Source organism: Aeromonas sp. ASNIH7, from assembly GCF_002903485.1.
Classification (GTDB): Bacteria; Pseudomonadota; Gammaproteobacteria; order Enterobacterales; family Aeromonadaceae; genus Aeromonas; species Aeromonas caviae.
Genome location: NZ_CP026226.1, coordinates 1 through 57,671, shown reverse-complemented (window position 1 = coordinate 57,671; position 57,671 = coordinate 1). Strand labels below are relative to the sequence as shown.

The window sequence follows — 57,671 nt, the reverse complement described above, 5'->3', positions numbered from 1 at the left end:
GGATCTGCTCCAGTTGGCTGGAGGGGTGGTAGAAGTCGCAACCGGCCAGGGCCAGCGTCAACATCATCCCGATGAACAGTCGAAAAATGCAGCGCAAGTAGGTGAGTACCCTTGTTGAAAAAATCGGCATTTGTCAAAAAAGAGGCACCTTTATACCAGAGAGTATGAAGGGAGTCACACCGCGCGAGATGAGAAAAACGTTTGTTCAGGATGGGCCTGATCCCTATAATACGCGCGTCTCAAATCCCCCCACACTCTAAAACTTGGTGAGAAAGGTATATGGAAATCTTGCGTGGTGCCCCAGCACTGTCTGAGTTTCGTGTCCACAAGCTGCTGCAGAGCTGCGCACAGAGAGGAGTAGAGATAGCAAGCGTCTATGCGGAATACGTGCATTTTGCCGAGCTGACGAGCCCGCTGTCGCCCCCCGAGCGAGCGACCTTGGGCCAGCTTCTGCGCTACGGCCCGACCATCCCGGAACACACCCCCAGCGGTCAGCTGTTCCTCGTTACCCCCCGCCCCGGCACTATCTCCCCCTGGTCTTCCAAAGCAACCGACATCGCCCACAACTGCGGCCTGAAACAGGTCAAGCGGCTGGAGCGCGGCATTGCCTATTACGTGCAGGCCAAGGGTGAGCTGAGCGTGGCCCAGCGCAGCGAGATCGCGGCCCTGCTGCACGATCGCATGATGGAAGTGGTCTTTGCCGAGATGAACGAGGCCGCCGCCCTGTTTGCTCACCACGAGCCGCGCCCCTTTACCCAGGTAGATGTGCTGGGTGGTGGTCGCGCCGCCCTGGCAGAGGCCAACGTGACCCTGGGTCTGGCCCTGGCCGATGACGAAATAGATTACCTGGTGACCAACTTCACCCGGCTGGGTCGCAATCCCAACGACATCGAGCTCTACATGTTTGCCCAGGCGAACTCCGAGCATTGCCGTCACAAGATCTTCAACGCTGACTGGACCATCGACGGCGAGCAGCAGCCCAAGTCGCTGTTCAAGATGATCAAGAACACCTTCGAGCAGACGCCGGATCATGTCCTGTCTGCCTACAAAGACAACGCCGCGGTGATGGAAGGCAGCCAGGGTGGCCGCTTCTTCCCGAGCCCCGCCAACGGTGAGTACCAGTATCACCAGGAGCGCGTCGACATCCTGATGAAGGTGGAGACCCACAACCACCCGACCGCCATCTCTCCCTTCCCGGGTGCCGCCACCGGCTCCGGCGGCGAAATCCGCGACGAGGGTGCGACAGGCCGTGGCGCCAAACCCAAGGCGGGCCTGGTGGGCTTCTCCGTCTCCAACCTGCGCATCCCCGGTTTCGAGCAGCCCTGGGAGCAGGACTTCGGCAAGCCGAGCCGCATCGTCAGCGCCTTTGACATCATGCAGGAAGGGCCCCTTGGCGGCGCCGCCTTCAACAACGAATTCGGTCGCCCTGCCATCCTGGGTTACTTCCGTACCTTCGAAGAGCAGGTGCCGAGCCACAACGGCGTCGAGGTGCGCGGCTACCACAAGCCCATCATGCTGGCGGGTGGCATCGGCAACATCCGCAGCGAGCACGTCCAGAAAGGGGAGATCCCGGTGGGGGCGGCCCTCATCGTGCTGGGTGGTCCGGCCATGAACATCGGCCTGGGTGGCGGCGCAGCCTCCTCCATGGCGTCCGGTCAGTCTGCCGAAGATCTCGACTTCGCCTCCGTGCAGCGTGACAACCCCGAGATGGAGCGTCGCTGCCAGGAAGTGATCGACCGCTGCTGGCAACTGGGGGACGACAACCCCATCGTCTTCATCCACGACGTGGGCGCCGGTGGTCTCTCCAACGCCATGCCGGAGCTGGTGAGCGACGGGGATCGCGGTGGTCGCTTCGACTTGCGTGCCATTCCGAACGACGAACCGGGCATGAGCCCGCTGGAAGTCTGGTGCAACGAATCCCAGGAGCGCTATGTGCTGGCCGTGGCCCAGGACAAGCTGCCTCTGTTCAAGGCTTTGTGCGAGCGCGAACGCGCCCCCTATGCCGTCATCGGCACCGCCACCGAAGAGAAGCATCTCACTCTCTCTGATGATCACTTTGACAACCAGCCCATCGATCTGCCGCTGGACGTGCTGCTTGGCAAGGCGCCCAAGATGCACCGCGACGTGCAGAGCCTGCCCGCCCAGGGCAAGGCGCTGCAACTGGACGGCATCACCCTCAGCGACGCCGCCGAGCGCGTGCTGCGCCTGCCGACCGTGGCGGAGAAGTCCTTCCTCATCACCATCGGCGATCGCACCGTAACGGGCCTCGTCAACCGCGACCAGATGGTCGGCCCCTGGCAGATCCCGGTGGCTGACTGCGCCGTTACCGCCGCGACCTACGACAGCTACCACGGTGAAGCCATGTCCATGGGCGAGCGCACCCCGGTGGCGCTGCTCTCTCATGCCGCCTCCGCCCGCATGGCGGTGGCCGAGGCCTTGACCAACCTGGCACCGGCCAATATCGGCTCCCTCAAGCGGGTCAAGCTCTCCGCCAACTGGATGTCCGCAGCCGGCCACCCGGGTGAAGATGCGGGTCTCTACGAAGCCGTGAAAGCGGTGGGCGAAGAGCTCTGCCCGGCCCTTGGCATCACCATCCCGGTGGGCAAGGACTCCATGTCCATGAAGACCCGCTGGCAGCAGGACGGGGAAGAGCGCAGCGTCACCTCGCCGCTCTCCCTGCTCATCTCCGCCTTTGCCCGGGTCGAGGACGTGCGCAATACCGTGACCCCGCAACTGCGCACCGATCTCGGTGAGACCGACCTTATCCTCATCGACCTTGGCAACGGCAAGCAGCGCCTCGGCGCCTCGGCCCTGGCCCAGGTTTACCGCCAGCTTGGGCAAAGTGCCCCGGATCTGGACAACCCGGTCCAGCTCAAGGGCTTCTTCAACGCCATCCAGGCGCTGGTGGCGGATCGCAAGCTGATTGCCTACCACGACCGCTCCGACGGCGGCCTTTTCGTCACCCTGACCGAGATGGCGTTTGCCGGTCACTGCGGCCTCGATATCCAGCTCGATCGCGTGGGTGGCGACCTGCTGCCGGCCCTGTTCAACGAGGAGCTGGGGGCCGTCATCCAGGTTCGTCGCGAAGACAAGGAAGCGGTGCTGACCCTGCTGGCCGGTCACGGTCTGGCAGCCTGCTCCCATGTGCTGGGCACGGTGCGCGAAGACGACCTCATCCTGTTCCAGCGTGCCGGCAGCGAGGTGTATCGCGCCAGCCGCACCGCCCTTCGCACCATCTGGGGCGAGACCAGCTGGCAGATGCAGCGCCTGCGTGACAACCCGGAGTGCGCGGATCAGGAGCATGCCGCCCGCCAGGACGCCACCGATCCGGGTTTGCAGGCCAGGCTCACCTACAACCCGTCCGACGACGTGGCCGCGCCCTATATCGCTCGCGGGGTTTCTCCCCGTCTGGCGGTGCTGCGCGAGCAGGGGGTCAACTCCCACGTGGAGATGGCGGCCGCCTTTGACCGCGCCGGCTTTACCGCTGTCGACGTGCACATGAGCGACATCCTCGAGGGGCGCATCAAGCTGGAAGATTTCCAGACCCTGGTGGCCTGTGGCGGCTTCTCCTACGGCGACGTGCTGGGGGCGGGGGAAGGCTGGGCCAAGTCCATCCTGTTCAACGACAACGCCCGTGAGCAGTTCCAGCGCTTCTTCGAGCGCGGCGATACCCTCTCTTTGGGGGTGTGCAACGGTTGCCAGATGATGTCCAACCTGCGCGACCTCATCCCGGGGGCCGATCTCTGGCCGCGCTTCGTGCGCAACCGCTCCGAGCGCTTCGAGGCGCGCTTCAGCCTGGTGGAAGTGCAGGACTCCCCGTCTGCCTTCTTCGCCGGGATGGCTGGCTCTGTGATGCCGATTGCCGTCTCCCACGGGGAAGGGCGCGTGGAAGTGCGCGATGCCGCTCACCTGGCTGCGCTGCAACAGAGCGGTCTGGTGGGGCTGCGTTTCGTGGACAACCGCGGCAACGTCACCGTGCAATACCCGGCCAACCCCAACGGCTCCCCTGACGGTATCACCGCGGTGACCAGTGCGGACGGCCGCGCCACCATCATGATGCCGCACCCGGAGCGGGTGTTCCGCACCGTGGCCAACTCCTGGCACCCGGACAACTGGGGAGAGGATGGCGCCTGGATGCGCATGTTCCGCAATGCTCGGGTTCGCCTGGGTTAAGCGCCAGCAAGAAACCAAAAACCGGCCCCAGTGGCCGGTTTTTTTATGGGCATGGGTCTGAGAATGGGGAGGGCAGGAGGAGGCGAGCACGATGGGGGCAAGGCCATCTTCAGCTCGCTGCTCGGCGAGCTGCTTGCTGGAGGATATGGCATGGATTGAGAGGACCGATCTGGTATCGCCTGCCAGACGGGCAAGCCGGACCGGGCCTTGGCGGACATAAAAAACCGGCCACGGAGGCCGGTTTCGCTGTGTGAACTGTGAACCTGAGGCTAGCGCAGCACCACGTGCTGGAAGCCCTGTACCAGACTGATGACGGGCTGGGGGTAGATGCCGAGCAATACCACCAGAATGGCTGAGAGCAGCACCACCAGGCCCCCGGAGGAGAAGGCCCAGTCGGCCCTGGCATCGCGCAGTTGCATGCCGGGTTCACGCAGGTAGAGGGTGACCATGACCCGCAGGTAGTAGTAGAGCCCCAGGGCACTGCCGAGCACGATGGCGCCACTGAGCCACCACAGCTTGGCATCGACGGTGACGCCGATGAGGTAGAACTTGCCGATGAAGCCCAGCGTCATGGGGATACCCGCGAGGGAGAGCATCATCACCGTCATCACCGCCGTCAGATAGGGGCGCTTCCAGAACAGACCGCGATAGCTGTGCAGGGAGTCCGCATCCTTGCCGCGATAGGGGCTGGACATCATGCTGATGACGCCGAAGGCCCCCAGGCTGGTGAACAGGTACATCAGCAGGTAGACACCCGCCGCTTCCACCGGCATCTCGCCGAGGCGGCTTGCCACCACCACCGCCAGCAGATAGCCGAAGTGGGAGATGGAGGAGTAACCCATCATCCGCTTGATGTTGGTCTGGATCAGCGCCAGGAGGTTGCCGACCACGATGGAGACGACCGCCATGGCCGCCAGCAGCCAGTGGATCATGGGATCCGAGGTGGCGGGTACTGCCAGGTAGAAGCGCAGCAGCACGCAGAACACGGCTATCTTGCTGACGGTGGCGAGGAAGGTGGCCACCGGTGCCGGCGCCCCTTCATAGACGTCCGGGGTCCAGAGGTGGAAGGGGGCGAGGGACAGCTTGAACGCAAAGCCGACCAGCATCAGGCCAAAGCCCCCCATCAGCAGCGGATGGTGAGCCGGGCTCTGGGCCAGGGTCACACCGAGATCGCTGAAGCTCAGGCTTCCGGCCTGGGCGTAGAGCAGTGCCATGCCGAACAGCAGGAAGGCGGTGGCACTGGCGGAGAGCACCATGTACTTGATGCTGGCTTCCAGCGAGCGCCGCTCGCGATAGGCATACCCCACCAGACCGAACATGGGCAGGGTCAGCATCTCGATCCCGATGAAGAGAGAGGCGAGGTGACGGGAGGCCGCCAGCACCAGACCACCGGCGGTGGCGATGAGCAGCAGCAGGTAGAACTCTTCCCGGTTGTCCGGATAGCCCTTGAGCCAGGTGCGACCGAAGGTGCAGGTGGCCAGGGCCCCGATGAGCACCAGCCCCATGTAGAAGACCGCGTAAGCGTCCACTTGCAGCAGGGGAGTGACCCCCTGATCCCCTTGGGCCATCACGATGGGCAGGGAGAAGAGCGCGAGGTTGAGGCCGATGATGGTGACCACGAAGGCGGTGTCGTCACAGCGCTTCCAGGCGATGGCCAGCATCAGGGCCACCATGGCCCCCGTGGTCAGCAACAGGGGCAGCAGGGCCAGCAGTTGAGAAACAGTAAACGTCATGACAGTGCTCCCGACATGGACAAGGAAGGCGAAAGAGAAAGCATCATTGCAGCGCCCCCGTGCCCGGCAGCGCGTACCAGTGCAGCACGCTCAGGAGGCTGCTGCTGGCGGTGTCGAGCACCGGCTGGGGATAAAGACCGAGCAGCACCAAGAGGCCGGCGATGGTCAGCATCATGGTCAGTTCCCGGGTATCCAGCCCCTTGAGCATGCTCTCCTCCCGGGGCGTCCCGAAGCAGGCCCGCTGCAGCATGATGAGGGAGTAGACCGAGGCCAGCACCAGCCCGAAGGTGGCGATGACGGTGATAACGGGGGCCACCTGGAAGCTGCCGATGAGGATCAGGAACTCGCCGACGAAGTTGCCGGTCCCCGGCATCCCGAGGGATGCGACGGAGAAGAACAGCATCACGCCGGGCAGGTAGCGCAACCGTCCCCAGAGACCGCCCATCTGGCGCAGATCCCGGGTGTGCAGGCGCTCGTAGAGCTGGCCGCACAGGATGAAGAGGCCGGCGGCCGAGAGCCCGTGGGCAATCATCTGTACCACTGCCCCTTGCAGGGCGAGCTCGCTGCCGGAGTAAATGGCGATCATCACGAAGCCCATGTGGGAGATGCTGGTGTAGGCAACCAGCCGCTTGATATCGGTCTGGGCAAAGGCCAGCAGGGCGCCATAGACGATGCCGATGAGGCCGAGCACCATGGCGTAGGGGGCAAACTCGGCGGACGCCTCGGGGAAAAGCGGCAGAGTGAAGCGCAGCAGGCCGTAGGCCGCGGTTTTCAGCAAGATGCCCGCCAAGTCCACGGAGCCTGCGGTGGGCGCCTGGCTGTGGGCATCAGGGAGCCAGCCATGGAGCGGCACCAGGGGCATCTTGACCGCGAAGGCGATGAAGAAGCCCAGCATCAGCAGCCACTGTACCGTGCTGCTCATGGGGGTGTTGAGCAGCTCCTGATAGTTGAAGGTGAAGACACCGGTGGCGGCGTGGTGGGTCAGTACCAGGCCCAGGATGGCCACCAGCATGATGAGGCCGCTCGCCTGGGTGTAGATGAAGAACTTGGTGGCGGCGTTGATGCGCGACTTGCCATCGGTGACCGAGTGGCCCCAGAGCGCAATCAGGAAGTACATCGGCACCAGCATCATCTCCCAGAAGAAGAAGAAGAGGAACAGATCCACCGCCATGAAGACGCCGAGCACGCCCCCCAGGATCCACAGCAGGTTGAGGTGGAAGAAGCCGATGCGCTGGACGATCTCCTTCCAGGAACAGAGGATGGCCAGCACGCCGATGAAGCTGGTGAGGATCACCATCAGGAGCGACAGCCCGTCCACGGCGAGGTGCAGGGAGATGCCGAAGCGGGGGATCCAGGGTTGTTGCCACTCGGCTGCCCAGACGGGGAGGCCGGGGTTGGCGAGGGTGAAGTCACCACCGAGCCAGATGGCGCTGGAGAGCACCAGACAGGCGCTCATGGAGGCGAGGGCCACCCAGCGGACAAACTGTCCGCCGAGCCGCTCCATCTGCCAGCAGAGCAAGCCGCCGATGAAGGGAATTAGCAAGATCCAGAGTAAGGTCACGATATCAGCTCTCATCTAGGTTCTAGTCGGGCAGGCGCTGAGCCTGCCACACAATATTGGGCTCATGGATCAGCCGAGCAGCAGCAGGGCCAGGATCAGGGCGGCGCCCATCCCCATGGAGGCTGCGTACCAGCGCAACTTGCCGGAGACGGTCCAGGCCAGCAGCTGATGCCCCCCCTGGGCCAGCACGGCGGGCAGGTTCATCATCCTGTCCAGCGGATCCTTGCCGAGCAGGCGAGTCGCCAGCAGGTAGGGCTTGACCCAAATCAGGTCATAAAGCCAGTCAAAGCCCCAGGCATTGAACCAGAGGGTGGACAGAGCCCGCCCCAGTGCACTCTCGGCGATCCCCTTCGCCAGGCGACGTTCGCCGAGGAAGAGGAAGGCGGCCAGCGCAATGCCTGCCACGGCGATGACGCCGGAGAGGATCTCGAGGCCATGGCGTCCCTCTTCGATGTGATCTCCCGGGCCGGCCGGCAGCACTCCTGCCAGCGGTGGCACGATGAGGGCGCCGACTCCGGTGGAGAGCACCAGCAGCACCAGCAGTGGCAAATGGTGGGCAAGGCCCTGTCCGGCGTGAGCCTGGGTCTGCTCCTTGCCGTGGAAGGCGATGAAGATGAGGCGGAAGGTGTAGAGGGTGGTGAGGAAGGCACCACCCAGACCGGCCCACAGCAGGGCGCTCTGGCCACTGGCCTGCACCTGCCAGAGGATGGCGTCTTTACTGTAGAAACCGGCGGTCACCAGTGGCAGCGCGGCCAGGGCCGAGCCCCCCACCAGGAAGCAGGCGTAGACCAGCGGCAGCGATTTGCGCAGGTCTCCCATCTTGAAGATGTTCTGCTCGTGGTGGGTCGCGATTATGACGGCCCCGGCGGAGAGGAACAACAGCGCCTTGAAGAAGGCGTGGGTCATCAGGTGGAAGATGGCCCCTTCCCAGGCACCGACCCCCAGGGCCAGGAACATGTAGCCTATCTGGCTCATGGTGGAGTAAGCCAGGATCCGCTTGATGTCGGTCTGCACCAGGGCGGCAAAACCGGCCAGCACCAGGGTGATGGCACCGACCAGCGCCACCAGATGGAGGATCTCCGGGGCCAGCAGGAAGAGGCCGTGGGTGCGGGCGATGAGGTAGACACCGGCGGTCACCATGGTGGCGGCGTGGATCAGTGCCGAGACCGGGGTCGGGCCCGCCATGGCGTCCGCCAGCCAGGTCTGCAGGGGCAGCTGGGCGGATTTGCCGACCGCGCCGCCGAGCAGCATCAGGCAGGCGAACGACAGGGCAGGGGAGCCGTCGGCAAACATCGCAGGGGATCGCACCAGCAGCTCGTGAATGTTGAGGGTGCCGAGCTCGCGGTAGAGCACGAAGAGCCCGATGGCGAGGAAGACGTCGCCGACCCGGGTCACCACGAACGCCTTGAGGGCGGCGGCGCCGTTGTTGCGATCCTTGTAGTAGAAGCCGATCAGCAGGTAGCTGCACAGCCCCACCCCTTCCCAGCCCAGGTAGACGAACAGCAGGTCATCGGCCAGCACCAGGAACAGCATGCTGGCGATGAAGAGGTTGGTGTAGGTGAAGAAGCGCGAATACCCCTCTTCCCCGCGCATGTACCAGGAGGCGAACAGGTGGATGAAGAAGCCCACCCCGGTCACGACCCCCAGCATGGTCAGCGACAGCCCGTCCAGGGAGAGACGGAAGGCGGGCTGGAACTCGCCCACCGTCATCCACTGCCACAGGGTCTGGGTATAGACGCCGCCTTCCGGCATGGTATTGAGAAAATCGATGCCGACCCACAGGGTAGTGAGGGCCGAGAGACCGATGCTGCCGACACCGATGAGCGCCGAGGTGCGCTCGCCGAGGCGGCCGAGGGAGAAGGCCAGCAGCAGCCATCCCAGCAGCGGGAACAGGAAAGTCAGATATAGGAGGCTCATCCGCGCATCTCGCTCACAGTGTCCACGTTCAGGGTGTGGTAACGACGATAGAGCAGCAGTAACAGGGCGAGGCCGATACTGGCCTCCGCTGCCGCCAGAGAAATCACCAGTATGTACATGATCTGGCCGTCGGCCTGGGCCCAGCGGCTACCCGCCACCACGAACGCCAGGGCGGACGCGTTCATCATGATTTCGATACTCATGAGGATAAACAACAGGTTGCGGCGTATCAGCAGGCCGCACAGGCCGATGGCAAACAAAATGGCCGCCAGCAGGAGGCCGTGCTCCATGGGAATTCCACTCATCGCCATGCTCCTTGTGCTTGCTGGATGGAAAGGGGGCGGGCTGCCGGCAGCGAGCCATGCCTCACCACGGGGATGTCGCTCATTGCTGACCTCCTTCCTGTGTGGTACGAGGTACGGAGAGCACTTCCCCGCTCTTGTCCTCGCGGCCCAGGTGATAGGCGGTGACCAGACCCGCCAGCAGCAGGATGGAGGCGAGCTCCACCGCCAGCACATAGGGGCCGAACAGGGCGATACCGACTTCCTTGGCGCTGACCTCGGTCAGACCCAGTTCACCGCCGGTCACGCCGAGAATGCCGTGGGCCAGAAAGCCCAGCAAAATGAGGGAGAGCAGGGCCGGGCCACCCCAGGTCATGGGGGTGAGCCACTTCTTCTCCTGATCCTGGGCGCTCCCCAGGTTCAGCATCATCACCACGAACACGAACAGCACCATGATGGCGCCGGCGTAGACGATCACCTGCAGGGCCCCCGCAAAGGCGGCGCCCAGGCAGAAGAAGATCATGGCCACGGCGATGAGGGAGATGATGAGATTGAGCAGCGCATGCATGGGGTTGCTGGTGCTGATCACCCGCAGCGTGCTGTAAACGGCGACCAGGGCCGCGGCATAGAATGCCAGTTCCATGATTGACTCCTAGGGCAGCAGGCTCTTGACATCGATGGGCTTGGCTTCGTTCTCGGCATCCCCTTTGGGTTTGCCGTCGATGGCCATCCCGCTCATGCGGTAGAAGTTGTAGTCCGGGTATTTGCCGGGGCCGCTTATCAGCAGATCTTCCTTCTCGTACACCAGATCCTGGCGACGATACTCCCCCATCTCGAAATCCGGCGTCAGCTGGATGGCGGTGGTGGGGCAGGCCTCCTCGCACAGGCCGCAGAAGATGCAGCGGGAGAAGTTGATGCGAAAGAACTCCGGGTACCAGCGGCCATCTTCCCGCTCCGACTTCTGCAAGGAGATGCAACCGACCGGGCAGGCGACCGCACACAGGTTGCACGCCACACAGCGCTCGTCGCCATCGGGATCCCGGGTCAGTACGATGCGACCGCGAAAACGGGGGGCGGCGTAGACCGGCTGCTCCGGGTAGCTCAGGGTTTCACGGGGGCGCCAGGCATGGGAGAAGACCATCCCAAGGCTGCGCAACTGGGTGCCAACACCCTTGATAATGCTCGTAATTTTCATAGGTGCCTCACTGCACATTTATCAGCACTGGCGCCTGGGCGTTTCCTTGCCGCAGACGGCCGAATCATCGTCATGTCCATCTCGTTTTGCTCACGCATTCATCAGCACCACGGCAGCGGTGACCAGCATGTTGAGCAGGGTCAGGGGCAGGCACACTTTCCAGCCAAAGGACATCACCTGGTCGAAGCGCGGGCGGGGCAGGGAGGCCCGCAGCAGGATGAAGAACACCATGAAACAGGCGGTCTTCAGGGCGAACCAGATGAAGGGCGGCAGCCAGGGGCCGTGCCAGCCACCGAAGAAGAGGGTCACGATGAGGGAAGAGATCAGCACGATGCCGATGTACTCCCCCACGAAGAAGAGACCCCACTTCATACCCGCGTACTCGATGTGATAGCCGTCGGCGAGCTCCTGCTCGGCCTCCGGCTGGTCAAACGGGTGGCGGTGGGTGACGGCGACCCCGGCAAACAGGAAGGTGACGAAGCCCAGGATCTGGGGGATCACGTTCCACATGCCGGCCTGGGCCTCGACGATGTCACGCAGGTTGAAGCTGCCAGTCTGGATGACGATGCCCATGAGCGAGAGGCCAAGGAACACCTCGTAGGAGAGGGTCTGGGCCGAGGCGCGCAGGCTGCCGAGCAGGGAGTACTTGTTGTTGCTCGACCAGCCTGCGAAGAGCACGGCATAGACCGCCAGCCCGGCGATGGCCAGGATATAGAGCAGCCCCACGTTGAGATCCGCCACGCCCCAGGTGGGGGTGATGGGCACCACCGCAAACGCCAGGATGAAGGCGGTGAAGGCGATGATGGGGGCCAGCACGAAGATCCGGCGATCCGCAAAGGGCGGGATCCAGTCCTCCTTGAAGAACATCTTGACCATGTCGGCCGCCAGTTGCAGCAGGCCGAAGGGGCCAACCCGGTTGGGGCCGTAACGGTCCTGCCACAGTGCCAGCAGGCGGCGCTCGATGAAGCTCATGAAGGCGCCAGCCCCCACGATCCCCACGAGTACGACCAGGGCCTTGCCGACCTCGATCAGCAGATCCATCAGAGAGTCGCTCATGCGATGACCTCCTGCAGGTTATCGATCAGGGCGTGGTGCAGGGCGGTTGGCAGGCCGTTCACCCCGAGTGGCAACCCTGCTAGGCCCGGAGCCAGCGCATCGCTCAGGCGCAGACGCAGGCGCCAGTGGTTGCCACCCCAGGAGAAGGCCACCAGTGCGTCAGGGGACAGTGCCAGGCGCGCGGCATCCGCCGGGTTCAGTACCAGGGTGGGTTCCCCCATGCGAGCCTGGATGACCGGGCTTCTGGCGGAGAGCTCCTCGCCACCGAACAGCTGGTCATAGCTCACCACCTGCAGGGATGCGGCGGGCAGGAAGGGGGCCGGGATGGCGCCAAACCAGCCCAGGTTGCCTTCGCCCGGCTCCAGCAGGCGGCGACCGGGATCCCCGGCACGCAGGTTGCCGCCCACCTCGTCCTGGAACTTGTTCCAGGCGGAGGGGGAGTTCCAGCCCGGTGCCCAGGCAAACGGTACCTGGGAGAGGGGCTGGCGGGCACCGGCGTAGCCTTCCATGGAGAAGGCGAACGGCGAATCGGGATCCTGGGCGACTCTGGGCTCGCTCACGTTCTGGTTCGCCAGCATGGAGGTGCGACCACTGTAGCGGTGCGGCTCCCGGGCGAGCTTCATGCCGCGAATGCGCAGGCCGGCGTTGGGTGCAGCTTCACCCATGGTGGTGAGCAGCGGGGCGCTGGCGGCGCAATCGCGACTCACATCGTCGAAGGTGTTCCAGCGAACCGAACGCGGTTGCTGGCTCCCTTGCAAGGCATCCAGCCAGCGCCAGCTCTCGCGCACCTGGATATCGGCGTTGTAGAAGGCGGGAGCATAGACCTGGAAGAAGCGCTGGGCACGGCCTTCCATGTTGACCAGGGTGCCATCGCCTTCTGCAAAACTGGCGGCAGGCAGCACCAGATCCGCCTTCTTCGCGGTGGCCGTCTCCTGATGGTCGATGACCAGCAGGTGTTGCAGGCGATCCAGGGCGGCGTCCACCCGGCTGCGGGGGGCTCGGCGGTAGAGGTCGTTCTCAAGAACGACCAGGGCAAGCCTCTCTTCCCCTTCCATGCGTTCGAGGGCTGCCTCCAGCGGGGCGGCATGCCGGGCCAGCATGGCCAGCCCCAGGCTGTTGGCTTCCTGAGCCACGAGGGCAAGCTCCGCGGCCTGGCCACGGCCCTTGAGGGCGCGGGCGATGTTGCTGGCCGCATCGATCAGAGCCTCGTTGCGGGCACCATTGCCTGCGATGATGAGGGGCTTTTTGGCGTTGCCAAGCAGGTCGGCCCATTGGGCGGCGAGGGCCTGCTGTTCGGGGGAGAGATCCGTTGGCGCCGGTGCACTGGCGTCCAGCAGGTGGGCGATGGCAAACCCGAGGCGCGCCTGATCCGCGTGGGGGGCATGCAGGGTATCGGCGGCCACGTCGTCGAGACGGGTCTGATCCAGGCTGGTGATGAGCAGCGGGTAGCGTTCATTCTGAGCGAGCGTCTGCACCGCGGCGACCTGCCACAAGTCCACCTTCAGCTTGCGGGCAATTTCGCGCCCCTTGCCTTTCACTGCCTGGCGCAGGGCCAGGGCGATGCGGGCGGCGGTCTGGGTGACATCTTCCCCGAGCACCAGCACGGCGTCGGCTTCTTCCATGTCGCGCAGGCTGGGAGTGCGCACGCCGCCGTGCTCCAGAATGTCCAGCATCTTCTGCAGGCATTTCCATTCGCTCTGCTCGACCCCGGAGTAGAAGTTGGCGGCCCCCACCAGTTCGCGCAGGGCGAAGTTGCTCTCCAAGGAGGCGCGGGGTGAGCCGATGCCGATGACGCCGCTGGCGGTGCGCAGCGCATCCGCGGCCCGGTTCAGGGCGCCATCCACCGTGATGGCCAGCTTGTCACTGCCATCCTGCAGCAGGGGCTGGCGCGGGCGGTCGGTCAGATTGACGTGGCCGTAGCCGAAGCGGCCGCGATCGCAGAGGAAATAGTGGTTCAGGGCACCGTGGAAACGGTTCTCGATGCGGCGCAGCTCGCCGTAGCGCTCACCCGGGCTGATGTTGCAGCCGACCGAGCACCCCTGGCAGATGCTGGGGGCGAACTGCATGTCCCACTTGCGGTTGTAACGCTCGGAGTGGGTCTTGTCGGTGAAGACGCCGGTGGGACAGACCTCCACCAGGTTGCCGGAGAATTCGCTCTCCAGAGTGCCATCTTCGACCCGGCCGAAGTAGACGTTGTCATGGGCGCCATAGACCCCGAGATCCTCGCCACCTGCGTAATCCTTGTAATAACGCACGCAGCGGTAGCAGGCGATGCAGCGGTTCATCTCGTGGTTGATGAAGGGGCCCAGATCCTGATTCTGGTGGGTGCGCTTGGTGAAACGGTAGCGGCGGCTGTTGTGGCCCGTCATCACCGTCATGTCCTGCAGGTGGCAGGCGCCACCCTCTTCGCACACCGGGCAGTCGTGGGGGTGGTTGGTCATCTGCCACTCCACCACTGTCTTGCGAAACTCCTTCGCCTCTTGATCCTCGATGGAGATATAGGTGCCATCGGTGGAAGGGGTCATGCAGGACATGACCAGGCGGCCGCGCTTGTCGTCGGCATTCTGATACTGTTTGACCGCGCACTGGCGGCAGGCACCGACGCTACCGAGCGCCGGGTGCCAGCAAAAATAGGGGACGTCCAGACCCAGCGACAGACAGGCTTGCAGCAGGTTGTCTGCCCCGTCTACCTCGTACTCTTTACCGTCTACATGAATGGTTGCCATACAACTTCCCTGAAACCTGTTTTATGAAATCGGCTATTGCCCGATGCGTCCTGGCGCTTACCAGCGCTCGCCCAGCAGGTTGGGCTGGATACCCTTGAACAGCTTGTGATTGTCATGGGGGGCCTTGACCCCGGCCTCGAACTCGGACCGGAAATACTTCATCGCACTGCCAAGGGGCTCGACGGCGCCGGGGGCATGGGCACAGAAGGTCTTGCCCGGGCCCAGGAAACTGACGAGCTGTTCCAGGGTCGCGAGATCCTCGGGTTGGCCCTCGCCCCGCTCCAGCGCCCGCAGGATCTTGACGCTCCAGGGCAGGCCGTCGCGGCAGGGGGTGCACCAGCCGCAGGATTCGCGGGCAAAGAACTCCTCCATGTTGCGCAGCAGGGAAACCATGTTGATGCTGTCATCCACCGCCATGGCAAGGCCCGTACCCATGCGGGTGCCCACCTTGCCGATGCCGCCAGCGTACATCTGGGCATCCAGGTGCTCGGGCAGCAGGAAGCCGGTGCCGGCACCGCCTGGTTGCCAGGTTTTCAGGCGATAGCCGGGCTTCATGCCGCCTGCGCACTCCTCGAACAGCTCGCGGGCGGTGATGCCAAAGGGCAGCTCCCACAGGCCGGGATTGTTGACCTTGCCGGAAAAGCCCATCAGCTTGGTGCCGTGATCTTCCGAACCCGGCAGTGCCAGCCCCTGATACCAGGCCACACCGTTGCCGATGATGGCGGGGACGTTGCACAGGGTTTCGACGTTGTTGACGCAGGTCGGCTTGCCCCAGACGCCGGAGACGGCGGGGAAGGGGGGTTTGGCCCGCGGGTTGGCGCGCCGTCCTTCCAGGGAGTTGATGAGGGCCGTCTCTTCGCCGCAGATGTAGCGACCTGCGCCGGTGTGGACGAACAGCTCGAAGTCAAAGCCCGAGCCCAGGATGTTCTTGCCAAGGAACCCCGCGGCCTTGGCCTCTTCCACGGCGCGGCGCAGGTGGATGGCGGCATCCACGTACTCGCCGCGCAGGAAGATGTAGCCGCGATAGGCCTTGAGAGCCCGGGCACTGATGATCATCCCCTCGATCAGCAGGTGGGGCAGCTGCTCCATCAGCATGCGGTCTTTGTAGGTATTGGGTTCCATCTCGTCGGCGTTGCAGAGCAGGTAACGGATGTTCATGCTCTCGTCTTTGGGCATCAGGCCCCACTTCACGCCGGTGGAGAAACCGGCGCCGCCGCGTCCCTTGAGGCCGGCATCCTTGACGGTGCTGACGATGTCATCCGGGCTCATCTGGCCAAGGGCCTTGCGGGCGGCCTCATAGCCCTGTTTTGCCTGATACTCCTCGAGCCAGACCGGCTGGCCGTCGTCCCGCAGGCGCCAGGTGAGAGGGTGGGTCTCGGCGGTGCGGGGGATGCGGTTGGCGGTGCCGAGGGAGGCAAGCGTCTTGCCTGGCTGAATGCTCATGGGTAAGCCTCCAGGGTTTTCAGCAGGCTGACGGCATCGAGTCCGCCATAGGTATCGTCATCGATCATGATGGCCGGCCCCTTGTCGCAGTTGCCGAGGCAGCAGACGGGCAACAGGGTGAAGCGGCCATCCGGGGAGGTCTGACCGGGGGCCAGATTGACGACCTCTTTCAGACCGGCAAGCAACTGCTCGTGGCCGTTGATGTAGCAGACCATGCTGTCGCAGACGCGGATGATGTGACGACCCACCGGCTGGCGGAAGATCTGGCTGTAGAAGGTGGCGACCCCTTCCACGTCGCTGGCGGGGATGCCGAGCTCGGCGCCGATGGCGTGAATGGCGCCGTCAGGTACCCAGCCACGGGCCTGTTGCACTATCTTGAGCGCTTCGATGCTGGCGGCACGGGGATCTTCGTAGTGGTGTTTCTCGTGTTCGATGGCATCGCGCTCAGCCTGGCTCAGGACGAAATCTCCCTGCTGGCTGCTGCATGCCCCTTGCCCTTGTGGGGTCTGGTTATTGTGACACTGACATTGGCTCATGACTTGACCTTTTGTGGCTTGTCCCTTTACTGCGCGTCTTGCCCTTCGCCCCGGCTGCCGGGGCGAGAGGACTCAACGATCCACATCTGACATAACGAAATCGATACTGCCCAGGTAGACGATAAGATCCGACACCATCTGGCCGCGGATCACCGAGGGGATCTGCTGCAGGTGAGCAAAGCTCGGGGTGCGGATCCGGGTCCGGTAGCTCATGGTGGATCCGTCGCTGGTCAGGTAATAGCTATTGACCCCTTGGTCGCCTCTATCATCTGGAAGGACTCGGCGGCCGGCATGACAGGCCCCCAGGAGACTTGCAGGAAGTGGGTGATCAGGGTTTCGATGTCCTGCAGGGTGCGCTCTTTGGGCGGTGGCGTGGTGAGCGGGTGATCCGCCTTGAAGGGGCCCTCAGGCATGTTTTTCATGCACTGCTCGATAATGGACAGGCTCTGGCGGATCTCCTCGATGCGCACGGTGGCGCGGTCGTAGGCGTCCCCGTTGCTGCCCACCGGCACCTCGAACTCGAACTGATCGTAACCGGAATAGGGGCGCCATTTGCGCACGTCAAAGTTGAGCCCCGTGGCCCGCAGACCGCCCCCCGTGGTGCCCCAGGCCAGGGCCTGGGCCGTGTTGTAGGCGGCGACACCGATGGTGCGGCCCCGCAGTATGCTGTTGCGCATGGCCGCCTTTTCATACTCCATCAACCGCTTGGGCAGCCAGCTCAACAGGTTGTCCTGGATGAGGCGGGCCCAGCCGGCAGGCAGATCGTGGGCCACGCCGCCGATACGGAACCAGGCCGGGTGCATGCGGGCTCCGGTGATGGCCTCGATGATGGTGTAGATCTTCTGGCGGTCCGTGAAGGTGAAGAAGACCGGGGTCATGGCCCCCACGTCCTGAATGTAGGTGCCAAGGAACAGCAGGTGGCTCTGGATGCGGAACAGCTCCGCCATCATCACCCGGATCATGTCGACCCGCGCCGGCACTTTGATGCCGGCCAGCTTCTCGACCGCCAGCACATAGGGCAGGTTGTTCATCACGCCGCCCAGGTATTCGACCCGGTCGGTGTAGGGGATGTAGCTGTGCCAGGACTGGCGCTCGCCCATCTTCTCGGCGCCGCGGTGGTGATAGCCGATGTCGGGCACGCAGTCGCGGATCTCTTCCCCGTCGAGTTGCAGCACCAGGCGGAAGGCGCCGTGGGCGGAGGGGTGGTTCGGCCCGAGGTTCAGGAACATGTAGTCCTCGTTCTCGTTGCCGCGGGCCATGCCCCACTCTTCCGGCTTGAACAGCAGGTTGTCCTGCTCCTGATCCTGCTTGACCGCATCGAGCATGAAGGGATCAAACTCGGTGGCGCGCGCCGGGTAGTCCTTGCGCAGGGGGTGCCCTTGCCAGCTCTTGGGCATCATGATGCGGGTCAGATGGGGGTGGCCATCGAAGGTGATCCCCATCAGATCCCACACTTCCCGCTCGTACCAGTTGGCGTTGGGGAAGTGGCGGCTGACGGTGGGCAGATGGAGATCGCTCTCCTTGAGCGCCACTTTCAGCATCACGTCGGCGTTACGGTCGATGGAGATGAGGTGATAGAAGACGGTAAAGTCGCTCTCCGGCAGGCCGTGGCGATGGCTGCGCATCCGTTCGTCGGTGGCGCTGAGATCGAACAGCATCACGAAGGGGGAGGGCAGCTTTTGCAAGAAGCCCATCACGTCCAGCAGCAGATCCCGGGAGAGCCAGATGACCGGCACGCCGGTACGGGTGCTCTGCACGGTGAAGCGCTCGGCACCGAAGTGGGCGAACAGCTCGCCGACCACCTGGGCATCGGAGTGATCGGCGGTTTGCCACTGGGCCATGGTGTAATTGCTTGGGAATTCTCGAGTCAGTTTCATGATCAGATCTCATCCGGCGTGCGCAGGTTGGTCACGTTGATCCGCTCGCCGCGCTTGCGTTCCTTCTCGGATTGCATCTGGGGACGGTAGATCCCCTGATCCCCCACCACCCAGGAGAGGGGGCGGCGTTCCTTGCCGATGGACTCCTGCAGCAGCATCAGGGCTTGCAGGAAGGCCTCGGGGCGGGGCGGGCAGCCCGGAATGTAGACATCGACCGGCAGGAACTTGTCCACCCCCTGTACCACGGAGTAGATGTCATACATGCCGCCGGAGTTGGCACAGGCCCCCATGGAGATGACCCACTTGGGCTCGAGCAACTGCTCATAGAGCCGCTGGATGACAGGGGCCATCTTGATGAAGGGGGTGCCAGCAATCACCATGAAGTCGGCCTGACGGGGGGAGGCTCGTATGACCTCAGCGCCGAAGCGAGCCACGTCGTGGGGAGAGGTGAAGGCGGTACACATCTCCACGTAGCAGCAGGAGATGCCGAAGTTGTAGGGCCAGAGGGAGTTCTTGCGGCCCCAGTTGACGGTGTCTTGCAGCACCTCTTCGAGGCGCCCGATCATGATGCCGCGGGTCGCTTGCTGCGCCAGTGGATCATCGACGGTCTGGCGCTGTTCCTGGGGGTAGCGCTCAACGGGCGCATCCGGGTCAATCCGGGTCAGGGTGTACTTCATGGTGCAACCTCAAAGAGATAATCGGTAGTTCAGTCTGGTTTCTTGTCAGTCAGGACACGCTTTTTCGGGGCCCAGTCGAGGGCACCAATGCGCCACAGGTAGAGGAGGCCTACCAGCAGCAGGGTGATGAAGATGGTGGCTTCGATGAAGCCGACCCAGCCGCTCTCCCGAACGGAGACGGACCAGGCAAAGAGATAGAGGGCTTCGACATCGAAGATGACGAAGAACATGGCGACCAGGTAGAACTTGGCGGAGAAGCGCAGGCGGGCGTTGCCGACGGAATCCACCCCGGATTCGAAGGGTTTGTTCTTGGCACGGCCATAGGCGCGTCCCCCCAGCAAGGCCGCCAGGCCTATCATGGTCAAGCAGATACAGATGGCGCCAATGACATAGGCAGCAAAAGCCCAGTGCTGGACGGCAATATCAGCAAACATATAGGTTTTTCCCTAACCAAATTAATCATGTGACTTAACAATGATGTTACGTAGTATGCCACTTTCGTACTGATTTACATGTCATTTCAAAGGATTAATTATTAATCAACGGGATGAAAATTGTGTTTTGCTAGCGGGGTCAACTTTCTCGTTTGAGAATTGTTTTCAATCGTTTTTATGTAGCAGAAAAAAACCGGATAGTTTGAAAATCCGGGGGATGGCAGGAAACAAAAGACCCCGCATGGCGGGGTCTGTTTCAGGGTTGGAGAACGGGGAGGCTCTGCTCTGCCGCCTTGCCCTGGGAGAGCACGATCTCCACCCGGCGGTTGGCCTGGCGGTGAGCCGGGGTATCGTTTGGATAACGGGGTTGGGTATCCGCCACCCCCTGGGCGATCAGCCGTCGTGAATCCAGCTTGGGGTTGGTCAGCAGGGTGTGGGTGATGGTGGCCGCCCGCAGCACCGACAGCTCCCAGTTGTTGCGATAGAGCTCCACCGGCGCCTGGGAGTTGTCGGTGTGACCGGTGACCACCACCATGCCGGGGATGTCCGCCAGCACGTCCGAGACCTTGTTGACCAGCGGAATGAACTGGGGCTGCAAGAAGGCGGAGTCGGCCGGAAACAAGGTCTTTTCGCCGATGCGGATGACCAGTTGGCTGCCAAGCTGCTCCACCTCGATCTCTTTGGACTCGATTTGGCTCTTGAGCTGCTGATCCAGCTTCTGCTTGGTGACTGTGACCCAATCCTGCTCCTTGGTCTTGTGGGGCCAGGACTCCGTGGCCGTAGGTTTCTCCGAGGAGCCGATGGTCTCGTTGAAAGGGTCGGCCGCCGCTGCGGGCGTCTGGGTATCCAGCACCTGCTCTTTCTGGGAGGTATTGGGGGTGGTCTTGGACTCGGGTTCCAGTATGCCTGTGCCCCCCTGCATCACGGGGGAGCCGGCGGGAAGGGAGACCAGCCCTATCTTGCCAAGAGATTCGATAAAGCCCTGAATGAGCACGCGAGTCTCCGACTGCTTGGCCATGGCGAAGGAGTAGAGCACCACGAACAGGGCGAACAGCAGTGTCATGAAGTCGGCGTAGGAGACCAGCCAGCGTTCGTGGTTCTCCGGCGCCTCAGCCTTTTTCTTTTTCGCCACCGTGGCCTCCGAGGTAAGGCTCAAGGGTCACTTGCAGCCGTTGCTGTGACTCGCCGTCCACGATACAGAGGATGCCGGTGAGGGTCATCTCTTTGTAGTGGCGGATCTGGTGGGCAAACGACTTGTAGCGGTTGCCGAAGGGAAGGAAGATGAGGTTGGCGGCCGACACCCCGTAGATGGTGGCGATAAATGCCACCGCGATGGCGCCCCCCAGCTTGTCGGGGGCATCCAGCAGGCCCATGGCGTGAATGAGGCCAAATACGGCCCCGACGATCCCCATGGTCGGGCAGTAGCCCCCCATGGCCTCGTAGAATTTGACGGTCTGTTCGATATCTTCCTGCTCGAACTCGATCTCGTTTTCCAGTACCTCGTGGATTTTGGTCTTCTCGTAGCCATCGACCATCATCTGTACCCCTTTTTGCAGGAAGGGATCCTTGATGTCGTCGATCATGCCCTCCAGTGCCAGCATGCCGCTGCGCCGTGCATTGCCCGCCAGGGTTTCAAGCAGTTGGGCCTGCTCCAGCATGTCGAGGCGCAGGGGAGTAATGAGCCACTTGAAGCGTTTGAGGGTTTTACCAACCACGGAGAAGGGAAACTGGGTCAGTGCGGCACCGACGGTACCGCCGATCACGATGAGAAAGGCGGGCAGATCGAGCAGGGCGCTGGGGTGCCCCCCTTCTATCATGTTGCCACCCAGAATGGCTGCCAGGGCCAGCAGCAAGCCAATAAGACTCATTTGTCCATATCCCTATGCGATGTGTGAGGCTAGTGTAGCCATTTAACTATCAGTTTTTCAAAACGATATCCAATCGGTGAGCAATATCCGAGAGGTTGCGCAGACCCGGTAGTGTCCGGTGGCATCGGCCTGTGCCGCTTGGTCAGCAGAGCAGGTTGACGGTGCCGACCTGGCAGGACGAGGCGGTTATCCAGGTGATATCACAATATACTGTGCTATCTGTGAGAGTATGTTGGTTATTTATATCGCCACTTTCTCTTATATTGGCGTAATGCGCTGCCAACGAGAGAGGGCTGGCTGCCCTCGGGGCATATCCCCTGTCGGCAGAGAGCAGAGAGGCGGAAGGGATGGGATTGGCTGGGCGGCACTCGGCCAGGTATCGCGGCAAGCCGTTTTTTCTGGCCCCGCCAATGACGGGTTTCTCCTGCCAGGGGGTTGGCAGACACCTTGAAGAAAAAACCGACCCTGAGGTCGGTTCTTCAATCTGTACGCTGGGTCGGGATTGACTCGCGCCATCCCTGGCGCTCGACCTGCGGGCGGCCTCTGGCCGTCCAGTCGGGCTATCCTGCCCGCCTGTCGACAGGGTTCGAACCGAGCCGCCCATCATCGGATAAAGTAAAAGGCCCCGTCTTGCGACGGGGCCTTTTACTTTATTTGGCGGTGAGGGAGGAATGATTCACCACTGCGTGGCACACCCCTTCGGGGCGGCCTGCGGTCGTTCATCGCAGCAAGCTGCTCTGCTCGAACCCGACGAGGCTTCTCACCTTCTCTCCATCGGCATCGGATGTTGCCATGTCACCAGATGCAAAAAACCGACCCTTAGGTCGGTTTTTACAATTTGGCGGTGAGGGAGGGATTCGAACCCTCGTGCTCGTACTTCACAGCACAAATATAACCTTCAATTTCAATAGCTTACGCATTTTTTGCCGCAATAAAAGCCGCGTAATTGTCTCAGGTAATTGCTATGATACTTATCGTACTTTTATATAGAAAATTAATTAAATGTCAACCACATAGGTTGTGGCAATTGACTGCGTTGTTGATCACGGACAATTAAGTTGAAAACCGTGACATTGAAGTTGGAAACCGACCATTTAAGTTGGAAACTTAAAGGCCCTGCAACAGCAGGGCCTTTTTATTTTTTGCGGTGATTATATGTAATTAAATTACAAAAATTATCTCGGTTGGATCTTTCAGGCAGATCCGGGTGAATCACGTTACGTTGTTGCTGGCTATCACCAGAGTAGCCAGTCGTCGTAGACAGCTTCGGGTTGATTGGGCAAAATTTCGACGACATCGACCCGCTTAACCCGTAGCGCGGTCCACAGCTGGTCATATTCCTCACGGGTGGTGATGCCCAGCTTATCGAGCAATTCCTCCATGTCGTACATGCCTACGCTTTTTTTGATAGCAATTAGATCCGAGGTGGCGTACTGCTCAATCAGATCGAGACTGTATTTGAGACCGGTTGAGGTGGTAATGCATACATTGGCAGTGAGCTCGTCCCACGAGCAGCCGAAAAACTGGGTTGGCTGTTCAGGGAGTGTCAATGTTGAGAGGCTTTTGATGTCGTTGTTCAGCAAATTCAGATAGCCGTTTTTGGTGTAAACGCGGTTGTTTCTCAAAAAGACTTTGAAGTCATCAAGTGCATTGAGAGCGAAATGTGGTGTTGAAGTGTCTGCGTGTGTTTGGTAGTCAACAGGCGGGTGGCTGTTATTGTCTTGTGTATCTTCCTCCGGTGTGAGGTTCGATTCACTGAGCAAGCCACAGTCAGGCTGTGCGGCCAGGTGGTCGATGATGCGTGTACCGGAAAGTGTCTCGGTATTGAGGATGGCAAGGTGTTTGCTGGAGAGTTGATCGACCTTGATAAGCCCGAAACCAATACGATGCAGCAGTTTGTTGAATTTGTCGTCGGCCAGCCTCAGGCTTTCGGTGGTGGTAACCATGTTGTCGCGGCACTCACTGATCAGATCGTGTTTGTGTCGTTCTAGTAGCCTTTCCTTCACGGTGTAGAATCGCGATGGAAAATCGGGCAATAACTGGTCGGACAGGATCAGGTTGCACTCTTTGCACAGCAACACCTTGATGAAGCGGATCTTGTCGTTTCGCACGAACAGCTGAGCGGTTGTGATGGCGGGACAGTGATCCCATTCTAGGCTTGCTTGCTCGCCGCAACACTGACACCGATCATCATTCATGACGGGGTAGGATCGTTTATAGAGATGACCGTAGGTGCTGAGCGATTGTTTTCTTTTCATTGACGATCCTTCACAAAGAACTGACTGAGCAACAAGCTGATTACTACCGCGCTCTGGAGCAGACTCAGAGAGGAGGGCTTGATGTCACAGCGTGGCTGGTTTGGTTTTTGGACACACTCAACGCCACGCTGGAACAGGCCTAACAATCATGCACCAAGTTCCTAGTAGAAACCGATGCTGGCAGAAACACGCTCGCGACCAATTGTGCCCTGAACAGGTAATGATCCTACACCATATGCTAGACACTGATGACGTGCACTGTTTGCAGAGCATTAGTGCTGGCCACTATCAAGCCATAGCTCAGGTTAGCAAAGCGACGAAAACACGCCATCTTGCTGATTTTCTTGAAAAAAACTACCTTGAGAAAATATCTGCTGGAGGTAGGAGCACACGTTACAGGCTCTTATTGACAAATATCCTATGAGACGATTCAAAATGTGACTAGTTTCACAGGTATAGCGAAAAAACCATCGATTATGGGCATGTGTGATTGGCCACCGTCAGATTGGTTTCTTTATATAGGATGCCTGACGCCAGGTAGAATTGGGGAGCAAAACAATGGACCAAACGATAGCTGTTTTGAGCATTGAGCCACTGGGACTGTGGTTGTACGCGGACGGAAAAAAGCATTTTTTGGAATTTAGACATTTTCCGTGGTTTAGCGGAGCTCCAGTAGCATCGGTGTTTAGCGTTGAGCCGTTAGGGGATGACGGAGTACGGTGGCCTGATCTGGACATTGATCTACATCTGGCCAGTATTCAGGGTCCGGCTCGACATCCACTCATTAGTCAAGATCCACCAGTAGCCCCCGCAGTAATGGCTGCGGCCATAGCATTACATGATGGTAATGCATCACGTGCACTACGATGGTTGCAGAAACCTGCGATAGCACTTGGGGGCAGGCGTCCGGTTGACTACCAGGATAGTCCAGAACACATCCAGGCCGTGCTCGATCTTATCGGGCGCATCGAGCACGGCGTCCTAAACTAACGCGGAATTACGGACTAATTTGAGGCTAGTTTCAGATGATAACTAGATCTGTACACCGAACTGTTTAGAAAATGTCATTGGACCTGATAACATTTTCGTATACAATATTCAACTGGTGCTGGTGAGCGCCTGTCGCCCGTCGTTGCATAGTTCCCAACGAACATCACTATTTAAAAATTACTCATTCCAACTATACTCTGTTTTCAGCGGGCGGAGGACGTTTTTATTTTTGGAGATTTTCATGAGTAATTCCCGCTATAAATCCCGTTACACTTCATGCGGACGGTCGTTTAATAAATTGCGCAATGATGCGAAGGCGTTGAAAAAAAGCAGTGGATTAACATTGCGTCAATCCTTAGATAAAATTGCACGCGATATTAATTACTCGAATTGGGATGAGTTGGCCAATCAAAAACCTAATATGGAACGGGACAGTTTTTTTCAGTTCATGTATGATAATGAAAATAGTCGATTGATGAATTCTGAGTACATGAAGTTCCTAAAAATAAAATCATTATCAGATAATTGCGACAATTACCGTAGATTTATTTGCGTACACTGGGGTCTAAAAATAAAAGCATTTGGTGCTTCATCTGGAATATTACAAGAGCCTATGGATCCATTTTTATTTATAAATGAGCTGAGGCATTGTTATAATAAATTCGGGGCGGTGTGCTTTATGCCTCAAAATATGACTAATGAAATGTTGCAAACAGTGACGTTGGGTGCGCAAATCTTCCTTGGCGACATAAAAAACATTCCCAATGATATTGAAAATGCTTTTGTGGACACAACTCTGATTTGTGTGCATGGAATAAAATCCCATCAAACTAGCACCAATTATGCATTTTCAAATAAAGAACTTATTGAAAACATAACCACATATTATCGTTTGTGTGGTCTGGAGCATTTATCTCGCACATCAAATATAAAAATTTCCCTCCCTAGCATTGATACTATTTTTACTGAAAATGCTATATTACAACTTAAACTACCACCTGAGATGCCAAATCCATGCGATTGGTATAATTAAATAATAGTGATAAGTCAGTATCGAATGATAGTATAGACCGATTTACTACCTGACACAGGAGGCCGGTCTCAAACCGGAATTGGTGTTTGACCGGCCGATGAGCTTGCAGGTTTTGCTGACGTTATTGAGCTCTCTGGTGAGATCTAGCAAGCTGAGTTTGCGATGTGCTACTTTCTCGTTGATGGTCATACGGTGACTCCAGATAACACGGTAGGGGTACCGTTTTGTTATCCGTTTTGAAGCCGTATGACCACTCCCTTTTGTGGGCAACTGTCAGGTTAATACCATCTCCATACAATTCATCTTTGATTAAAATTCACATTCCAGGCCAAACCCCAACCAATTACACATTTCACTTTATTTTTTTCTACTTTTCTAATATTTCCTGCATTACTGCATCATATCGGTAGTTAACAATGTCACCAGTAATAAGCATCTGAATAGCTTGTTTGATACAAGAAAGTGGAGCAATAAACCATTCTCGCGGTGTATGTGCGATTCCTTTGTGATCAGCGACCTTTACATCCAAACAAGAATGACCAAAGAAAGTATGCAGCAATCCCTCAAACTTGTGTGCTTTCATGTTGTAGCATTCAAACTCGGATACTAGTTGAACAGGAGCCATTAGGTATGTCGGTTCATTCTCAGCATTGGCAATGCGCGTCTTTACAGGAGTGGTTGAATAACCAATCTTATATAAGTTATTCACACTGCTGATCTCTGGAGCACTGCTTAAAGATTTTAAGATGTAAATATAACCAGACTTTTGATCGTCACGAGTTATGTTTAGCAATTCATCTAACGCTTTATCACTCTTATCGAGGATTCGACGACCCGTTTCATCCTTGTATAGTTCAGTAGCTAATGAACGCAGCAACATATCTGATTCCATGCCATTCTCAAAAATCAGATGCAGCCTCGCGTTCACTTTACCATTCCTCTTTTGCCTCTCTTCCATGTCGGAAATATAGCAAATGATGCCGTGAAGAATGAAGAACATTCCCTTTTGAATTTGTTGCTCACCAGTGAATTGAACCGTCTCTTTTATGCCTGATTTTAGATCAGCATGACACTGTTGAAACAGAGGATCATATTCATCAAAGTTGGTGCATTTCTTACGCTTAGCAACATGATGGGACGTTTCTAAAGTCTTTTTAACGTGCTTTAGATTAAAGATGCTGTCATCAGGACGATCCAATATCCCTAGCGAGCCATCAGCAAGTATCACTTCAATTGAGCCTGGTTTAGGTTCTTCGAATCGAGGTAAAAGCCCATGAATATCGAATTGCTCTAGCGCTCGACAATGCTGCTGCGTATTCCGGCGAAGTTGAACAGCCATTCCGGCCAACGTGAACACCCTGATCCTTAACGCGCTCACGTCATCTCGTTTCTAACTCGACTGTTCAGATTGGGTCAACTCACTTCTCCTCTTCCTCATCGATTCTCCCTTCAGTGACAGCCGGTGAGCGTTGTGCATCAGCCGGTCCAGGATCGCATCTGCCAGGGTGTTGTCACCCAAGCTCGCGTACCACTCTTCAGTTGGCAGCTGACTGACCACTATCGTCGAGTATTTCCCATACCGATCATCCATGATCTCCAGCAGTGCGTTGCGCTGTTCGGCACTCACCGCTTCCAGTCCCCAGTCATCCAGGATCAGCAGCTCTATCCTTGCCAGTTGACCCAACAGTCTGGCGTAACTGCCATCTACCTTGGCCTGGCTCAGCTCAAGCAGCAGACGTGGCAGCCGGTAGTAACGAGTGCTATGCCCTTGCTGACAGGCTTGGTAGCCCAGCGCACAAGCCAGGTAGGTTTTTCCACAGCCACAGGGGCCGGTAATGAGCAGGTTCTGGCCCCGGCGCAGCCACTCTCCTTGGGCCAGGTTTGCTACCTGTGACCGCTCCAGGTTGCGTGCTGACTGGTAGTCCAGCTCCTGCACCGTGGCCTGGAGTTTGAGCCTTGCCTGCTTGACCAGCCGAGTTTGCTTACGCTGCTCCCGGCTCAGTTGTTCGTGTTCGACCAGCAGGCTTAGCCGCTCGATGAAGGGCAGCCCTTCGTAGGTACTCGCATGTTCCAGTTGTTGTTGCACGGCATCCGCCATGCCGGTCAGTTTCAGGTTTCTCAGGCGGGTCAGGGTTTGTTGGGTCATGGGGCGTATCCTCTTTAGTGGAAGCTCTGGGGGCCACGGATGTTCTCGTGCTCTTGCGGTAACTCTGGGTAGCTCAGCGGGCTTGCGGGCAGTTGGTCGCGGCCACTGGTCAGCACCGACTTGAGCTGTTTGAGTCGCACCAGACCTTCCCGGTTGGCCAACTGGCAACAGGCTTCAACCCGTGATGGCGGATACTCCCGGCTAAGACTCAGCAGCCCCAGGCAGAGTCGGTATGCCTGCTCGGCATGGGCTTTCTCTTCCAACCGTTCGCTAACCCAGCACAAGGTGCTCGGTCCGATGTCAGCAGCCCACTGTTTAAGACGCCCTGGGGTCCAGCGTTGCTGCTTGCTGTGACGTTCCGGCATGTGCTCAGGGAGCGTGCTCATCCCCGGGATGGTTTTACGTGGATGGCTCGCGACCAGCTGTTGCTGGTGATAGACCTGAAGCAGTGTGTCGCCTGCATGGAGCTCCAGTTGCTGACCCACATACTGGTGTGGCACCGAGTAATGGTGCTGCTCATAGCTGACGTGATAGTCGATGTTGACCTTGACCGTTTTGATGGCGACATAGCGATAGGGATGCACCGGCAGTGGTCCCAGTGCCGGGCGGTCCAACTGCTCAAATGCGTCACGTCGGTTACCGGGCAGTTGCTTGAACGGACGCTCGTTGAGTTCGTTCAGCAAGGCACGGATGCACTGGTTGAGTTCGGCAAGCGAGAAGAAGGTCTGATGGCGTAGACGGGCCAGGATCCAGCGCTCGACGATCTGCACACCCACCTCCGCCTTGGCCTTGTCCTTGGGCTTGTAAGGACGAGCTGGCATCACCGCCACCTGATAGTGCTCGGCCAACTGCTGGTAGCTGGGGTTGAGCTCGGGATCGTATCGGCAAGCCTTGCTGACACCGCTCTTGAGGTTGTCGGGGATCAGCAGTGCCGGTGTCCCGCCGAAAAACTCAAAGGCACGGACATGGCTTTGCAGCCAGTCCGGCAGTGACTGTGACCAGGTGGCCTCGGCAAAGGTGTAGTTGGACGCACCGAGCACGGCGACAAAGACTTGTGCCTGACGGACCTCACCCGTAGTCGGCGACACGATGGGCACCGTGGGCCCGCAGTAGTCGATAAAGAGCTTTTCCCCCGCCTTGTGGATCTGGCGCATGGAGCGCTTTTGCAACTGACACCAGGACTTGTAACGGTCACAGAACTGGGAGTAGCTGTAACAGCTATTGGGATAGCGCTGGGTGTACTCCTCCCAGAGCAGCTGTTTGGAGACCCCCTTGCGCTTGAGCTCCTGATGGACAGAGGGCCAATCCGGCACAACATGGCGGGCCGAGATGGTGGTATCGGCCTGCGGATAGAACAGGGCAGCCAGTCGGCCATCATCAAGCTCGGTAGGTAAGGGCCAGGTAAGGCCCAGCGCCTGGGCACTTTTGAGGAGTTTCTGGATGGAGCCGACACTGACCTTGGTACAGATACTGATTTGGCGAACAGAGAGGTCAGCTTCCAGCCGCAGTCGCAGCACTTCACGAATTTTACGCATTGCAATCCTCTTGGCAGACATAGGCTCTTCCCTGGCAAAAGGGAGAGCGTATCAAAGGTTTTTAAATCAATGCGTTAAGGATGATTCTGGTGAATGTGAACAGTGATTCCGGGATGTTGAACACTGTTTCCGGAAAGGAGGGGCAAAGTGTTCAGGTTGAGCCGGAATGAGCGTTCACATTGGTCCGGAAATGGTGTTCACGTTGAACCGGAATCGGTGTTCATGATCGGCCGGAATATGCAGCTGCTCATTACTACGGATAGCCTCAAGGCTTTTGCTACGCATCAACTCTATTGGATTACCACGATTAGGTTGCGGCTCTCTGCCATTCTTATCAAAAAACTCATTAATCTGCTTAAACTTAGAAATTAAGTGTTCGTCGGCGGTTGGTGCAGATGACTTCGGTTTAGTTTTTAATAAGCCATGCGTATCCGACGCGAGAATCTCTTTTAACCAATCTTCCATCTACATCACCTCTTTTTAAGCTTGTGCTGCCTGCTCTTGAGCAAGACGGCGCAGATAGATAACACACTGAGCCAACTCACGCTCGCGACCATGTCGAGAGTTAAGGTCTGGGTGTCGATTGTACTCTTTCATGAATTCTTGAACCTTCGGCCACAATGCAATTGCCTCTTCTTTAGACATCTGCATACGGGTGGATTCTATGGAGTCTTGGATCAACTTGAGCGTGTCGGTATTAACTGCTTTTGACAGGATCTCAAATGCTTTCTGAAATGGGTTTACTTGATCGATAAGGTCAATATGTAACTCATCGATATTGATGAACCTATCCGCCATCCGAACAAACTTCTTGCCCCCCTCCTCTTTAATCTCAGAAGTTGAGATCGCTGAGTCCACAACCACTCGTTGACGAATCTCCTCAATCTCATCTTTAGAGAGATCTGGATACTTCTTCTCGATAAGTTTAGGGATCAACACCTTATTGATAACTTCAGGATCATGACCTGCTGCTGAGGCTTTTATGATGTTGTCATCTTGCAGAATAGAAGCTTTTAGATCATCAAGGTCTGTTTCTAATATCTGCTTAGTACGCTTGGTACTTGGCTCTTTTAAACCACCAATTCTGATCACTCCAGGCGGTGTTGGGTCCTTATCGGCTGGATCTTTTGCTTTAAACTTAAAGTTTGGTGCCAACACTTGCTCCATCAAAAGAGAGCAAGTGATTGCCTTGAGCATGTTGTTCACAGCATAGTTTACCTGATCACTTGAAGCATCGGGTTCCGCAATCAAGTTAGTGAATTGAGCGTGCGTCTTATTGTGGCTATCACGAGTACAACGACCAATAATCTGTACGATTTCAGTCAAAGAGTTGCGGTACCCAATCGTCAAAGCATGCTCACAAAAACTCCAGTCAAAGCCCTCTTTCGCCATGCCTAGCGCAATAATGATATCGATGTCATCTTCATGCTTGATATCACGTAAAAATGCTTGGGTTTTCTCTCTGTCTTTTTCATCCCATACGAGGTCAGCAACTTTGATGATTTTGCCATCTTCTTTACGCTTGATATGAATGACGCCAGTCTCAGGATCAGTGAATTCGTGCTCACCAATAATATCTAAGATCGCTGCAACTTGTTCATACTTGTCGTCTTTGCCTGATTCAGCAGAGTTTACATTGGGGATATGAACAATCGTTTTCTTATCGGTATCCAACACCTCTTCTATTGCGGTAAGGTAATGCCCCTTATAGAAGTGGTAGCCGATACCCAAAGATTTGAGGTACTGATAGCCGTTTAGCTGCTCGTAATAGTTAAAAGAAACCTTATCAAACTTCATCTCATCTTCTGGGGTAAGGATAGATACACTGTCCCCACGGAAGTATGAACCTGTCATCGCAACGATGTGTGCAGTGCTGTTCTCGATAAGCGCACGCAGCACATCACCCAACACGTTTTCACCATCAGCAGAAACATGATGGAACTCATCGATTGCCAGTAGGATGTTGTCAAAAGCCGAGTCTTCCAGCTCTTGGTAAGCAAAGCGCAAGGTAGCGTGAGTACAAATTAAAATGCGCTCATCACTACCTAAAAACTCTTTAAAGATTTTAACTTTGCTTTGATTGCTGGCAGATGTACAAAGGTTGTAATGCGGATTGATGTTCCAGTCCGCAAAGAAACCGAATTTAGTTAGCTCAGTGTACCCAAACGAGCCACCGATAGAACGTTCAGGTACGGCAACAATAACCTTATCGATAGCTTGGTTGTGAAGCTTATCTAAGCCAATAAACATCAAAGCACGAGATTTACCAGAAGCAGGTGGCGCTTTAATTAATAGATACTGGCTTGCTCGTTGCTCAAAAGCGCGAGCCTGCATGGCTCGCATCCCCATCTCATTGGTGTTGGTGCTTTCACCTGTTTGAGCATAAGTTACATGGACTAAATCAGGCATTCTCAACCTCAATCATTCTTTCATATAGTTTGAACAATACGCTCAAACGTTCATCATCATTTTGATAAACATTATTCTCGTAGCATCGTTCTACATACTGGTCTAATTCATTATGGAGATTCCTCAGATCCTCTGGCATTAATTCGGGATCATATAATTCAGCAATAGATTTTTCAGGATAACTCTCTCTACACTCAAGAATTCTATATGTTATATTTTCTATTTCGCATTTTTTTTCAAGCGAAATATCAGGGAATGGAAACGTGTTGTAAACCAATGCTACAGAATACCGATAATCTGTTTTTAATTTACCACCAACAGCTTTCAACCAAGCCATATGCATCTTTGAATGAATAACACCAAAGACAAATGGTTCTGGTTCATATAATACGTTATTAGGTGCATTCACTATTGCCAACTCATCAAAGTATCCAATTGGGACATATTCACGACGAGATGAGGATACAGTGGGAACTAAGATTTTATAAGTATCTTTATTCCTAATTTCAACAAAGCGATAAGGTTTGGTTGCATATTCTTGAGTTGCTTTTTTTTCACTCGCTAACCTTGCTTCTTTTACGCCCTGAAATCTGTCATTTATAAATGGAATAGCTTGCGCTTGATGATATGACGCCTCATCGACCCAAAGACACCAACGTTTCTTGCCTCGGATAAACTCTTCAGCCCCAGCCACGCTTTTGATATACTTAGATGACTCAGGATAGTTTTTTATCAAAAACTCTCGTTCATCGGCAGAAATAAACAGATGCCCACCATCTTTGGCCATTTCACCCAACGTCATTGTAGGAAGACTAGATAATGGTTTCTTTCTTTTTAATATTGTGGATATTTCACCCTCACTCAAGTACCCGTTAATATATTTAACAGATTTAACTGAAGAGCCAGAATAAATATACTTCATTTTCTTTGACTTATTACTTAGAGCAATAACTATGCAATAAACTCCAGCTTTGTCTCTTGCATTATTCTTCCATTGAAATGATGTAACACAAAAAGGTATTTCAACATTCATTTCAAAAATACCAGGCCATATTAAAGCAACCTGTTCACCTTGGCATATCGAATTAGTGGAAACAAATGCTATTGAAGCATTATTAGATTCAACAAACCTTGCTGCTTTAAATAACCAACAAGTTAGATAATCTACTTTATTTGGCTTACCCCAAACGTGCTTAATATCACTTTTTTGTTCTTGTGTTTGTTGAGAAAAACCTAGATATGGAGGATTACCGAAGATATAAACTTCTTCCAAGTCACAAGTTGAACAAACCAACTCCCAGTCTAAACGAGTCGCATTACCAGCAACAATCCGCCCACTTTGCTTCAATGGAAGAGCGGGGGCCGTATAACCAAACTCTGTTTCAAACACCATGTTCATTTGGTGTTCCACCAACCAAAGAGAAAGAATTGCCATCTCATGAGCAAAATCATCAAGCTCGATACCGTAGAACTGATCTAGGCGGATTGCTGAATGAGACTCGTCAAATAACCCCATCAGTCCTGAGTCCGACTCCCCCTCAAGTTCACGAATACGCTTTAGGATCTCAATCTCTAGCTCTCGAATTTCTTTATATGTGATGATCAAAAAGTTGCCAGAACCACACGCTGGGTCAAAGAACTTAATACGACTTAGACGCACCTGAAGTTTCTTTAGTTTGTTGATGTTGTCATTACACTTATCAAACTCTTCATAGAGATCATTCAAGAACAACGGCTCAATCACTTTCATGATGTTTGATACCGATGTGTAGTGCATCCCCATTTTGCTTCGGGTTTCTGGGTCGGCAACTCCTTGAATCATCGAACCGAAGATATCAGGGTTGATATCAGACCAATCTAAAGAGCCTGAATCCAGTAGCATTCGACGAGCTTTAGCATCAAACGTAGGCACTTTGATCTGTTTCTTAAACAAACCACCATTTACGTATTGGAAGTCATTAAGGTATTTAGGTAAATCGTTACGTTGATGAGCTGGTGTATTTAACACATCGAAAAGGCGCTCAAACACACCAACCAAATCGGAACCATCTTCCTGAGTGTGTTGATTCAATAGATCCGTGAATTGGTTCTCAGAAAAAATTTTTGTATCTTCAGCAAAGAAGCAGAAAAGCAAGCGGTTGAGGAATACCACCATTTCATGCAGTTGCTCTTTGGTAGCATTTCCTGGGTAGTTAGTGGCTTTGATATGGTCAAAGAAATCTGCCATTTTCTCAGCTGCTTTAACATCCGCTGGATTTTCACCACGATAGACCATTTTCTCCATACCCGCCCAAGGTAGGAAAAAGTCGAAGTGCTTCGCTAGTTGACCAAGCTCGATATCAAGCGTGTCTTGAGTCTTGGTATCAATAGCAATGAGCTGAGAGAAATCAGTAACAACAACAAAACGAATCTTATTGGTAGCAACCGTTTTGCCGTTTTTGAGCGCATCAATTTCAGCAAACAAGTTTGAAGTGCATGGTTTGAAGTATAGATGACGCTTTAAAATCACCTCACCAGCGGTCTTAGCTAGGTTACGCTCACCCGACTTAACACGGCTGACTACTGACTTACGATGCCCGTAAGCCAACAATAGCTCGTAGACAAAATCATCTTTCGAGATTTCTTGGCTTGATACTTTTTTTACCAAATTCTTAACATTTTCTTCTATTTGTACGCTGTTCATCTTTTATGCCGCCTAAATATCGCTCAAATATGTAAAGCACCTGCTGTCTTGAATTCAGGTATTAATAAAAAATCACTCTTCCAAAAAATAATCTGAGTCTATTGCCTTTACGGTATATAGCTCGCGAGTCGAGACGCCAACATTGTGCTCTATCATAAGTGCTGCCAGTTCGTGGCTATCGATGAGCACGATACGCTTTTCAATCATGGAAACGAATTCACGGGCATCTTTACTGAAACTGGAGGTAGTAATAACCCCCCCTTGCGGGCACGGTGCATGTCGAGTGCTCCGGCAAAAGCTTAGATATCTAGCCTGCCGACTGTGTTATCTCGAGAGCGTTTGGCTTGCAGGTAGATGGAATCAAGCCCGAGCTTGTCTTCCTTGATGATGCCATCGATACCATCATCGTTACTGTACTGAGTCACCTGAGTAAAATGCCGCTAATAATAGCAGCATTTTCCTCGACTCAGTGGATCAACCCGAGCGCCCGAAGTGTGTGGAGAGCCTCATCCTGCGCATCGTTCGAGTAATCAGGATTACCGAGTAATGAGAGCAAGACGATCAACCAGCTTCTTGCCTTAATCATCCAGGCTCACAGACACATCTAACAGTGATACTGCGTAGCTTGCGTTGCAAGCGCGGCAGCCAGCCCCCTAGTGGATTCCGTCAGCTGATGTTCTTTTATAATTGCCAAAACTTCGTTCAGAACTCTCTTTTTTCCTTTTGATCAGGAGGCCTTGGAAAAATTTACATTCAGCGTATTACGTATGTACGGCTCTGGGCGCGGCAATGACTCCGGCCGGATTTCCTCTTGCACTCGTGCTATACCTGCGTCTAACTACGTTAGATCTGCCCCGATGAGTTCCAGGGGTAGCTCATTTGAATCGTATCCATCCCGTCCGGCTTGTTGTAGTTCTGCTCCGCATAGGGATGGCTACCGCACCCGACTGACAGCACTATCCGGGGTTCAGAACCGCAGTGGTCATTTGGGCACCATTTCATGGTTTTTTCAATCATACCATGGTGTTACCACCATGAACATGAGCTATATCACGACTAAAACCAATATTGTCAATGAAACGGCTTGGTTGCTTGGCATGACTCGTGCGGACAGATAATCACCAACAAGGGCGCAGAGGGGTTGATGTGGCTAATCTGCCGTTGAGTACTCAACGGCAATAAGAAAATCTGAATGCCCCTGCGTTTTACAGCCTCATGCCCTAATCCACCAGCCGAGTTGTGAATGAATTAGTGAGCGACTGCCGTGTTAAACTGGCAGTTTGGTTAGCAGAGGATACAGATATTTCCCTCACCTAGCCCCTTTGCTACAGGGTGAATCACCCCGACTTCTTTAGACACGTCTAAGCCATTCAGGACTGATCCCGCGTCAGTAACTTGGCCGACGGGTCTCTCCTAACGGGTTCAAAGTGGATAGCTCACACTCTGAGATGAATTCTGATTGTGCCGTGCCCACCGGCCCGGCCTCCCTTGCTACGCCACGTCTTGACCTGCGTAGCTAAACTCTGGATCGTATATTCACATAGAACGCAGTGCTATGTGGAATTTATGAAAGTAAAGACCGCTTTCCGATGAGACGCCTTTTTACAAATGGCGATAAGGAGGATCGCGCACTGAAAAAGAGGCAGCATGAAGTTCAATTCCAGCTAGTAACATAAAAAAAACCATTTTTTGTTTTCATGAAAAAATTCCTTTTTTATTTGAAAACAAACGGGGGGGTTAGATTTTTTTAAAATTAATACTTGATGCTTTCATACCTACTTATTTTCGAGATGTCAACCGATGAGGATAAGAGTAGATTTATCCTCATCGAGCCGGGGGATTGTTAAGGGGGTGCAATATATCACATGCAATACTTATATATATGTAGTTCATTGCACCATTGCATCCAATTAATTGGCGGATGTGGATGAATCTGCTAAATGTGTGATAGCAATGCCATCTGTTAATACATATTCAGTCCGTTCAGATGTCGCCACCCTTGTCACCCAACCATTATCGACACATTTTTTTATGTAATTTTTTGCCTGCCGTTCTTTTACAGAGAAATACTGGCAAAACCTCTCGGTCAATGTGGTGGCAGAAATCGCCTCCAGGCCTTCCAGTGCCTCCAGCAGCCCATCCATCAGCTTGTCGCGCTCCTCCCCGATGGCACTGACTAATGTCAGCCCAATACGATTAAGGAGTATTTCGTCAGGTGTTTCAACCGCCCTCGCACTGAACGTCAGGTTGTAGCGAGCGCCCTGACCCTCTCGCGTCCCCAGTGAGATGACACCATCGGCCTCACCATGAATCGAAGAAGCTCCCCGCATGCTCATTACGCCAGCGTTAACCCCACCTGCATTAGGCGAAGCCTTTCTGGCGTGATGAACGATGATGTGTGCAGCGGCGCCGCTGATTTTTCGAATGGCTCGCATCACCTGACCCATTTCGCCATTGTTGTTTTCCTCTGCATTATGCATCCGAGCGAGGACATCCCAGATGATCAAATCCGGTTGAATGTCGTTGACAATATCTATTATTGCCTGTGATGCCATAGGATCTAATACATCAGTCGATTTATAATCGCCGCACCGCAAGAATGTTTTAATGTTTTTTGCATCTCCCAAGTTGGTCTGTTCCGACATGGTGTAGTACCGCTGCCAAAACAATCTGTCATTGACCTCAAAATCCATATACAATACGAGCGCTGGCCTTTTAATTTCCCAATTTAAAAATACACTACCGCTGGCTACAGCCAAGCCCAACTGCGTTGCAAGCATCGATTTACCCGTTTTGGGCGAGCCATTAATAATCTGCGTATTCCGGTGAAGTTGAACAGTGATTCCGGAATCTGTGAACACCATTTCCGGAAAGTATGCGGACAGGGATTCTTCGAGCAGAAGCTGAGCTTTGAGGGGAGGCATCTTTTCGACTCACTGAACAAGCCAGCAGCCAAGCGCAGCGCGGCAGTTGTGGATCCAAGACGTTGGAACAGGACGGTTCATCTGACATCAGAGTACGTGCACTGAGGTGTCCGGAATCGGTGTACACGCAAGCCGGAATCAGCGTTCATTTTAAACCGGAATAGGTGTTCATTTTCGACCGGAATATGCATAATCCACTGTTCGCCTTTTTCAATCAGATTATCCACCACCCAATTAGGGCGTTGCTGGCTGGAAATTAATCCAGCAGCAGGACTGAAATTATAATGTTTTTCATTATTCATAAACATACCTATATTATTGTGGTGACTTAGTACTATGTTGATATGTCTCATCGTTTACATATATGCATAAGCTAATCATGCGTATATGTATAATTAACTACCCCGTGTTGTTGCAGATACAGTGTTTTTATGTCTGGTATTGCGCTATCAATATGAAGGGCATGGATAATCAGGTATAAAAATGCCACCAATAATGGCGGCATTGGTCGTCTGTCCTCGATTAGCAAATGAGCCCGAGCGCCCGCAGGCGTTGGAGCGCCTTATCCTGTGCAGCGTTCGAATAGTCAGGTTCCTGAGTGATCCGAGCCAGACGCTCAACCAGCCGCCTGCCACTTTCATCGAGCCTCACAGACACATCGAGCAATGACACTGTGTATTGAGTGTTACATGCCGATGCCAACGCAGCAGCCAGCACCCTGCTAGATCCGGTGCGCGGGTGTTCTGAAATGATTGCCAAAATTTCGTTTAGAATTTTCATCTATTTCCTCTATGTTGTTAAACAATATGGTGCCTTTTCGGCTGTCATAAATTCTGCTGGTTAGATACTGGTTGTGATGTAAACACCCTCGATTGATCAGCACCAAGCGATGTTATGGCTGCGTTTTGTGTAATAACAAATAATCATCTAAACAGTTTTTATGGCGGGTATTGCGCCATCAATATGGATGACCGTCACCGATATATAGGCGTCAAGGTAGTTCTTCCTCGTGCCTCGTCAGACTCCACCTGGACACCTATATCCGGCTCATGTCATGCCATATTGACCGCTTCATACCCTCCATAAAAATGGGTTCTCCACCCCACTCCGGTCGCTGCGCAACCTACGGGGGTTCCGGGTTCGCTACTCTCACCACACCCACATTCTTACGTTCGTAAGAATGTTTTACCCCGCGTTCTTACGCTGTGTTGGCTCTGCGTTCTTACGGTTGCGACGAAGGCGTTCTTACGGTTGCGCCCCAGGGGGATTTGCCATGCTGTGATAGCAGCAAGGCAGTCCCCCTGTAGCCGCTCCCTTATCGGGATAAATCGTCATCGGCATCGCGATGCCGATTGATGAATGCCGCCATGCCTCTCGGCGTTGTTGGGGCAGTTGAATCTGCGCTCGGCGAAGGCTCAGCCACTGTTGTGGGTGTAGCTACCTGGCGATGAGTTTTGTTATCCACAGAAAGCTCGGCGTGCGTTGTCCTGATATGGCTCAGGTCAGCATCCGCTGGGCAAGTGGGTAACACGTTACCATTAGCGGATTTACGATTGCCGTATTTGTCCACAGAAGACGTTGCCTGATGACCCATGATGTAGGCAATGCGCTGCCGGTCGAGCCCAGACGCTTTGAGCTCAGAGCCCATCTGATGGCGCCAGCTGTAAAAGGTCGGCAGCGATTTTCGCGCCGGCCAGAGGTTTTTGCCCGCCGCACGCAGCTTGTCCTGCAATGAGCCAATTTTTGCTTTCTTTGCCTCGGTCACCATGAGTTGCAATTTCTCTGGCGAAATCGTGTCAAACTGTAAGACCCTATCTGCACCACGTTTGCCATCATGACTTTTTTTGGCTCCGATAACGGTGAGCCGATTACCCTGCGCAGTTATGGTGGCTAGTTCAGCAGGTCTTATCCCCGCGCGCATAAACAACAATATGGCCGCCAACATAGCGCTGTCATTACGCGCCTTAAAATACTGAATCAGTGCAACGAGATCATCATTATCGACCTTTTTAACTCTTTTTTGTTTTGCCTTAACCGGTATATCTGGCCTACTCAGGGCCTGAATTCGCTCGGCCGCGTCGGGAAAATTCAACAATTGTTGATGATATACCAGTGCACAGCGCAGTTTTCGCCAATAGCCAGAACTGCATTTTGAAGCGCGAGCCAACAATTCATCCGCAATGTTTTTTGCTGTGATATTAAGGCCCTTTTCCTTTAGGATTTCATAATGATTTTTTGCCAGTCTTTCATATTCCTTTTCCGTTGCCTGTGTAGCCATTCGGTCATCTCCCAGAGCGCTTGAATAACGCCTTCTTTAGATAGTGGGCAGGATTTCCCCACCCACGACGTGGATCCCTTTATTAAAGGTGCGATTTAGTTTTAAATTAATGCTGAATGCGTGATGTAGACAGTGATTTACTGCGCCACAGAAATTCGCTGCATTAAAACACTCATCAATCTCTGCATGACAGCAGGAGTTGCCAGTAATGCGTCGACATCGAATTCGCTTTCTGTGTTTTTATCTTCAGTTTTTTGATTACAGCTCGGCACAGTAACTTGAGCCTGCTGACCAGCCATACAGGCATTAAATACCGTGTCAGCCCTACCCCTATAATCAGGGGCGTCCTCCATCAACCACTTGCCATAATGGCGTACCACCATTTCTGTACCGGTGTGCCCCATCTGACGGGCTATCCACTCGATGCTGATCCCCGCCGAGAGCAGTTGGCTTGCATAGGTGTGCCGAAATTGAGATGGCCCCCGATAACGCACCCCAGCAGCCTGACAGAACGGCCTGAAAAACCGCTCACGGAACTCATCAACCGAGGCATAACTGCGCCTTTTGGCGCTGTAGTAAGCCAGCAGGGTGCGTTGTTCACTCATCTGAGTGCGATTGTCCGACCTCGTGACCGTAATCTTCTTAGCCTTACGATGCTCCGCTAAATAACTGATCCCAATAGTGCTACACCTTCGCTGTGCCATAGCCATTCCCCGGGAAAGGAGACACGGTATCCATGAAGTGTTTCACTCGGGCCAGCAGGTTTGCCATCCCTCTGCATTGATGATTGCGCGTGATGGTTTCATGTAACTTGTGCCATAGCCGTTCTATGTGATTAACCCAAGGGCTGTAAACTGGCTGGAACACCAGGCAGAACTTGGGATTCTTCTTCAACCATCGCTCGGTCTGTTTGCTTTTGTGAATGATGTAGTTATCGAGGATCAACGTGATGGTTTTGGCTCGTCGGTAGTGGTGGCGCAGCTTTTCCAGCATGGCAATAAACAGCGATGAGTTTTTCTTGATCCCGCTGACGTAAAGTACCCTTCCGTTGCCTGCGTGGAGAACGCCTGCCAGATAATGCTTGGCATTCTGCCCCGGTGTGACAACCCGCTTTTGCTGCGCTCTGAACATCCAGTCGGCTCCTAATTTGGGATTGAGGTCTATATCGACTTCATCCTCATAAAACACCGGATTATCGGCATCACAGCGGGCCAGCGCGGCGTCGATATTCGCCATTTTTTCCTGATAGGCTGGGTCTTTTATCCGCAAGGTCGGCACGGGCCTGCGCCAGACAATGCCCATACGAGGTAACCATCGGCGGAGCGTGGAGGCTGCCACATTGAGCCCTGTTAACCGATTGATTTTTATAGCCAATAGTTCAGTACACCAACGGCTGCGCTGATAACCAAAATCTTGCGGAGAAAACTGCATGAGCAGCACCAGTAAGGTGACAATCTTGGCGATAGGTAAGACTGGGGCACGGCCAGCCGGTAAGGCTTCTAGCGCATCTATGCCTTCATCTCGATACCACCGAAGCCAACGACCGATGGTCGAGCGCGCAGCGCCGGTAAGGTGATGAACATCGGTGATCGTGCGTCCTTCATGTAACAGCAAGATGGCCATCAAGCGACGAGCATGTCCTTTATCACGGGTGGCATGGATGATTTTGTGAATGCGGCGCCGTTGTGGTCGTGGCAGAGGTGGTAGGATAGGCATCAACTCAGTCCTTTGGGTGTGGCTTGTTTTGTTTAGCGACTAATCAGATCGCACAAACTGGACTGAGTTCCCTTCCTCCGGTGATCTACTATTCGGAACAGCTATTTAGCCTCATCAAGGTTTTGAGAGATCCAACAGCCTGTTCTGACAGCTCTATCGTGCGAATAGATCCCCTGGTTTTGGGCGTTTTGTACTGCCCATCAACCAACGCAAGGTCAACCAATAAGATCTTCTTGTCGAGATTGACCGCCTCCGAACTGACCGCCATTAACTCACTGATGCGCAGACCCGTAGAGATACCGAGTTGGATGAGTGACACCTCCAGCAAATGGGTGCTTTTCAGGGCAAGAAATGCCTTAATTTCGTATTGATAAAATGGATCAGGTTCGCCCACCTCAAATTTGCATTTTTTAATGCCATCCATTGGACTGGTATGAATAACACCATCGCTGACAGCTCGTGCAAAGACTTGTCTCAATATATCCAAATATTGGTTAATGGTATTTCCTTTATATTTTTTGTTGCAAAATTTCACTACGAGCAGTTCAATGTCACTCGCACGATATGACGTCAGCGGTTTATCACCAATCCATTTTATCAACTGTTCTGCTTTACGCTTCGAAATGTCATAGGTTGTCTGCGCATACTGGTATTTTTTGATTTCCAGGTGCTGACGAATGGCTGACGCCAGTGAATGCTCATCAACAATGACTGAACGCACAGTGTTGTGTTTAGTTTTTTGTTTTTGAACGGTCCTTTTATTGGTTTGTTTGTTCATAATTACCCTCATTACAGTTATAAATACTCCTTCAATTACAAAAACAGCAATAGCAAAACGTGATGCTCACGCATCGATACCGAGAGGGTAATAGTGCACCTAAAAACAGCGATATAAATTACTCTGTGACGCTATAAACAGATAAGTTTCACCTCAAAATCCTGTTAATTTGTCAAATGCCAAGTATACATTAGCGATAGCTGATGTCATTTAATCGATATAATCAAATGTTCCCGTCAGATTTTTACTCAACATTGCATCAAGCAAATACCATGTGTTATTCACTTCACCCGAATTTGGGTAATAACAACCCGTTCAGCGTATCGAAGATAGCTGTGATATTGGCGGTATTTTTTAAATCTGAAGGGGTGATAACCCTTGTTTGAACGAGATAAACGTGTCGGTGTGTTCTACGCCATATTCATTTCGTTTCGATCCTTCGTGTTTACTGTCGTTGTTATGTCCTTGTTAGCAGCTTTATCAGCATACTACAACGATTGAGGACCACTCGTCAATGAAAATAACCCACAAAGAAAAAGAAATGTCAACATATTTTTATTAGGTTTTTTAAATATTTTCCAATGTGCTTAAAATCATTATAAATCATGAAGATAGGGCCATACCGCCCCATTAAACCGCCGAGAAATGCTCTCATATTGGTTTTTTCATGGGGGGGAGACAGCCCTGTTACCCAAAAAATATGCGTCATCTTTACGGTGATTTTCCCCCTGACAGCAGGTGGTGGGGTATCAGGTCGGTAGGAAGGGATTGGATTTTCTCATTCAGCAGCCTAATGTTCACACGTTTGCCATAGCGGCCAAACGTCAGGCCGTTTTTACTGTGTCCCGCAAGTTCGGCTACAACATGCTCAGCGACATCCGCCTGCTGTAACTCATCGATGAAGGTATGCCGCAGCCCGTAAAGCGTGGGACGGCCCTGACCTACGATGCCAGCCTCATTGAGGTGGCGTTGGAAGCGACAGGTGATGTTATGCGCCCAGTCGTCGTCTTTGCCTGATGGTTGGTCATCGAACAAAAATACCTTCCCTTGACTGCGACGACTCTCCACATAGTCCAGGAATTGATGTCCGATCAACGCACTGTGCAGTGGCACGGTACGGTACGCATTGACGGTTTTGAGCTGCTGATCCGCCTCTCCCGCATCGACCATCAAACACCAAATCCCCTCAACCTGTTTGATGTTCTGAGTTTTGAGCTGGCAGGCCTCGGAAGGCCGCAACCCTGCGTATAGGCACAGCAGGGGCACCCACCAGTCCTGAATTTTCAACTTTCTGCCTTTCTGGGATTGTTTGCTGCGCAGGCTGGCAAACAGTTGGGCCAGTTGAGGGCGATGCCAGCGCACTCGCTCTTCATCCGCCCGTTTGCTCGGTCTTTTACCTGCCGTCAGCCCATCGAAAGGGTTACGACTGCAATAGTCCAGTGCCACGCACCAACGGAAGAACTGTTTCAGGGCTGCCAGATAATCGGTCTTAGTTTTGAAACTGATGTCGCTCTTGCGCAGCAAGATGTTGCGGTACTCCTGCGCCAAGGTTGGGGTCACCTGATCGGCTTTGACCCCTTTGGCCCAGGTGACGAAGGCGTTGATCCGAAGTTGGAGCTGGCCCACGGATTTATGTTGGATCCCCTCACTCGATTTGGCGTCGAGAAACTGTGTCAACGCCTGGGTAAGGGCAATCCCCTTGGCGGGGCAAGTCGAGGACTCGATGGGGGAAGCAATGGATTGGGAGGGCGTAAGAGATGCAGCAAATCCCGCAGCTTTGAAAGCGTCTAGATCGGCGCGGATCCAGCGATAGAAACTGCGGGGTGTAGTATCGGCAGGGGTAGCCGCGATTAGTGCACGAGTACGAGCTGCCACTGCTAGGTTGCGGTCTACGGCGAGCTGCCTATCTTTGGTGCAAAGGGAAGTACGGATAGCGAAGGGCAAGCCACGGTCACGTAATGACTTAGGCAGCGGGAGACGAGTGTAGTAGGTGCCGGAGGCATTTTTACTCAGATACATGATTGTTCCACCCAGTTGATCCAGGAAAAAAATCACGTAAGTCTAGAAATGAAAAAACCCGTTGAAATTCAACGGGTTATATTTGGCGGTGAGGGAGGGATTCGAACCCTCGATACGTTGCCGTATACACACTTTCCAGGCGTGCTCCTTCAGCCACTCGGACACCTCACCAAATTTTTACTGCTTGAAGTGGCTTTCGGAGCACGCTGCGCGTGCATCTTGCCGACTTCGTCGGTGGGCAGCCTCTCGGATACCGCACCAAATTTTTGTCTGTGGTTTAACGTGTTCAGCCAACACGGTGTCCGCTGCGCCGTTGCGCTGGAACGGGGCGTAATTTAGGGGAAAGGGCTGCCTGGGTCAACCACTTTTCCCCTTATTTTTCATAATCTTTATCGAGTGCCTATCCCTTGAACAGAATGCCGATTTTTTAATCCCGTTCAAGGCTTGTCGAGAATGATCAGGCTGTCAGGCAGCTCGTTCTGATCCCGGGTTGCGGGGAAGGCGTCGGTCAGAATGGCGCTGGTGCGCTCCACGCACTCCAGAAACCCCTGCTCGACCTCCTTGTTGCGTACCCGAACCACGAAGTCGTCGATGATCTGCTGCCACTGGGTGTTGTCGATGTGCTGGGCGATCCCGTCGTCTACCAGGATCTCCACATAGTGCTCCGCCACCGAGACGAAGATGAGCACACCGAGCCGGTCCCGGGTGCGGTGAAGTCCCTGCTCGACAAACTGCAGGCGGGCCATCAGGGCGGCCCGGTGACGGCGTACCTTGTTGGGAATGAGCCGCATCTTGATGGGCGTCCAGTGGAACAGCAGGCTCAGTAGCAACCAGACCGACCACTGCACCAGCAGGATCTCGTACCAGCCAAGCCAGAAGCCGAGCTGGAAGACCAGCAGGGGGGTGAGCATGGCCAGCAGGGCGGCCCACAGGGTCGGGATATAGCGATAGCCATCGCTGGCCGGGGCCAGCACGGTGACCAGTTCGGCATCCGTGGCCTGCTCGGCCTGTCGAACCCTGGCCTGCAAGGTGTGGAAAAACTGTTTAGAAATCATCTTGTTGTCTCTTTTTCCCTGATTACCAACCGCCAGATGCACCGCCGCCGCCAAAGCTGCCGCCGCCACCACTGAAACCGCCACCACCACCGCCAGTGCGGCCGCCAAAGGAGCCGGCACCGAATCCACCGGCCATGTAGGCGGCCCGGCGACGTCCTCCCGGCCCACCGCCGCCGCTGCGCAGGTTGTGCAGCACGATCATCGCAATCACCACCAGGATGAAGAGCCAGGGACCTCCCTGCTTGTCGGCCTTGCTGGCGTGGTCCACGGGCTGATACTCCCCGGCCAGGGCCTGCATGATGCCCTGGCTGCCGGCGAGGATGCCGGCCACCATGTCACCGCGCTTGAAGGCGGGCAGGATCCGGGTCTGGATGATATTGGCGGCGATGGCGTCGGGCAGGGCACCTTCCAGGCCATAACCCACCTCGATGCGCACCTTGCGCTCGTCCTGGGCGATGATCAGCAGAACGCCGTTGTTCTTGCCTTTTTGGCCGATGCCCCAGTGGCGACCGAGCTGGTAGCCGTACTCTTCGATGGTATCCCCCGCCAGTGTGTCGATGGAGACCACCACCAGCTGGACGCCGCTGCGCTTCTCGAAGACGGCCAGTTGCTGTGCGAGTTGGTGGGCCTGCTTGCGGGACATCAGATTGGCCTCGTCCACCACCCGCCCGGTCAGGGCCGGGAAATCGGGGGCGGCATGCAGTGCCGTGGCACAGAGCAGCAGACAGAGCGCCAGCCAGCGTCTCATCACGTTCATTGGAAGCTGACCTTGGGCGCCTCATCGGCACCGGGCTTGGCGCTGAAGGTGGGTTTGGCTTCCAGATCGGAGTAAAGCAGCTTGGACCAGATGACCCCGGGGAAGGTACGGATCTCGGTATTGAACTGGCGTACTGCTTCGATGTAATCCCGTCTGGCCACCGCGATGCGATTCTCGGTGCCTTCCAGCTGGGCCTGCAGGGTCAGGAACTGCTGGTCGGCCTTCAGATCCGGGTAGCGCTCGACCACTACCATCAGCCGGGAGAGGGCGCTGGAGAGCTGCTCCTGAGCCGCCTCGAACGCCTTGAGCTGGGAGGGGTCACTCACCTGCACGCTGCCGACTCGGGCACGGGCATCGGTGACAGCCTTGAGGGTCTCCTGCTCGTGGCTGGCGTACCCCTTGACGGTGGCCACCAGGTTGGGAATGAGATCGGCCCTGCGCTGGTATTGGTTCTCGACCTGTCCCCAGCTCGCCTTGACCTGCTCATCCAGGGTCGGAATGGTGTTCATGCCGCAGCCGGTCAAACCCAGCAGCAGGGTCAGGGTCAGCAGGGCACGGGTACCACGCTGCCAGAGTGAAGTGGCCATCTTGTTGTTCTCCATTGATATTTCTCTCGGAAATAGGTTCACCATAACAGCTTGTGGTCAGCCCTCACAACGCCTGGGTAAGAGGGGGGCGCGGTAGCTCATCGACACCTTGGGCAACTGGGGTTTGTCCTTGAGCCAGGAGGCCAGCTCCTCCCCACAGCCATTGCCGGGGGGAATGGGAGCCTGGGACTGGCAGTCCGGACTGTTTGCCGGGCAGCGCAGGCGCACGTGAAAGTGGCTGAAGTGGCCGACCCAGGGGCGCAGCTTGCCGACCCAGGCTTCACCGGGTGCCTGTTTGCACACCTCGGCCTTGATGACGGGGTTGACGAAGATACGCGCCACCTCGGGGCGATCAGCCGCAAGGCGCAGCAGATTGAGCTGCCTGGGACCGAATCGGCCGGGTAGCATCCGGTAGCTGGGTTCGTCGATCAGCGCCCACTCCCTGGGGGCATCCTGCTCCCAGCGGCTGATGGGTCTGTCAGCCATCCTGAACCAGATGTCGGCATCCAGGCCGGTCTGGTGGCTGCGATGACCTGAGGTAAAGGGCCCCCCGTGCATCATGGCGAGGTCGGCGATATAGAGATCCGGCATGCCGGCCAGTCTGGTCTGGTTGGCCAGATGCTGCAGGTAATGGATGAGGTCGGGGTGACCGTAATAGCGAAGCCGTTTGGTGCGGATCACCTGATAACCTGGGCCTTCGAGGGGCAGGGCCACGGCATTTTTCAGGCAGCCGGCGGAGTAGCCGCCGATGGCCTCGGCATAGAGTGTGCTCGCGGACAAGAGCAGGGCGATGGCGAACATGGGACTCCCGGGATGGCGCCCAGTGCGGGCTCAGACAGCCCCAAGCATACCAAGAGTGGCGGCTGGCCGTCATCCGTGTCGCGGTGGCGGTTGCATCGCGGCGCGTCGCTCGCGCACAATGCGCGGCAACGCAGCGACGGCAAGGCCGTTCGCATCACAGAAGGAGAAGAGAAGATGAGAGTCAGTGAGCTGGCAGCGCAAGAGAACGTGAGCTGGCTGATGCCCCCGGCCCGGCGGTTTTACGGGGTGATGATCTGCCTGTTGCTGGCGAGTCTCGCCACTGTGGTGGCCGCCCTCTGGCTGGGATATCCCGACATGGGCCTGCTGCCCTGGGTCGGGGTGGTCTTTGGCGGTATCGTGCTGGTGATGATGGTGTTGCCGCGCAACTGGCAGCGCTGGCGTCTGGCGGAGCTTGCCTGGGATGAACGCCATCTCTATCTGCTCAATGGCGGCGAAGACCGGGCCTTGGCGCTGCCCAGGGCCGTGCTGGTGGGCATGGAGCGGGATCGCAAGGTGGGACACGATGGCCAGTGGCTCGATTTCAGCCTGGATCTCGGGCTGGATGAGGTGACCCTGGCGACGGCCACCAGCCTGCTCGGGTTGTCCCGGGAAGGGACTCACGAAGTGGCCCCCGGGGTCTATCGATTCGGGTTCAAACGTGCCTGGCATGGGCGTCGTGCCCTCGGCACATTGCTGGCCGAGCTGCACCCGATCTGACTATTTTCTCGACAATTCATCCCAATGCTCAGATACTGCCTCTGATTCGATTTGATCTTTCCTGCTCTGATAACCCAAGAGATCAAGGACTTGGGATACGAAGCTGGAAGTGCCATGGCATGATGCCGTGGCTGGTCCGGCAGGGGGGTTGTGCCCTTACTCCCAGGTCGGTGGATGCATAGATAAGGCACCTTGAATCGAGAGTGGATGGCATGAAGATTTACGTAGGTAATCTGTCGTACCGGATGACGGCCGACGAACTGACAACCGTGTTCAGCCAATTTGGGCAGGTAGACAAGGTCGATATCATCATCGACCGCGATACCGGTCAGTCCAAGGGGTTTGGTTTCATTGAAATGCCGGTCAATGGTGAGGCCGAGAAGGCCATCGCCGAGTTGCACGGCACCGAGGTCGGCGGCCGCACCATCACGGTCAATCAGGCCAAACCGAAGACGGATGCACCCCGTGGTCGCCCCCAGCGCCATCGTTGAATCGTCTCGATAACGGAAAACGGCATGGAATCCTCCATGCCGTTTTTGTTTTCAGGGTCTGGTGCAGACTCAGGGAACGTCATAACCCAGAGCGGCCTTGCGGATGCGGAACCACTGCTGGCGAGTGAGCTCAATGGACTCGGCTGCCACGGCGGCGGCGATCCGCTCCCGTTTGCCGGAGCCGATGAGGGGCAGCGGCTGACTCGGTAGCATCATCACCCAGGCGTAGACCACCTGCTCCAGACAGTCGGCGCCCACCTCCTGGCGGATCTGCTCGAGTTCCGCCCGCAGCGGGGCATATTCGGGGGCATGGAACAGCCGCCCGCCGCCAAGGCAGGACCAGGCCATGGGCTTGATGCGCTGTTGCTGGCATTGATCCAGGGCACCATCCAGCGTCCCCTCCTGATGGAGCGGGGAGATCTCCAGCTGGTTGGTGACCAGGGGGAAGGGCAGGCGGGATTGCAGCAGGGCGAACTGGTGGGGCGTGAAGTTGGAGACCCCGGCGTGCTTGATCTTGCCTGCCTGCTTGAGGGTGATGAAGGCGTCGGCCACCTCGTCGGCGTTCATCAGGGGGTCGGGGCGATGGATCAGCAACAGATCCAGATGATCGGTGCCGAGCTTTTGCAAGGAGGCTTCGGCACTGGCGACGATGTGTCCCTTGCCGGTGTTGTAGTGATTCAGGGCGTGGGCCGGATTGGCGGTGAGGGCGATGCCGCACTTGCTGACGATCTCCATGCGATCGCGCAGGGAGGGCTCCAGGCGCAGGGCATGGCCGAAGGCCTCCTCGCATTGGTAGCCACCGTAGATGTCGGCGTGATCGATGGTGGTGACCCCGAGATCAAGGTGATATTTCATCAGGTCCAGCAGGGCGGCGGGGGAGAGCTGCCACTCCATCAGGCGCCAGTAGCCCATGATGAGGCGGGAGAAGGTGGGGCCTTGCTCATGCAGGGCCAGACGGGATACGGACATGGTGACTCCTCTGGAGATAAAAATGCGAAAAGAAAGGGGCAAAATCATGTGCCAGCATCTTGGTCTCTTCCGGCGGACAAGGCAATAATGCCCCCTTCGCGAATTCGAACTATGGTTCTGACTCCGACGGGTCAAGATCCCGGTGTCAGTGAGAGGAGAAGGGGTGATGGAAGGATTTGCCGCCAGGCTGCAAAGCCTTATTGGGGAGGGGAGCGTGAGCGCCTTTGCCCGCAAGGTGGGGTTGAGTGAAGCCCTGATCCGCAAGTATCTGAAAGGGGCCGAGCCCGGCCTTGGCAAGGCGAACCAGATTGCCATGGCGGCCAACTGCTCGCTGGAGTGGCTCGCCACCGGTTGCGGGTATCTCTATCGTCAGGCCGAGGTGGTGGACAGGGACGCGCTGGCGGCGGCGGGGTCGCTGGTGCAGGAGACCCGTCCGGGAAAACCCATGCCGGATGAGGAGCAACTGGTGACCCTGCTCGCCTATTACCAGTTCCTGCGCAGCCACAAGCAGGCGGACGGTTTTCTGGACCTGGCCCGGGCGCGGGAGTTTGGGCGCCATCTGGCCGAGGCCTGAGCCTGACGGGGGCTCCCGGCAGTCCGCCATTCTTCTGATACCCTCTAAGCAGTGATCAAATCCAAGGACACGCAGATGAGCTATCTGATCCTGGGCAGTGGCGGGTTGGGCAGTGCGCTGGCACGGGCGCTGGCCAGACGGGGAGAAGAGTGGTTGCTGGCGGGCAGGCAACTGCCCAGGGGACTGGATCCCGCCTGCTACTTTCCGCTGCAGGAGGTGGACTCGCTCTCCTTTGAAGCCCTCTTCACCCTCTATGACAGCACCACCCTGCCGACAGTGGTGATCAACACCATAGGCCTGCTCCATGATCTTGCCCACATGCCGGAGCGGCGGGTGGAGGAGGTGACCCCCCAATGGCTCGAAGAGAGTCTGCTGGCCAATGCCTGGCCCCACCTGGCCCTTGGTGCCAACCTCAGCCGGCGCATGATGCCCCAGAGCACGCTCTGGCTCTGCACCCTCTCGGATCGGGCGGGAAGCCTGGAGGAGGGGGCCAGGAGGCCATGTGCCATTACAGCTACCGCATGAGCAAGGCCGCCCTCAACATGGGCTCCCGGATCCTGGCGGGTGAGTGGGCTGGACGTTTTCCCGGCGCCGGTGTCATCACCGTGCATCCCGGCCTCATGAATACCCCCATGCAGCAACCTTTTCTTCAGGAGATGGATCCCACCTTGCTGCAGGACCCCGCCGAGGTCGCCGTCCGCCTGCTGGATCTGATGGCCACACTGACGCCGGCGCACTCGGGCCGTTTCGTGGATCTGCAGGGTCAGTGGCTGCCCTGGTGAGCCGCCGGGCTCACATTCCCGCTTGCCGTTTCTTGCCAGCCGGGTGTCGGCTGGTTAATGTCATCGTCCTGCATCAGGAGGATGACATGCGCTATATCGATTTACGAAGTGATACCGTGACCCAACCCACGGAAGCCATGCGCCAGAGCATGCTGCATGCCGAGGTGGGAGACGATGTCTATGGGGAAGATCCCAGCATCAATGCGCTGGAGCGCCGCGGCGCCAAACTGCTTGGCAAGGAGGCGGCCCTGTTCGTGCCCTCCGGCACCATGTCCAACCTGCTGGCCATGATGAGTCACTGCCAGCGTGGGGAAGGAGCCGTGCTGGGGGCGGCTTCCCACATCTATCGCTACGAGGCCCAGGGCTCTGCCGTGCTGGGCTCGGTGGCCCTGCAATCCGTCCCCATGCAGGCGGACGGCACCCTGGCCATCGAGGATGTGCGGGGGGCCATCGCTCCCGATGATCCCCATTTCGTCCAGACGCGCCTCGTCTGCCTGGAAAATACCCATAACGGCAAGGTGCTGCCATTGACCTACCTGCGCGCCATGCGCGAATTCGTCGACGAGAAGGGGTTGAAGCTGCACCTGGACGGGGCTCGCCTCTTCAATGCGGTGGTGGCGAGCGGGGAACCGGTGGCCGCCATCGCGGCGCCTTTTGACAGCATCTCTGTCTGCCTCTCCAAGGGACTGGGAGCACCGGTGGGTTCCCTGCTGGTGGGATCGGCTGCGTTCATCGCCCGCGCCAGACGGCTGCGCAAGATGCTGGGGGGCGGCATGCGCCAGGGAGGGATCCTGGCCCAGGCCGCCCTGTTCGCGCTGGATCAGCACGTTGCCCGGCTGGCGGATGATCATCGCCGCGCCAGGCGTCTGGCAGAGGGGCTGGCCGTGTTGCCAGGCATCACACTCAACATGGGTGAGGTGCAGACCAACATGGTATTCCTGCGCCTGACTCAGGAGGATCCCGCCACCTTGCTGGGTTTCATGAAGGAGCGCGGTATTCTCTTCTCCGGCTACGGGGAGCTCAGGTTGGTGACCCACCTGCAAATCACCGACGATGACATCGACGAGGTGATCGACGCCTTCACCGAGTACCTGAGTGGCTGACGCCATTTCCTATCGCAACAACAAGGGCGCCATCGGGCGCCCTTGTTGTCATGGCCGGGTCGGTCATCCCTGGCGCTGGCCGGTGATCAGCATGGCCTCGTCGGTGGCGTCATAGATCATGATGGCCAGGTGGGTGACCTCTCCGGCGAAGTCGGCCAGCGGCACCAGGGTCAGGTTCTGGTACATGTAGGGGGCCGATCCCGTGATGGGGCGGTAGTTGGAGAAGCGCAACAGGTAGGGGCGCTGCTCCCAGGTGCTGAAGGCACGGTTGTTGAGCTTGAACACCATGTTGGCCTTGCGCTCGAACCAGGTCTTGTCCACATCGGGGAAGAGCGAGAACAGCCCCTGATCGCGCACTTCGCCTGCCAGCCGGCCGCTGTGACTCTCCATGAAGCCGTTCCACACCTGGATCCGGTACTCCCTGTCGAGCACGACCAGCCCCACGTCCAGATTCTGGACGATGTTCATCAGCCAATGAAACTCCCGAATGTCCATGGTCACTCCTGGTGGTTGCTGCCGCGGGGCGGTCAGAGCATGTGCATGATCTTGTTGTTCATGGTGGCGATGGAATCTTCGGTAAACAGCAGCAAGAGATCGCACTGCACCGCATAGCCCTGCACCCGATAGTTGATCTCGATGGCCAGAGTGCGGCGCCAGCGGCTCTGGTTGGTCCGAATGAGATCCTGAATGGGCCTGTGCTGGCCAAGCACCACGGGGTGACCCTGGCTAAAAGGGGTGTCGAGCTGGTTGGCGTAGCCGCGCAGGAAGGCGCCAATCAGCACGTTGGCGGTGTCCATCAGCAGTTCCAGCTCGGCGCCGTGATCCAGCTCCCCCTGATGGTTCATCAGGCGGGCCAGGTCCTGGAAGCTGGCATCGTGGAACAGCAGCAGGGCCTCCCCGGCGATCCCGGCCCCGATGAAGCCCTGGCAGACCGCAGAGAGCGTCTCCGACTCGGCGGCGGCCGAGAGCGCCATGTGCAGCTCGGAGACCTCCAGCACGTTGACGTTGGGGATGGGGAGCAGCACGAAGGCGCCGAGCAGGCGGGCCAGAAGATCCGCCCCCTGGCCCATGGCGACGTTGGCCAGCTCCTGATAGACATCCCGCAGCTCGGGGGTGAACTGGATGCTGCTCTGGGCAGCCTGGTGGCTGGCGACGGGCTGGTGCTGGATGGCCGTCACCTGGGTGGCTGATTGCCACAGACCGTGGCGCTTGAGCAAGGCAAGGAGGGTGTCCGGGGAAGCCGGCTTCTTGATGAAATCGAGGGCGCCAAGAGCCATGACACGCTCATGGGCTTCCGGCTGGATGTCGCCGGAGACCACGATCACCTTGCTGCGCACCCCCTCTCGCTTGAGGGTCTCGAGCACGCCATAACCGTCCATCTCCGGCATGGTGAGATCGAGAAAGATCAGGTCCCCGTGCCCCATCAGGATCTGCTCGACCCCTTCCAGTCCGTCCGCGGCCTGGTGCAAGGTGACACCCCAATCGGCGGGCAGGGCGCGCACCAGCTGTTTGCGCGCGAACCCGGAGTCATCACATATCAATACATTCATAGTGTTAGCCGACCTGTGCAACGAGGATTGCGCTAAGTGTGGGTCATCAGCCGTCAGATGCAACGTGCAGCGGCTGCGCCGGTGAAAATTGATCGTTCTGCTGGCGGGTACGATAGCGCTCGGAGTGCTTCTCGACGAAATCGGCGAACATCTTAACACGCAACGGGGTGAACCGGGGCTGACAATGGAGCATGTAGAAGGGACGTTTTCCTGACTGCCAGTCAGGCAGGACGGGGACGAGCTGACCATCTTGCAGGAAGGGGTGCACATAGTGCTGCGGGGCGTTGACGATGCCGAGGTGGCGCTGGGCTGCCCGTACGGCGGCCTGGGTCTGGTCGATGCAAAGGCGGGGAGTGCGCTTGATGCAGATCGCCTGTTTGTCCCGCCCGCTCAGTTGCCAGTGCTGGTGGGGCCAGCAGTAGATGAGATCGTGCTCTTCCAGCTGGGTCGGGTGGGAGGGCACACCCATCTTCTCCAGATAGAGGGGGGAGGCGAACAGACCGTACTGGATGTGACCCAGACAGAGGGCGTTGGGCAGGGTCTGGGGGAGCTCGCCGTTGAAAAAGACCAGGTCCCTGTCCTGATCCGCCTGGAGGGCATGGTCGTTGGACTGGCGGATGTCGAATTGTACCCCGGGATAGCGCAGGCCGAAGTCCACCAGCATGTCGACCAGGATGGTGTTGGAGAGGGCGATGGGGGCCGCGAGGCGGATGAGGCCGCTGATGTCCGTCTCCTCACCCCGAATTTCGCCGGTGGCCTGCTCTATTTCCGCAAGGGGGGTACAGAGGCGCTCGTAATAGCGCAGCCCTTCGTCCGTGAGACGCAGCTTGCGGGTGGATCTGTGCAGCAGGCTGCATCCGAGCTGCTCTTCCAGTTGGGAGATACGTCGACTGATGGTGCCGGTCGGCATGCCCAGCGCAGCGGCGGCGTGGGAGAAACCGCCCTCTTGCACCACCTTGACGAACAGATAGAACTCTTCGATGTACTTCATAAGCGGTTTTAGGGGGTGTTCTGGCTGTAACAAGCCAGTGACCTTATGAAGAGTCACCGGGCTTGGCAAGCGCAATCCGGCGTTTAATTGATCTGGATTAGATTCGACTCGCGCTGGTATTGCTGGAGCAGATGGACGAAATCTTCCGGGGATCTGTCCAGGCTGTTGTCGGGCACCAGCAGATCGTACCCCAACAGATCACGCAGCCGTGCCATCCGGTTGCCGAGCATGGCGATCACCCCCTCATAGCGCTGGCCGGAGGGTGAGCAGAAGCGGCTCTCCTCCAGCAGTCCCTCTCCTAGGAGCCCACTGCCGCACCCTCCGGTCGGGCAGTCGGAGCGCTCGCTTCGCATGGCCTGCATCAGCACGGCGCGCTGCTCGGTCAGCAGACGGACGGCGAGCCGGGGTGTGATCAGCGTCAAAAAAGCGTCGTAATCCTTTATTTTCAAGCCGATGTAGGGCAGCTCCACCAGATCCCACCCCAAATGGATACGTGGTTGGTCAATTCGCTGAATATTTCTCCATTTCAGGATCCAGCCGCCGTACTTGTGATGGTATTGCAGGCAGTCCTGACACAAAGAGAGACTAAAATGAGGCTCACCCAGTTTCCAAACCCCGACAAGAATTGTCATCAGGCCCGCCAAGAGGAGGGAAATGGCGGGGATTAGTAGTTGTTCACGAAGAAAAAAAAGTATAAAAATCATAGCAATGGTTATCACCATGCCCAACAATACCAGTGTGAGTCCATTTCTTCGTACCATGGGGATCACATGTAGCGTTTTCATATGATTTCGGCCTTTTTTCATCCGTTTGTTATCCGATTATGGGCCGGAACGGATTTTGTACCAGCGTGAATACTCCTGTCAGGGGGCGCAAGCGACTGGTTCGACCATGAGCTTTCAGCATGAATCATCACTCAACATGAATACGCTAGACGAACGCCTGCTCACCGTGATGGATGTCCTCCACACGCCTGTCTGGGTCTATGACATCCAGCGTCATCATATTTACTGGGCCAACGATGCTGCCCTCGGGCTCTGGGAGGCGAGCTCCCTGGCCGAGCTGAAGTCCCGGGATTTCTCCGCCGACATGGCCGCCGCCATCGATCTGCTGCTGCAGCGCTATCTCGGTGATTTCCAGCAGGAGCGCAGTTACAACGAGTGGTGGACCCTCTCGCCCAAGGGGGTCAAGAAGCAGGTCTATCTGCGTCTTTCCGGGATCCAGCTTGCCGGAAGGCAGATGATGATGGCGGAAGCGGTCATCGATGCCGACACCCTCTATCAGGAGTCCTCCCTCGCCACCGGCGACACCCTGGCCTGTCTCTTTGACAACGAGGGGCGCCTCGAGAGCGGCAACCATCACTTCGACATGTGCTTTGGCACCGGCATTCTGACGCTGCCCCAGATCTTCTCCGGTGCGGACGAGGCCTTCTATCGTCGCCTCTCCCGTCTGGACGAAGTAGTGGCCGAAGGGGAGTGCCGCACCCAGAAGGGGATGCGCTGGTTCCAGTACCAGTTTCGCCATATCCAGCAGGGGGCACGGATCCTGCTGACCATGCGGGACATCACGGATCGCAAGCTCGAAGAGCTGGAGCATCGCCACCTGGCCTGGCACGACTCCCTCACCGGGCTGCTCAACCGCTACGGCCTGATGAAATCCCTGGAAGCCTATTGCGGCCTCGGGGGGCGCTTTGCCCTGGTGTTCATGGATCTGGACAACTTCAAGCTGGTCAATGACAACTACGGCCACAAGGCAGGGGATCGCCTGCTGGAGCGGGTCGCCGGACGGCTCAAGCAGATCTGCCCGCGGGACGTGGAGCTGGCGCGCCTTGGCGGGGACGAGTTCACCGCCCTGGTGCCCCTCAACCAGGCGAGCGATCGGGCCCAGGAGGTGGCGGATCTCATGCTCTCCCAGATGAGCAAGCCACTGCAGCTGAGCGGTGTCCCCGAGGTCACCATCGGCGGCAGCATCGGCATCGCCATCTACCCGGACGACGCCGATGATGGCGACAACCTCATCACCCGTGCCGACATGGCCATGTATCAGGCCAAGCAGATGGGGCGGCTTCGCTGGCAACGCTTCACCCCCAGCATGCAGCAGAGCCTGCATCGCAAGCTGACCCTGAAGCAGTTCCTGGCCAAGGCCGTCGGTCGGGGAGAGCTCAGCCTGCGCTATCAGCCCCAGGTGGATGTGGCGCAAGGTCGGGTCATCGGTTTCGAGGCCCTGGTACGCTGGTACAATCCCGTGCTCGGCCATGTGTCGCCGGCGGAGTTCATTCCGCTGGCCGAAGAGATGGGGCTCATCCGGGAAATCGGAAGCTGGGTGCTTTCCACCGCATTGGCCCAGATGGGGGAGTGGCAGCGACAGGACGGGGTGAGGGTGCCGGTGTCAGTCAATCTCTCGGGCTTCCAGCTCTCTGCCAGTTTGCCGGAGCTGGTGGCCCAACTGCTCGAGGTATTCTCGGTGGAGGCGGCGCTGCTGACCCTGGAGCTGACCGAGACGGTGCTGATGCTCGACATGAAGGGGTGCATCGAGATCCTCGACGCCCTGAGCGAGCAGGGGATCAAGATCGCCATCGACGACTTCGGGACGGGCTACTCCTCCCTGGCCTACCTCAACCGGTTGCCCATCGACACCATCAAGCTGGACCGCTCCTTCGTGGTGGGACTCAACCTGCCGGTGATCCGGGCGACGGTGGCCATGGCCACCAGTCTGGGGCTCGGGATCCTGGCGGAAGGGGTGGAGGAGGAGCACGAGCTCGCGGCCCTGCAGACCCAGGGTTGCCATGTCTTCCAGGGGTTCCTGTTCAGCCGTCCCATGACCCCGGAAGAGGTGGCGGCGGCGGGGTTTGCTGTACAGTGCCGACTGGGTCGCTACCCCCTCGCAAACCATTGAGCAAGTTGTCGATAAATGTGCGGCATCTCCCATTTATGAAGTGCGAGATGCCAAATTAAACATAATTAATCGAATTTTTGTCTCATATCATGGGATCCATTAGACGTTATCGCTAGTATGCGCGCTCATTCCTTGGTAATGGAGTATCACCAT

General features: G+C 56.5%; 48 protein-coding genes, 1 tRNA gene, 1 other RNA gene and 3 pseudogenes (1 of these 53 running past the window's edge). 9 read left to right on the top strand and 44 right to left on the bottom strand.

Going from position 1 to position 57,671, the window contains the following annotated elements; genetic code table 11:
• Positions 1-130 carry the 5' portion of a membrane-bound lytic murein transglycosylase MltF gene (mltF, locus tag C2U47_RS00265; RefSeq protein WP_029314683.1) on the bottom strand. 1,364 nt of this gene lie to the left of the window's left edge, so only the first 130 of its 1,494 coding nucleotides appear in the window; it begins with the start codon at positions 128-130; its stop codon lies off the left edge, out of view.
• Positions 131-279: 149 nt separating this feature from the next.
• Between mltF and purL the strand changes: the two genes are divergently transcribed.
• On the top strand, positions 280-4,173 hold the full coding sequence (purL, locus tag C2U47_RS00260; protein ID WP_010675040.1) for a phosphoribosylformylglycinamidine synthase: 3,894 nt from the start codon (positions 280-282) through the stop codon (positions 4,171-4,173).
• A 269-nt stretch (positions 4,174-4,442) separates the two neighbouring features.
• Here the strand turns inward: purL and nuoN are convergent, their stop codons facing one another.
• The 17 genes and pseudogenes from nuoN to C2U47_RS00175 all read right to left on the bottom strand — a co-directional run bounded on the left by nuoN (position 4,443) and on the right by C2U47_RS00175 (position 23,735).
• Positions 4,443-5,906, bottom strand: coding sequence for an NADH-quinone oxidoreductase subunit NuoN (gene nuoN, locus C2U47_RS00255; RefSeq protein ID WP_010675039.1), 1,464 nt, complete (start codon positions 5,904-5,906; stop codon positions 4,443-4,445).
• Positions 5,907-5,949: 43 nt separating this feature from the next.
• Positions 5,950-7,467 carry an NADH-quinone oxidoreductase subunit M gene (gene nuoM / locus C2U47_RS00250; RefSeq protein ID WP_010675038.1) on the bottom strand — a complete coding sequence of 506 codons (1,518 nt, stop codon included), beginning with the start codon at positions 7,465-7,467 and terminating at the stop codon, positions 5,950-5,952.
• A gap of 69 nt (positions 7,468-7,536) precedes the next feature.
• Positions 7,537-9,384 (bottom strand): NADH-quinone oxidoreductase subunit L, encoded by a 1,848-nt coding sequence (nuoL, locus tag C2U47_RS00245; RefSeq protein ID WP_010675037.1) that lies wholly within the window; start codon positions 9,382-9,384, stop codon positions 7,537-7,539.
• Positions 9,381-9,689 (bottom strand): NADH-quinone oxidoreductase subunit NuoK, encoded by a 309-nt coding sequence (gene nuoK, locus C2U47_RS00240; protein ID WP_010675036.1) that lies wholly within the window; start codon positions 9,687-9,689, stop codon positions 9,381-9,383. Before nuoK ends, nuoL begins: the two co-directional genes overlap by 4 nt.
• 79 nt (positions 9,690-9,768) lie before the next feature.
• Positions 9,769-10,308 carry an NADH-quinone oxidoreductase subunit J gene (gene nuoJ / locus C2U47_RS00235; RefSeq protein WP_010675035.1) on the bottom strand — a complete coding sequence of 180 codons (540 nt, stop codon included), beginning with the start codon at positions 10,306-10,308 and terminating at the stop codon, positions 9,769-9,771.
• Between the two features lie 9 nt (positions 10,309-10,317).
• Positions 10,318-10,860: an NADH-quinone oxidoreductase subunit NuoI gene (gene nuoI / locus C2U47_RS00230; RefSeq protein ID WP_010675034.1), complete on the bottom strand. Its 543-nt coding sequence runs from the start codon at positions 10,858-10,860 to the stop codon at positions 10,318-10,320.
• A gap of 90 nt (positions 10,861-10,950) precedes the next feature.
• Positions 10,951-11,916 carry an NADH-quinone oxidoreductase subunit NuoH gene (gene nuoH / locus C2U47_RS00225; protein ID WP_010675033.1) on the bottom strand — a complete coding sequence of 322 codons (966 nt, stop codon included), beginning with the start codon at positions 11,914-11,916 and terminating at the stop codon, positions 10,951-10,953.
• Positions 11,913-14,642 (bottom strand): NADH-quinone oxidoreductase subunit NuoG, encoded by a 2,730-nt coding sequence (gene nuoG, locus C2U47_RS00220; RefSeq protein ID WP_010675032.1) that lies wholly within the window; start codon positions 14,640-14,642, stop codon positions 11,913-11,915. The genes nuoH and nuoG overlap by 4 nt, the downstream gene beginning before the upstream one ends.
• Positions 14,643-14,699: 57 nt before the next feature.
• Positions 14,700-16,085, bottom strand: a complete 1,386-nt coding sequence (gene nuoF / locus C2U47_RS00215; protein ID WP_010675031.1) for an NADH-quinone oxidoreductase subunit NuoF — start codon at positions 16,083-16,085, stop codon at positions 14,700-14,702.
• A complete protein-coding gene (gene nuoE / locus C2U47_RS00210; protein WP_010675030.1) occupies positions 16,082-16,621 on the bottom strand; it encodes an NADH-quinone oxidoreductase subunit NuoE in 540 nt (179 codons plus the stop codon). Before nuoE ends, nuoF begins: the two co-directional genes overlap by 4 nt.
• A 72-nt stretch (positions 16,622-16,693) precedes the next feature.
• Positions 16,694-18,498: pseudogene (gene nuoC, locus C2U47_RS00205) on the bottom strand (NADH-quinone oxidoreductase subunit C/D).
• A 2-nt stretch (positions 18,499-18,500) separates the two neighbouring features.
• Positions 18,501-19,175, bottom strand: a complete 675-nt coding sequence (locus C2U47_RS00200; protein WP_010675028.1) for a NuoB/complex I 20 kDa subunit family protein — start codon at positions 19,173-19,175, stop codon at positions 18,501-18,503.
• Positions 19,176-19,204: 29 nt separating this feature from the next.
• Complete coding sequence (locus tag C2U47_RS00195; protein WP_010675027.1) at positions 19,205-19,609, bottom strand: NADH-quinone oxidoreductase subunit A; 405 nt, start codon at positions 19,607-19,609, stop codon at positions 19,205-19,207.
• 256 nt (positions 19,610-19,865) lie between these two features.
• Positions 19,866-20,741, bottom strand: coding sequence for a flagellar motor protein MotB (locus tag C2U47_RS00190; protein ID WP_010675026.1), 876 nt, complete (start codon positions 20,739-20,741; stop codon positions 19,866-19,868).
• Positions 20,719-21,477: a flagellar motor protein gene (locus C2U47_RS00185; protein ID WP_029314677.1), complete on the bottom strand. Its 759-nt coding sequence runs from the start codon at positions 21,475-21,477 to the stop codon at positions 20,719-20,721. Before C2U47_RS00185 ends, C2U47_RS00190 begins: the two co-directional genes overlap by 23 nt.
• Positions 21,478-22,132: 655 nt before the next feature.
• Positions 22,133-22,261, bottom strand: a non-coding RNA gene (locus C2U47_RS00180) — RtT sRNA.
• Positions 22,262-22,712: 451 nt separating this feature from the next.
• Complete coding sequence (locus tag C2U47_RS00175) at positions 22,713-23,735, bottom strand: hypothetical protein (RefSeq protein WP_103261335.1); 1,023 nt, start codon at positions 23,733-23,735, stop codon at positions 22,713-22,715.
• Positions 23,736-24,293: 558 nt separating this feature from the next.
• On the opposite strand from C2U47_RS00175, the gene C2U47_RS23700 reads away from it, so the two are divergent.
• The gene (locus C2U47_RS23700) at positions 24,294-24,725 is read left to right on the top strand and encodes an antitoxin Xre/MbcA/ParS toxin-binding domain-containing protein (RefSeq protein WP_103261334.1); all 432 of its coding nucleotides are present in this window, start codon (positions 24,294-24,296) and stop codon (positions 24,723-24,725) included.
• Between the two features lie 241 nt (positions 24,726-24,966).
• A complete protein-coding gene (locus C2U47_RS22780) occupies positions 24,967-25,758 on the top strand; it encodes a hypothetical protein (protein ID WP_158657377.1) in 792 nt (263 codons plus the stop codon).
• 87 nt (positions 25,759-25,845) lie between these two features.
• Here the strand turns inward: C2U47_RS22780 and C2U47_RS23165 are convergent.
• The 21 genes and pseudogenes from C2U47_RS23165 to mepA all read right to left on the bottom strand — a co-directional run.
• Positions 25,846-25,947 (bottom strand): annotated as a pseudogene (locus C2U47_RS23165) (IS481 family transposase); the annotation flags it as partial.
• A gap of 178 nt (positions 25,948-26,125) precedes the next feature.
• Positions 26,126-27,115, bottom strand: coding sequence for a GIY-YIG nuclease family protein (locus C2U47_RS00160; RefSeq protein ID WP_199766833.1), 990 nt, complete (start codon positions 27,113-27,115; stop codon positions 26,126-26,128).
• Positions 27,116-27,148: 33 nt separating this feature from the next.
• Positions 27,149-27,904, bottom strand: a complete 756-nt coding sequence (gene istB, locus C2U47_RS00155; RefSeq protein ID WP_000194038.1) for an IS21-like element ISAs29 family helper ATPase IstB — start codon at positions 27,902-27,904, stop codon at positions 27,149-27,151.
• Positions 27,905-27,918: 14 nt separating this feature from the next.
• Positions 27,919-29,460 carry an IS21-like element ISAs29 family transposase gene (gene istA, locus C2U47_RS00150; protein ID WP_001274811.1) on the bottom strand — a complete coding sequence of 514 codons (1,542 nt, stop codon included), beginning with the start codon at positions 29,458-29,460 and terminating at the stop codon, positions 27,919-27,921.
• A 153-nt stretch (positions 29,461-29,613) separates the two neighbouring features.
• Positions 29,614-29,904 carry a hypothetical protein gene (locus C2U47_RS00145; protein WP_199766832.1) on the bottom strand — a complete coding sequence of 97 codons (291 nt, stop codon included), beginning with the start codon at positions 29,902-29,904 and terminating at the stop codon, positions 29,614-29,616.
• 15 nt (positions 29,905-29,919) lie between these two features.
• A complete protein-coding gene (locus C2U47_RS00140) occupies positions 29,920-31,848 on the bottom strand; it encodes a DEAD/DEAH box helicase (RefSeq protein ID WP_103261333.1) in 1,929 nt (642 codons plus the stop codon).
• Positions 31,841-34,531: a DNA methyltransferase gene (locus C2U47_RS00135; protein ID WP_103261332.1), complete on the bottom strand. Its 2,691-nt coding sequence runs from the start codon at positions 34,529-34,531 to the stop codon at positions 31,841-31,843. The genes C2U47_RS00140 and C2U47_RS00135 overlap by 8 nt, the downstream gene beginning before the upstream one ends.
• 72 nt (positions 34,532-34,603) lie before the next feature.
• Positions 34,604-34,783 carry a restriction endonuclease gene (locus tag C2U47_RS23470; RefSeq protein ID WP_253264913.1) on the bottom strand — a complete coding sequence of 60 codons (180 nt, stop codon included), beginning with the start codon at positions 34,781-34,783 and terminating at the stop codon, positions 34,604-34,606.
• Between the two features lie 47 nt (positions 34,784-34,830).
• A complete protein-coding gene (locus C2U47_RS23465; RefSeq protein WP_253264902.1) occupies positions 34,831-34,956 on the bottom strand; it encodes a restriction endonuclease in 126 nt (41 codons plus the stop codon).
• A gap of 1,485 nt (positions 34,957-36,441) precedes the next feature.
• Complete coding sequence (locus C2U47_RS00120) at positions 36,442-37,455, bottom strand: AAA family ATPase (RefSeq protein ID WP_233735847.1); 1,014 nt, start codon at positions 37,453-37,455, stop codon at positions 36,442-36,444.
• 77 nt (positions 37,456-37,532) lie between these two features.
• Positions 37,533-37,757 carry a hypothetical protein gene (locus C2U47_RS00115; protein WP_199766831.1) on the bottom strand — a complete coding sequence of 75 codons (225 nt, stop codon included), beginning with the start codon at positions 37,755-37,757 and terminating at the stop codon, positions 37,533-37,535.
• Between the two features lie 1,013 nt (positions 37,758-38,770).
• A complete protein-coding gene (locus C2U47_RS00105) occupies positions 38,771-39,733 on the bottom strand; it encodes a site-specific integrase (protein WP_103261330.1) in 963 nt (320 codons plus the stop codon).
• A 137-nt stretch (positions 39,734-39,870) separates the two neighbouring features.
• Complete coding sequence (locus C2U47_RS00100) at positions 39,871-40,338, bottom strand: tyrosine-type recombinase/integrase (protein ID WP_233735846.1); 468 nt, start codon at positions 40,336-40,338, stop codon at positions 39,871-39,873.
• Between the two features lie 79 nt (positions 40,339-40,417).
• Positions 40,418-41,449, bottom strand: coding sequence for an IS630-like element ISAhy2 family transposase (locus C2U47_RS00095; protein ID WP_001809438.1), 1,032 nt, complete (start codon positions 41,447-41,449; stop codon positions 40,418-40,420).
• 88 nt (positions 41,450-41,537) lie between these two features.
• Positions 41,538-42,227, bottom strand: a complete 690-nt coding sequence (locus tag C2U47_RS00090) for a tyrosine-type recombinase/integrase (RefSeq protein ID WP_233735845.1) — start codon at positions 42,225-42,227, stop codon at positions 41,538-41,540.
• A gap of 711 nt (positions 42,228-42,938) precedes the next feature.
• On the bottom strand, positions 42,939-44,246 hold the full coding sequence (locus C2U47_RS00085) for a tyrosine-type recombinase/integrase (RefSeq protein WP_223920732.1): 1,308 nt from the start codon (positions 44,244-44,246) through the stop codon (positions 42,939-42,941).
• A gap of 83 nt (positions 44,247-44,329) precedes the next feature.
• Positions 44,330-44,417: transfer RNA gene (locus C2U47_RS00080), tRNA-Ser, on the bottom strand.
• Between the two features lie 266 nt (positions 44,418-44,683).
• A complete protein-coding gene (locus tag C2U47_RS00075; RefSeq protein ID WP_010675024.1) occupies positions 44,684-45,301 on the bottom strand; it encodes a TPM domain-containing protein in 618 nt (205 codons plus the stop codon).
• A 22-nt stretch (positions 45,302-45,323) separates the two neighbouring features.
• Entirely contained in the window at positions 45,324-46,058 is a 735-nt protein-coding gene (locus tag C2U47_RS00070) for a TPM domain-containing protein (protein ID WP_043154789.1), read from the bottom strand.
• Positions 46,055-46,660, bottom strand: a complete 606-nt coding sequence (locus C2U47_RS00065; RefSeq protein WP_010675022.1) for a LemA family protein — start codon at positions 46,658-46,660, stop codon at positions 46,055-46,057. The genes C2U47_RS00070 and C2U47_RS00065 overlap by 4 nt, the downstream gene beginning before the upstream one ends.
• Positions 46,661-46,702: 42 nt before the next feature.
• On the bottom strand, positions 46,703-47,446 hold the full coding sequence (gene mepA, locus C2U47_RS00060) for a penicillin-insensitive murein endopeptidase (protein ID WP_010675021.1): 744 nt from the start codon (positions 47,444-47,446) through the stop codon (positions 46,703-46,705).
• A gap of 174 nt (positions 47,447-47,620) precedes the next feature.
• On the opposite strand from mepA, the gene C2U47_RS00055 reads away from it, so the two are divergent.
• On the top strand, positions 47,621-48,163 hold the full coding sequence (locus C2U47_RS00055) for a hypothetical protein (protein WP_010675020.1): 543 nt from the start codon (positions 47,621-47,623) through the stop codon (positions 48,161-48,163).
• 212 nt (positions 48,164-48,375) lie between these two features.
• Complete coding sequence (locus C2U47_RS00050) at positions 48,376-48,654, top strand: RNA recognition motif domain-containing protein (RefSeq protein WP_029314670.1); 279 nt, start codon at positions 48,376-48,378, stop codon at positions 48,652-48,654.
• Between the two features lie 69 nt (positions 48,655-48,723).
• On the opposite strand, the gene C2U47_RS00045 is transcribed toward C2U47_RS00050, so the two are convergent.
• The gene (locus C2U47_RS00045; protein WP_010675018.1) at positions 48,724-49,623 is read right to left on the bottom strand and encodes an aldo/keto reductase; all 900 of its coding nucleotides are present in this window, start codon (positions 49,621-49,623) and stop codon (positions 48,724-48,726) included.
• Between the two features lie 166 nt (positions 49,624-49,789).
• Here C2U47_RS00045 and C2U47_RS00040 point away from each other — a divergent pair, with 166 nt between their 5' ends.
• The 3 genes and pseudogenes from C2U47_RS00040 (at position 49,790) to ltaE (ending at position 52,082) form a co-directional block, all read left to right on the top strand.
• Positions 49,790-50,197 carry a helix-turn-helix domain-containing protein gene (locus C2U47_RS00040; RefSeq protein WP_010675017.1) on the top strand — a complete coding sequence of 136 codons (408 nt, stop codon included), beginning with the start codon at positions 49,790-49,792 and terminating at the stop codon, positions 50,195-50,197.
• Between the two features lie 75 nt (positions 50,198-50,272).
• A pseudogene (locus C2U47_RS23695) lies at positions 50,273-50,979 on the top strand (short-chain dehydrogenase).
• 86 nt (positions 50,980-51,065) lie between these two features.
• Positions 51,066-52,082, top strand: a complete 1,017-nt coding sequence (gene ltaE, locus C2U47_RS00030) for a low-specificity L-threonine aldolase (protein WP_010675015.1) — start codon at positions 51,066-51,068, stop codon at positions 52,080-52,082.
• A gap of 63 nt (positions 52,083-52,145) precedes the next feature.
• Here the strand turns inward: ltaE and C2U47_RS00025 are convergent, their stop codons facing one another.
• The 4 genes from C2U47_RS00025 to C2U47_RS00010 all read right to left on the bottom strand — a co-directional run bounded on the left by C2U47_RS00025 (position 52,146) and on the right by C2U47_RS00010 (position 55,255).
• A complete protein-coding gene (locus C2U47_RS00025) occupies positions 52,146-52,577 on the bottom strand; it encodes a PAS domain-containing protein (protein ID WP_010675014.1) in 432 nt (143 codons plus the stop codon).
• A gap of 32 nt (positions 52,578-52,609) precedes the next feature.
• Positions 52,610-53,632: a response regulator gene (locus tag C2U47_RS00020; protein WP_029314668.1), complete on the bottom strand. Its 1,023-nt coding sequence runs from the start codon at positions 53,630-53,632 to the stop codon at positions 52,610-52,612.
• A 46-nt stretch (positions 53,633-53,678) separates the two neighbouring features.
• Positions 53,679-54,623, bottom strand: a complete 945-nt coding sequence (locus C2U47_RS00015) for a LysR family transcriptional regulator (RefSeq protein ID WP_010675012.1) — start codon at positions 54,621-54,623, stop codon at positions 53,679-53,681.
• Positions 54,624-54,706: 83 nt separating this feature from the next.
• Positions 54,707-55,255 (bottom strand): DUF2982 domain-containing protein, encoded by a 549-nt coding sequence (locus C2U47_RS00010; protein WP_223918117.1) that lies wholly within the window; start codon positions 55,253-55,255, stop codon positions 54,707-54,709.
• A gap of 322 nt (positions 55,256-55,577) precedes the next feature.
• Between C2U47_RS00010 and C2U47_RS00005 the strand changes: the two genes are divergently transcribed.
• Positions 55,578-57,518 carry a putative bifunctional diguanylate cyclase/phosphodiesterase gene (locus tag C2U47_RS00005; RefSeq protein ID WP_029314665.1) on the top strand — a complete coding sequence of 647 codons (1,941 nt, stop codon included), beginning with the start codon at positions 55,578-55,580 and terminating at the stop codon, positions 57,516-57,518.
• The last annotated feature ends 153 nt before the right edge of the window (positions 57,519-57,671 follow it).

Bases quoted from the DNA above. Each gene is read 5' to 3' on its own strand.
- C2U47_RS00070 (WP_043154789.1), bottom strand. From the start codon at position 46,058: ATGAACGTGATGAGACGCTGGCTGGCGCTCTGTCTGCTGCTCTGTGCC.
- C2U47_RS00115 (WP_199766831.1), bottom strand. From the start codon at position 37,757: ATGAATAATGAAAAACATTATAATTTCAGTCCTGCTGCTGGATTAATT.
- istB (WP_000194038.1), bottom strand. From the start codon at position 27,904: ATGACCCAACAAACCCTGACCCGCCTGAGAAACCTGAAACTGACCGGC.
- nuoN (WP_010675039.1), bottom strand. From the start codon at position 5,906: ATGACGTTTACTGTTTCTCAACTGCTGGCCCTGCTGCCCCTGTTGCTG.
- C2U47_RS00095 (WP_001809438.1), bottom strand. From the start codon at position 41,449: ATGCCTATCCTACCACCTCTGCCACGACCACAACGGCGCCGCATTCAC.
- nuoL (WP_010675037.1), bottom strand. From the start codon at position 9,384: ATGAGCCTCCTATATCTGACTTTCCTGTTCCCGCTGCTGGGATGGCTG.
- nuoE (WP_010675030.1), bottom strand. From the start codon at position 16,621: ATGAGCCAATGTCAGTGTCACAATAACCAGACCCCACAAGGGCAAGGG.
- C2U47_RS00090 (WP_233735845.1), bottom strand. From the start codon at position 42,227: ATGAACAAACAAACCAATAAAAGGACCGTTCAAAAACAAAAAACTAAA.
- C2U47_RS00055 (WP_010675020.1), top strand. From the start codon at position 47,621: ATGAGAGTCAGTGAGCTGGCAGCGCAAGAGAACGTGAGCTGGCTGATG.
- C2U47_RS22780 (WP_158657377.1), top strand. From the start codon at position 24,967: ATGAGTAATTCCCGCTATAAATCCCGTTACACTTCATGCGGACGGTCG.
- C2U47_RS00145 (WP_199766832.1), bottom strand. From the start codon at position 29,904: ATGGAAGATTGGTTAAAAGAGATTCTCGCGTCGGATACGCATGGCTTA.
- C2U47_RS00200 (WP_010675028.1), bottom strand. From the start codon at position 19,175: ATGAAGTACACCCTGACCCGGATTGACCCGGATGCGCCCGTTGAGCGC.
- C2U47_RS00185 (WP_029314677.1), bottom strand. From the start codon at position 21,477: ATGAGTCTTATTGGCTTGCTGCTGGCCCTGGCAGCCATTCTGGGTGGC.
- C2U47_RS00020 (WP_029314668.1), bottom strand. From the start codon at position 53,632: ATGAATGTATTGATATGTGATGACTCCGGGTTCGCGCGCAAACAGCTG.
- C2U47_RS23700 (WP_103261334.1), top strand. From the start codon at position 24,294: ATGGACCAAACGATAGCTGTTTTGAGCATTGAGCCACTGGGACTGTGG.
- C2U47_RS00195 (WP_010675027.1), bottom strand. From the start codon at position 19,609: ATGTTTGCTGATATTGCCGTCCAGCACTGGGCTTTTGCTGCCTATGTC.
- C2U47_RS00010 (WP_223918117.1), bottom strand. From the start codon at position 55,255: ATGACAATTCTTGTCGGGGTTTGGAAACTGGGTGAGCCTCATTTTAGT.
- C2U47_RS00085 (WP_223920732.1), bottom strand. From the start codon at position 44,246: ATGTATCTGAGTAAAAATGCCTCCGGCACCTACTACACTCGTCTCCCG.
- C2U47_RS00040 (WP_010675017.1), top strand. From the start codon at position 49,790: ATGGAAGGATTTGCCGCCAGGCTGCAAAGCCTTATTGGGGAGGGGAGC.
- C2U47_RS00135 (WP_103261332.1), bottom strand. From the start codon at position 34,531: ATGAACAGCGTACAAATAGAAGAAAATGTTAAGAATTTGGTAAAAAAA.
- C2U47_RS00120 (WP_233735847.1), bottom strand. From the start codon at position 37,455: ATGCCTCCCCTCAAAGCTCAGCTTCTGCTCGAAGAATCCCTGTCCGCA.
- purL (WP_010675040.1), top strand. From the start codon at position 280: ATGGAAATCTTGCGTGGTGCCCCAGCACTGTCTGAGTTTCGTGTCCAC.
- istA (WP_001274811.1), bottom strand. From the start codon at position 29,460: ATGTCTGCCAAGAGGATTGCAATGCGTAAAATTCGTGAAGTGCTGCGA.
- C2U47_RS00105 (WP_103261330.1), bottom strand. From the start codon at position 39,733: ATGGCTACACAGGCAACGGAAAAGGAATATGAAAGACTGGCAAAAAAT.
- C2U47_RS00100 (WP_233735846.1), bottom strand. From the start codon at position 40,338: ATGAGTGAACAACGCACCCTGCTGGCTTACTACAGCGCCAAAAGGCGC.
- C2U47_RS00175 (WP_103261335.1), bottom strand. From the start codon at position 23,735: ATGAAAAGAAAACAATCGCTCAGCACCTACGGTCATCTCTATAAACGA.
- nuoJ (WP_010675035.1), bottom strand. From the start codon at position 10,308: ATGGAACTGGCATTCTATGCCGCGGCCCTGGTCGCCGTTTACAGCACG.
- C2U47_RS00015 (WP_010675012.1), bottom strand. From the start codon at position 54,623: ATGAAGTACATCGAAGAGTTCTATCTGTTCGTCAAGGTGGTGCAAGAG.
- nuoF (WP_010675031.1), bottom strand. From the start codon at position 16,085: ATGAGCATTCAGCCAGGCAAGACGCTTGCCTCCCTCGGCACCGCCAAC.
- mepA (WP_010675021.1), bottom strand. From the start codon at position 47,446: ATGTTCGCCATCGCCCTGCTCTTGTCCGCGAGCACACTCTATGCCGAG.
- C2U47_RS00050 (WP_029314670.1), top strand. From the start codon at position 48,376: ATGAAGATTTACGTAGGTAATCTGTCGTACCGGATGACGGCCGACGAA.
- C2U47_RS00065 (WP_010675022.1), bottom strand. From the start codon at position 46,660: ATGGAGAACAACAAGATGGCCACTTCACTCTGGCAGCGTGGTACCCGT.
- C2U47_RS00075 (WP_010675024.1), bottom strand. From the start codon at position 45,301: ATGATTTCTAAACAGTTTTTCCACACCTTGCAGGCCAGGGTTCGACAG.
- nuoK (WP_010675036.1), bottom strand. From the start codon at position 9,689: ATGAGTGGAATTCCCATGGAGCACGGCCTCCTGCTGGCGGCCATTTTG.
- C2U47_RS00140 (WP_103261333.1), bottom strand. From the start codon at position 31,848: ATGCCTGATTTAGTCCATGTAACTTATGCTCAAACAGGTGAAAGCACC.
- ltaE (WP_010675015.1), top strand. From the start codon at position 51,066: ATGCGCTATATCGATTTACGAAGTGATACCGTGACCCAACCCACGGAA.
- nuoI (WP_010675034.1), bottom strand. From the start codon at position 10,860: ATGAAAATTACGAGCATTATCAAGGGTGTTGGCACCCAGTTGCGCAGC.
- nuoG (WP_010675032.1), bottom strand. From the start codon at position 14,642: ATGGCAACCATTCATGTAGACGGTAAAGAGTACGAGGTAGACGGGGCA.
- C2U47_RS00045 (WP_010675018.1), bottom strand. From the start codon at position 49,623: ATGTCCGTATCCCGTCTGGCCCTGCATGAGCAAGGCCCCACCTTCTCC.
- C2U47_RS00025 (WP_010675014.1), bottom strand. From the start codon at position 52,577: ATGGACATTCGGGAGTTTCATTGGCTGATGAACATCGTCCAGAATCTG.
- C2U47_RS00005 (WP_029314665.1), top strand. From the start codon at position 55,578: ATGGATGTCCTCCACACGCCTGTCTGGGTCTATGACATCCAGCGTCAT.
- nuoH (WP_010675033.1), bottom strand. From the start codon at position 11,916: ATGAGCGACTCTCTGATGGATCTGCTGATCGAGGTCGGCAAGGCCCTG.